General features: G+C 72.6%; 55 protein-coding genes and 2 pseudogenes (1 of these 57 cut by a window edge). 20 read left to right on the top strand and 37 right to left on the bottom strand.

The window, feature by feature from the left end:
- Positions 1-3 precede the first annotated feature (3 nt).
- The 6 genes from LN042_RS01335 to LN042_RS01310 all read right to left on the bottom strand — a co-directional run bounded on the left by LN042_RS01335 (position 4) and on the right by LN042_RS01310 (position 3,852).
- Positions 4-423 carry an STAS domain-containing protein gene (locus LN042_RS01335; protein ID WP_230047845.1) on the bottom strand — a complete coding sequence of 140 codons (420 nt, stop codon included), beginning with the start codon at positions 421-423 and terminating at the stop codon, positions 4-6.
- A gap of 189 nt (positions 424-612) precedes the next feature.
- The gene (locus LN042_RS01330) at positions 613-960 is read right to left on the bottom strand and encodes a DUF3040 domain-containing protein (RefSeq protein ID WP_230047844.1); all 348 of its coding nucleotides are present in this window, start codon (positions 958-960) and stop codon (positions 613-615) included.
- Positions 957-1,418 carry a GAF domain-containing protein gene (locus LN042_RS01325; RefSeq protein WP_230047843.1) on the bottom strand — a complete coding sequence of 154 codons (462 nt, stop codon included), beginning with the start codon at positions 1,416-1,418 and terminating at the stop codon, positions 957-959. The genes LN042_RS01330 and LN042_RS01325 overlap by 4 nt, the downstream gene beginning before the upstream one ends.
- A gap of 227 nt (positions 1,419-1,645) precedes the next feature.
- Positions 1,646-1,810 (bottom strand): CDGSH iron-sulfur domain-containing protein, encoded by a 165-nt coding sequence (locus tag LN042_RS01320; protein WP_230047842.1) that lies wholly within the window; start codon positions 1,808-1,810, stop codon positions 1,646-1,648.
- Positions 1,811-1,913: 103 nt separating this feature from the next.
- Entirely contained in the window at positions 1,914-2,567 is a 654-nt protein-coding gene (locus tag LN042_RS01315) for a HemK2/MTQ2 family protein methyltransferase (protein WP_230047841.1), read from the bottom strand.
- A 139-nt stretch (positions 2,568-2,706) separates the two neighbouring features.
- Positions 2,707-3,852 (bottom strand): iron-containing redox enzyme family protein, encoded by a 1,146-nt coding sequence (locus LN042_RS01310; protein WP_230047840.1) that lies wholly within the window; start codon positions 3,850-3,852, stop codon positions 2,707-2,709.
- 242 nt (positions 3,853-4,094) lie between these two features.
- Between LN042_RS01310 and LN042_RS01305 the strand changes: the two genes are divergently transcribed.
- The 6 genes from LN042_RS01305 to LN042_RS01280 all read left to right on the top strand — a co-directional run bounded on the left by LN042_RS01305 (position 4,095) and on the right by LN042_RS01280 (position 10,387).
- Positions 4,095-4,463 carry a low affinity iron permease family protein gene (locus LN042_RS01305; protein ID WP_230047839.1) on the top strand — a complete coding sequence of 123 codons (369 nt, stop codon included), beginning with the start codon at positions 4,095-4,097 and terminating at the stop codon, positions 4,461-4,463.
- Positions 4,464-4,561: 98 nt separating this feature from the next.
- On the top strand, positions 4,562-5,518 hold the full coding sequence (locus LN042_RS01300) for a YihY/virulence factor BrkB family protein (RefSeq protein WP_230047838.1): 957 nt from the start codon (positions 4,562-4,564) through the stop codon (positions 5,516-5,518).
- A gap of 68 nt (positions 5,519-5,586) precedes the next feature.
- A complete protein-coding gene (locus LN042_RS01295; protein WP_230047837.1) occupies positions 5,587-6,771 on the top strand; it encodes an alcohol dehydrogenase catalytic domain-containing protein in 1,185 nt (394 codons plus the stop codon).
- A gap of 208 nt (positions 6,772-6,979) precedes the next feature.
- Positions 6,980-7,153 carry a hypothetical protein gene (locus tag LN042_RS01290; RefSeq protein WP_230047836.1) on the top strand — a complete coding sequence of 58 codons (174 nt, stop codon included), beginning with the start codon at positions 6,980-6,982 and terminating at the stop codon, positions 7,151-7,153.
- Positions 7,154-7,838: 685 nt separating this feature from the next.
- The gene (locus tag LN042_RS01285; RefSeq protein WP_230047835.1) at positions 7,839-8,930 is read left to right on the top strand and encodes an S-(hydroxymethyl)mycothiol dehydrogenase; all 1,092 of its coding nucleotides are present in this window, start codon (positions 7,839-7,841) and stop codon (positions 8,928-8,930) included.
- A gap of 209 nt (positions 8,931-9,139) precedes the next feature.
- Positions 9,140-10,387 carry an MFS transporter gene (locus tag LN042_RS01280; RefSeq protein ID WP_230047834.1) on the top strand — a complete coding sequence of 416 codons (1,248 nt, stop codon included), beginning with the start codon at positions 9,140-9,142 and terminating at the stop codon, positions 10,385-10,387.
- A gap of 278 nt (positions 10,388-10,665) precedes the next feature.
- Here the strand turns inward: LN042_RS01280 and LN042_RS01275 are convergent, their stop codons facing one another.
- Entirely contained in the window at positions 10,666-11,694 is a 1,029-nt protein-coding gene (locus LN042_RS01275) for an SDR family oxidoreductase (RefSeq protein ID WP_230047833.1), read from the bottom strand.
- 529 nt (positions 11,695-12,223) lie between these two features.
- Positions 12,224-12,337 (bottom strand): annotated as a pseudogene (locus tag LN042_RS01270) (TetR family transcriptional regulator); the annotation flags it as partial.
- Positions 12,338-12,575: 238 nt separating this feature from the next.
- On the opposite strand from LN042_RS01270, the gene LN042_RS01265 reads away from it, so the two are divergent.
- From LN042_RS01265 to LN042_RS01240, 6 genes are all read left to right on the top strand, one after another.
- On the top strand, positions 12,576-14,801 hold the full coding sequence (locus LN042_RS01265; RefSeq protein WP_230047832.1) for an MMPL family transporter: 2,226 nt from the start codon (positions 12,576-12,578) through the stop codon (positions 14,799-14,801).
- A 48-nt stretch (positions 14,802-14,849) separates the two neighbouring features.
- Positions 14,850-15,662: a hypothetical protein gene (locus LN042_RS01260; protein ID WP_230047831.1), complete on the top strand. Its 813-nt coding sequence runs from the start codon at positions 14,850-14,852 to the stop codon at positions 15,660-15,662.
- Positions 15,663-15,833: 171 nt separating this feature from the next.
- A complete protein-coding gene (locus LN042_RS01255) occupies positions 15,834-16,610 on the top strand; it encodes a DUF427 domain-containing protein (protein ID WP_230047830.1) in 777 nt (258 codons plus the stop codon).
- Positions 16,611-16,900: 290 nt separating this feature from the next.
- On the top strand, positions 16,901-18,055 hold the full coding sequence (locus tag LN042_RS01250) for a carboxylate-amine ligase (RefSeq protein WP_308191745.1): 1,155 nt from the start codon (positions 16,901-16,903) through the stop codon (positions 18,053-18,055).
- Between the two features lie 280 nt (positions 18,056-18,335).
- Positions 18,336-19,148, top strand: a complete 813-nt coding sequence (locus LN042_RS01245) for a YhjD/YihY/BrkB family envelope integrity protein (protein ID WP_504871015.1) — start codon at positions 18,336-18,338, stop codon at positions 19,146-19,148.
- Positions 19,149-19,285: 137 nt separating this feature from the next.
- Entirely contained in the window at positions 19,286-20,383 is a 1,098-nt protein-coding gene (locus LN042_RS01240) for a carboxylate-amine ligase (protein ID WP_230047828.1), read from the top strand.
- A 41-nt stretch (positions 20,384-20,424) separates the two neighbouring features.
- On the opposite strand, the gene LN042_RS01235 is transcribed toward LN042_RS01240, so the two are convergent.
- A complete protein-coding gene (locus LN042_RS01235) occupies positions 20,425-21,450 on the bottom strand; it encodes a YihY/virulence factor BrkB family protein (protein ID WP_230047827.1) in 1,026 nt (341 codons plus the stop codon).
- A gap of 325 nt (positions 21,451-21,775) precedes the next feature.
- Here LN042_RS01235 and LN042_RS37100 point away from each other — a divergent pair, with 325 nt between their 5' ends.
- Together LN042_RS37100 and LN042_RS01230 are read left to right on the top strand one after the other, a co-directional pair.
- On the top strand, positions 21,776-21,898 hold the full coding sequence (locus tag LN042_RS37100) for a hypothetical protein (RefSeq protein WP_283843514.1): 123 nt from the start codon (positions 21,776-21,778) through the stop codon (positions 21,896-21,898).
- 59 nt (positions 21,899-21,957) lie between these two features.
- Positions 21,958-22,911 carry an NHL repeat-containing protein gene (locus LN042_RS01230; RefSeq protein ID WP_230047826.1) on the top strand — a complete coding sequence of 318 codons (954 nt, stop codon included), beginning with the start codon at positions 21,958-21,960 and terminating at the stop codon, positions 22,909-22,911.
- 185 nt (positions 22,912-23,096) lie between these two features.
- On the opposite strand, the gene LN042_RS37095 is transcribed toward LN042_RS01230, so the two are convergent.
- Together LN042_RS37095 and LN042_RS01220 are read right to left on the bottom strand one after the other, a co-directional pair.
- Entirely contained in the window at positions 23,097-25,352 is a 2,256-nt protein-coding gene (locus LN042_RS37095) for a multicopper oxidase family protein (RefSeq protein WP_283843513.1), read from the bottom strand.
- Positions 25,353-25,692: 340 nt separating this feature from the next.
- Positions 25,693-26,415 carry an ArsR/SmtB family transcription factor gene (locus LN042_RS01220; protein WP_230047825.1) on the bottom strand — a complete coding sequence of 241 codons (723 nt, stop codon included), beginning with the start codon at positions 26,413-26,415 and terminating at the stop codon, positions 25,693-25,695.
- 67 nt (positions 26,416-26,482) lie between these two features.
- On the opposite strand from LN042_RS01220, the gene LN042_RS01215 reads away from it, so the two are divergent.
- Entirely contained in the window at positions 26,483-27,124 is a 642-nt protein-coding gene (locus tag LN042_RS01215; RefSeq protein WP_230047824.1) for a flavin reductase family protein, read from the top strand.
- Between the two features lie 124 nt (positions 27,125-27,248).
- On the opposite strand, the gene rpe is transcribed toward LN042_RS01215, so the two are convergent.
- Together rpe and LN042_RS01205 are read right to left on the bottom strand one after the other, a co-directional pair.
- On the bottom strand, positions 27,249-27,932 hold the full coding sequence (gene rpe, locus LN042_RS01210) for a ribulose-phosphate 3-epimerase (RefSeq protein WP_230047823.1): 684 nt from the start codon (positions 27,930-27,932) through the stop codon (positions 27,249-27,251).
- A gap of 122 nt (positions 27,933-28,054) precedes the next feature.
- Positions 28,055-28,825: a class I SAM-dependent methyltransferase gene (locus LN042_RS01205; RefSeq protein ID WP_230047822.1), complete on the bottom strand. Its 771-nt coding sequence runs from the start codon at positions 28,823-28,825 to the stop codon at positions 28,055-28,057.
- Between the two features lie 84 nt (positions 28,826-28,909).
- Between LN042_RS01205 and LN042_RS01200 the strand changes: the two genes are divergently transcribed.
- Complete coding sequence (locus LN042_RS01200) at positions 28,910-29,734, top strand: SDR family NAD(P)-dependent oxidoreductase (protein ID WP_230047821.1); 825 nt, start codon at positions 28,910-28,912, stop codon at positions 29,732-29,734.
- A 157-nt stretch (positions 29,735-29,891) separates the two neighbouring features.
- Here LN042_RS01200 and LN042_RS01195 read toward each other — a convergent pair whose 3' ends face one another.
- Together LN042_RS01195 and LN042_RS01190 are read right to left on the bottom strand one after the other, a co-directional pair.
- On the bottom strand, positions 29,892-30,863 hold the full coding sequence (locus tag LN042_RS01195; RefSeq protein WP_230047820.1) for an aldo/keto reductase: 972 nt from the start codon (positions 30,861-30,863) through the stop codon (positions 29,892-29,894).
- A gap of 227 nt (positions 30,864-31,090) precedes the next feature.
- Complete coding sequence (locus LN042_RS01190) at positions 31,091-31,342, bottom strand: hypothetical protein (RefSeq protein WP_372495654.1); 252 nt, start codon at positions 31,340-31,342, stop codon at positions 31,091-31,093.
- 20 nt (positions 31,343-31,362) lie between these two features.
- Between LN042_RS01190 and LN042_RS01185 the strand changes: the two genes are divergently transcribed.
- On the top strand, positions 31,363-31,596 hold the full coding sequence (locus LN042_RS01185) for a hypothetical protein (protein WP_230047819.1): 234 nt from the start codon (positions 31,363-31,365) through the stop codon (positions 31,594-31,596).
- A gap of 133 nt (positions 31,597-31,729) precedes the next feature.
- Positions 31,730-32,116, top strand: coding sequence for a RidA family protein (locus LN042_RS01180; protein WP_230047818.1), 387 nt, complete (start codon positions 31,730-31,732; stop codon positions 32,114-32,116).
- 140 nt (positions 32,117-32,256) lie between these two features.
- On the opposite strand, the gene LN042_RS37590 is transcribed toward LN042_RS01180, so the two are convergent.
- From LN042_RS37590 to def, 5 genes and pseudogenes are all read right to left on the bottom strand, one after another.
- The gene (locus LN042_RS37590; protein ID WP_230048085.1) at positions 32,257-32,619 is read right to left on the bottom strand and encodes a hypothetical protein; all 363 of its coding nucleotides are present in this window, start codon (positions 32,617-32,619) and stop codon (positions 32,257-32,259) included.
- A 283-nt stretch (positions 32,620-32,902) separates the two neighbouring features.
- Positions 32,903-33,037, bottom strand: a pseudogene (locus LN042_RS37585) (nucleotidyltransferase); the annotation flags it as partial.
- Positions 33,038-33,080: 43 nt separating this feature from the next.
- Complete coding sequence (locus LN042_RS01165) at positions 33,081-34,529, bottom strand: RsmB/NOP family class I SAM-dependent RNA methyltransferase (RefSeq protein ID WP_230047817.1); 1,449 nt, start codon at positions 34,527-34,529, stop codon at positions 33,081-33,083.
- Positions 34,530-34,583: 54 nt separating this feature from the next.
- Complete coding sequence (gene fmt, locus LN042_RS01160; protein WP_230047816.1) at positions 34,584-35,519, bottom strand: methionyl-tRNA formyltransferase; 936 nt, start codon at positions 35,517-35,519, stop codon at positions 34,584-34,586.
- Between the two features lie 86 nt (positions 35,520-35,605).
- Positions 35,606-36,151 (bottom strand): peptide deformylase, encoded by a 546-nt coding sequence (gene def / locus LN042_RS01155; protein WP_230047815.1) that lies wholly within the window; start codon positions 36,149-36,151, stop codon positions 35,606-35,608.
- A 135-nt stretch (positions 36,152-36,286) separates the two neighbouring features.
- On the opposite strand from def, the gene LN042_RS01150 reads away from it, so the two are divergent.
- Positions 36,287-36,817, top strand: a complete 531-nt coding sequence (locus LN042_RS01150) for a hypothetical protein (protein ID WP_230047814.1) — start codon at positions 36,287-36,289, stop codon at positions 36,815-36,817.
- 90 nt (positions 36,818-36,907) lie between these two features.
- Here LN042_RS01150 and LN042_RS01145 read toward each other — a convergent pair whose 3' ends face one another.
- From LN042_RS01145 to pyrR, 14 genes are all read right to left on the bottom strand, one after another.
- Positions 36,908-38,989: a primosomal protein N' gene (locus LN042_RS01145; protein WP_230047813.1), complete on the bottom strand. Its 2,082-nt coding sequence runs from the start codon at positions 38,987-38,989 to the stop codon at positions 36,908-36,910.
- Positions 38,990-39,136: 147 nt separating this feature from the next.
- Positions 39,137-40,333 carry a methionine adenosyltransferase gene (metK, locus tag LN042_RS01140; protein ID WP_230047812.1) on the bottom strand — a complete coding sequence of 399 codons (1,197 nt, stop codon included), beginning with the start codon at positions 40,331-40,333 and terminating at the stop codon, positions 39,137-39,139.
- Between the two features lie 204 nt (positions 40,334-40,537).
- Positions 40,538-41,758, bottom strand: coding sequence for a bifunctional phosphopantothenoylcysteine decarboxylase/phosphopantothenate--cysteine ligase CoaBC (gene coaBC, locus LN042_RS01135; RefSeq protein ID WP_230047811.1), 1,221 nt, complete (start codon positions 41,756-41,758; stop codon positions 40,538-40,540).
- Between the two features lie 80 nt (positions 41,759-41,838).
- The gene (gene rpoZ, locus LN042_RS01130) at positions 41,839-42,105 is read right to left on the bottom strand and encodes a DNA-directed RNA polymerase subunit omega (protein ID WP_035840778.1); all 267 of its coding nucleotides are present in this window, start codon (positions 42,103-42,105) and stop codon (positions 41,839-41,841) included.
- Positions 42,106-42,139: 34 nt separating this feature from the next.
- Positions 42,140-42,697: a guanylate kinase gene (gene gmk, locus LN042_RS01125; RefSeq protein ID WP_230047810.1), complete on the bottom strand. Its 558-nt coding sequence runs from the start codon at positions 42,695-42,697 to the stop codon at positions 42,140-42,142.
- Positions 42,698-42,757: 60 nt separating this feature from the next.
- Positions 42,758-43,084, bottom strand: a complete 327-nt coding sequence (gene mihF / locus LN042_RS01120) for an integration host factor, actinobacterial type (protein WP_230047809.1) — start codon at positions 43,082-43,084, stop codon at positions 42,758-42,760.
- Between the two features lie 290 nt (positions 43,085-43,374).
- Positions 43,375-44,223 (bottom strand): orotidine-5'-phosphate decarboxylase, encoded by an 849-nt coding sequence (pyrF, locus tag LN042_RS01115; protein ID WP_230047808.1) that lies wholly within the window; start codon positions 44,221-44,223, stop codon positions 43,375-43,377.
- Between the two features lie 54 nt (positions 44,224-44,277).
- Entirely contained in the window at positions 44,278-45,372 is a 1,095-nt protein-coding gene (locus tag LN042_RS01110; protein ID WP_230047807.1) for a quinone-dependent dihydroorotate dehydrogenase, read from the bottom strand.
- A gap of 59 nt (positions 45,373-45,431) precedes the next feature.
- The gene (carB, locus tag LN042_RS01105) at positions 45,432-48,740 is read right to left on the bottom strand and encodes a carbamoyl-phosphate synthase large subunit (RefSeq protein ID WP_230047806.1); all 3,309 of its coding nucleotides are present in this window, start codon (positions 48,738-48,740) and stop codon (positions 45,432-45,434) included.
- Between the two features lie 3 nt (positions 48,741-48,743).
- A complete protein-coding gene (gene carA, locus LN042_RS01100; RefSeq protein ID WP_230047805.1) occupies positions 48,744-49,907 on the bottom strand; it encodes a glutamine-hydrolyzing carbamoyl-phosphate synthase small subunit in 1,164 nt (387 codons plus the stop codon).
- Positions 49,904-50,446, bottom strand: a complete 543-nt coding sequence (locus LN042_RS01095) for a PH-like domain-containing protein (protein ID WP_372495664.1) — start codon at positions 50,444-50,446, stop codon at positions 49,904-49,906. The genes carA and LN042_RS01095 overlap by 4 nt, the downstream gene beginning before the upstream one ends.
- 14 nt (positions 50,447-50,460) lie before the next feature.
- Positions 50,461-51,765, bottom strand: a complete 1,305-nt coding sequence (locus LN042_RS01090) for a dihydroorotase (RefSeq protein ID WP_230047804.1) — start codon at positions 51,763-51,765, stop codon at positions 50,461-50,463.
- The gene (locus tag LN042_RS01085) at positions 51,762-52,739 is read right to left on the bottom strand and encodes an aspartate carbamoyltransferase catalytic subunit (protein WP_230047803.1); all 978 of its coding nucleotides are present in this window, start codon (positions 52,737-52,739) and stop codon (positions 51,762-51,764) included. The genes LN042_RS01090 and LN042_RS01085 overlap by 4 nt, the downstream gene beginning before the upstream one ends.
- 6 nt (positions 52,740-52,745) lie before the next feature.
- Positions 52,746-53,378, bottom strand: coding sequence for a bifunctional pyr operon transcriptional regulator/uracil phosphoribosyltransferase PyrR (gene pyrR / locus LN042_RS01080; RefSeq protein ID WP_230047802.1), 633 nt, complete (start codon positions 53,376-53,378; stop codon positions 52,746-52,748).
- Between the two features lie 326 nt (positions 53,379-53,704).
- On the opposite strand from pyrR, the gene bldD reads away from it, so the two are divergent.
- A complete protein-coding gene (bldD, locus tag LN042_RS01075) occupies positions 53,705-54,208 on the top strand; it encodes a transcriptional regulator BldD (protein ID WP_230047801.1) in 504 nt (167 codons plus the stop codon).
- A gap of 129 nt (positions 54,209-54,337) precedes the next feature.
- Here the strand turns inward: bldD and LN042_RS01070 are convergent, their stop codons facing one another.
- The 3 genes from LN042_RS01070 to efp all read right to left on the bottom strand — a co-directional run.
- A complete protein-coding gene (locus LN042_RS01070) occupies positions 54,338-55,183 on the bottom strand; it encodes a thioesterase family protein (RefSeq protein ID WP_230047800.1) in 846 nt (281 codons plus the stop codon).
- Between the two features lie 132 nt (positions 55,184-55,315).
- Positions 55,316-55,753, bottom strand: a complete 438-nt coding sequence (gene nusB / locus LN042_RS01065) for a transcription antitermination factor NusB (RefSeq protein WP_230047799.1) — start codon at positions 55,751-55,753, stop codon at positions 55,316-55,318.
- Between the two features lie 2 nt (positions 55,754-55,755).
- Positions 55,756-56,127, bottom strand: partial view of an elongation factor P gene (gene efp, locus LN042_RS01060; RefSeq protein WP_230047798.1) — the 3' portion only. 192 nt of this gene lie beyond the right edge of the window; 372 of the gene's 564 nt are visible here — the last part of the coding sequence; its start codon lies beyond the right edge, outside the window — the gene reads right to left on this strand; the stop codon is at positions 55,756-55,758.

Below are 56,127 nucleotides of genomic sequence, written 5' to 3'. Positions count from 1 at the left end.
GGATCACGGCCGCTTCCGGTCGGCGGGCGGCGCCGGCCCGGGCAGGGCCGCGCGCACGCTGTCGCAGATCGTGAAGACCCTGTCGGCGCCGGTCATCTCCAGCAGGCGGCGCATCTGCGGCGGCGGGGACGCCAGCACCAGCTCCGTGCCCGCCGCGGACGCGTCCCCGCGGCACCGGAGCAACGCGTTGAGGCCGGCCGAGTCGCTGAACGTCAGACCGGAGAGATCGACGACCACCTGGGGCAACCCCTTCTGGACCGCTTCGGCGAGGACGTTCTGCAGCTCGGGCCGCTGGTCCTGGTCGACCTCGCCCCGCAGGCGGCAGATCACGGCCGTGTCCGTCACTTCCTCGATGGTGATCCACAGCCCACGCCCCGGGCCATCCTCGGCGTTCGGCGGGCGGTCGTGCGGGGTGGTGGACATCGATGTACCCCCTTTGCTGGGGACAACCGGCCCGTTTTCGAGCATGCCTCGTCGAGCGGACGGGTACCAGTGGCGGACACCGGCAACGGCAGCCCGACGCGCCCGCGACCCCCGGCAGCAGCGCCCGGAGCCGCACAGCACGGAAGACACGCCCCGGCTGCCTGCCCGGCGCGCAGGGGACGATGCGGATCAGTCGGAGTAATCGCCCCCCGCGCGCGTCGCGCGGTGGACGGCGAGCCGGGCGCCCAGCAGCAGCACGGTCGAGGCCCAGATGACGGAGAACACCACCAAGGCGCTGACGGTGTGGTCGTGCGGGGCCGCCAGGGCCAGGCTGAGCGAGAGCATCACGAGCACGATCGGCACCGCCGGTGACACCCGCCCGGCTGCCTGTACGGCGCGGCCGGCCCGGCTCGGCAGGCCCGGGTGCATCGTGCTCAGCTCCCGGTCCAGCTTTCCGTCGGCCCGCAACTCCTCCTCGATCTCCGCGAGGATCCGCAGTTCGCGCTCTGAGAGCGTCGGCCCGTCCACCGTCGTCACCTCCGTACCGAACAGGTGATCACCGTAATCAGCCGCTGCCCGGAAGGGAACGGCCCTGATCCATTGCCCGTGCAGGACTCCCCCAGCTGGAGCGGCAGGGCGAAGGCGCCACGCGGACCGCCGACCCCGCCATGCGACGTGAGTGCCACGCTCAGCACCGGCCAGCGCAGCTCGCCGGGAGCCGGCAGGTCGGGCACGAGCACCGGGCGCCGAGTGCGGAACGCATCCAGGGTGGGTCCCTCGCCGAGGGCGAACTGCCGGTCCTCCAGGCGTCGAACCCGCTCGTCGCCGGCCCAGACGCCGGCCCGGTGCCCGGCTTCGGTCATCAGCACGATGGCGCTGCCGTCGACGGCCGGCGCCTCGACCGCTGCGCCGCACAGCCGGTCGGGCAGGAAGCGGCTGCTCGCCCCGGCGACGGCCGCCGCCATGAGCTGCGCGATCCGCGTCAGATCGCCCATCTGTGCGTCCAGTCCTGGGTGGCCGTCGGCCGGGGAGCCCTGAACTCCGGCTGCCGCGCCGAACGGCAGGCCATGCCTTGCGGTCACGCGCCTGCCCGAAGACGGCGTTCGCTACACATCCGGGCCGGTGCCACCCGGCGAGCGGGGTCGGACCCACCCGGCGCCCGGGGCCGGCCGAAGGCTGCCCCGCCGCACCCGCGGCGCGCCGCCGGTCCGCGGCCGCCGGGTCAGCCGCCGCGGCCGTCCTCCGCAGGCCGTCGGCGCCGGTGACTGGTGTCGCAGAACGGGTAGTGGTGGCTGCGCCGGCAGGTGCAGAGCGCCACCACCGGGCGGTCGCACAGCACGCTGCGGCCGTCCGGAAGGACGATCTCCACCGGACCGTCGATCAGCACCGGACCTCGCCCGGTGAGCCGCACCCGCGGCGGCCCACCGCCTGCGCCGGGCGGCGGGCCCGGCCGGGGCGGTGCGTCCGACCGGGGCGCTCCGGCGGACGGCTCAGTCGGCCCGCACACCGCGGATCACCACGAGGGTCTCGTCCCGCTGTCCGTCGGCGATGATTCCGCGCCGTTCCAGCCAACCCGCCCGGGCCGTCAGCACGGGCCCGAACGGCTGGGTACGGGCGGCCACCACCCGTGCGGCCAGGCCGGCCCGGCGCAGCATGGCCAGGGTCGCCCGGGGGCGGGCCAACGACGACTGGACGACCAGCAGCACTCCGCCCCGGGCCAGCACGGCGGGCGCCTGCCGGCAGATCCGGTCCAGCAGCAGCCGCCCGTCGGGCCCGGCATCCCATGCCCTGGCGACGCCGCGCCGCGGTGGCGCGGCGTCGGCCGCCGGCACGTACGGTGGATTGCTCACCACGAGGTCGAAGCGGGCGGAGGTCACCGGGTCGGTCAGGTCGCCCCGGCGCAGCCGGACACGGCGGTGCCGGAGGCGGGCGTTGACCCAGGTGCTGGCAAGGGCGAGCCGGGAGAGGTCGACCGCGGTCACCTCGGCGCCGAGCGCCGCCCCGGCCAGCGCCACCGCGCCGCTGCCGGTACCGAGGTCCAGCAGCCGGGTGCCCGGGCGCGGGCCCTCCTGCCGCAGCGCCTCGATGAGCAGCTCGGTGTCGCCCTGCGCCGGGTAGACGCCGGGCGGTCGGAAGAGCAGCATGGCCGGCGTCTGCCCGGGATCCGGTCGGCCATGCGGCGGACTGCGGTGCCGGTCGGCCATACGGCTGACTGCGGTACCGGCCACCCGGGCCGGTCGGCGCGAGCCCGGGTCACCCCTGGCCCGCCCCACAGCGGCGGGGTCACCCCTGGCCCGCCCCGCCGCCGGCCGGCGCGTCGGGCAACGGCACCCGCAACGAGCTGCGCCCGCCGCGCCACGCCGCCACCAGGTGATCGCCGAGCCGGTCCTCGGTGGCGCCGGTCGCCGCGATGCCGAAGGCGATGTCGGCCGCGAGTGCCGGTTCCTGGCCGACCAGCGGTTCGATGACGGTGTGCCGCACCAGCTGCTCGTGCACGGCGTCGGCGAGCACGTGCTCGCGGTGGAACCGGGTGCCGGCCGGGGAGGCCCCCAGCCGTTCGAACGCCGTGGCCAGCCGTTCGGCGCCGGGCGACGAGGTGATCTCCAGCGCGGCGAACTGGCCGACCAGCGCGCCGCGCAGGGCCCGGTGCAGTCCGAACATGGTCATCATGTTGACCACGGCCAGCGCGGGGGCAGGCACCGCGTCCAGGTAGCGGCCGTAGCCGGGATCGAGACCGAAGTCGGCCATCGCCTCGGCGAACAGCCGGGCGTGCGCCCGCTCCGGACGGCCCGCGCCGTACTCGTCGTACTGCACGGCCATCATGGCGGCCTTGGCCGGGACGGGCAGCCGCGGCACCGCCCACAACTGCGGATCGGCCTCCTTGAGCTGGTACAGCGAGCGGTGCACCAGATACTCGCGGGCCTGCCAGCGCCGGCCCTCGGCCAGCAGGTGGTGGGAGGGGCCACTGCCGTCGGCCGGTTCGACGAGCAGCCGGTCCAATGCCCGGGCGAGCGGTTGCGGTGGGCCGACGGCGGCGTGCAGCGCGGCCAGGTAGCCGCGTTCGAGCCGCCCGCGGAGCGCCAGCAACTCGGGCTGCCATTCCCAGCCGGGATCGACGCCGTCGAAGCCCTGGTAGTGGAGCTCGTAGCAGGCGTAGAGGGCGAGTTGGACATCCTCGCCCCAGGCGTCCCCGTCCCGGGCGATCTCGCCCCAGGCCTCCCCGCCCCGCACGTCCTCACCCCGGGCATCAACGATCGTGCGACCGAGCGCGTCCTCGCACCAGGGCCCCGACGCCGGCCCGGGGCGGCCCGGCGCCGGGGGCTCGGAACGCAGCGCGGTCAGCACCGCCGCGCTCACCGGTCCGCGGGCGGTCGGCAGGGCGGGCTGCGCCCCAGCCGTCTTGGTGAGGAGTTCGGACACGGTACTCATCTCCGATGGCGGCTCGCGGTAGTCCTCGGCGGGGGCGGCTCCAGCGACAGCACTCGCTCCCCCGGTGCACGGCCCCTCCCGGGTGCGCCGCCCTCCTGCGGTGCGCCGCCCTCCCCGGTGCACGGCTCGAGGGGTGCACGGTCCATGTGCCTGCGACTGCCCGGACGCCGCGAACCCCAAACGGGGGCGGATCCGGACCGGGGCGGCGTGGTGACTCCCGCCGACCGGGGTAGGCGCCCGCCATGACCGTCCGACATCCTGCGGAACGAAGCCGGCACGGGCGCGGCCCGTTCGAGCACCTCGCCGAAGCGGCGTCGAACTTCACCGGCTCCCCGCTCTTCTACCTCATCTGCACGCTGCTCGTCGCCGCGTTCGTGATCGTCCACGCCCTGGGCCTGCCGCTCTCCGCGCAGCTGGCGGCCGGCGACGCCATGACAGCGGTGACGCTGCTCCTGATCGCCCTGCTCAAGAACTCCGAACGGCGGGCCGAGCACGCGATCCAGCGCAAGCTCGACGCGATCGCCTCGGCCGTGCTGGAACAGCTGCAGGGCGAGAAGCGCCAGGCGGAGGAAGACCTGGAGCAGGCCATCGGGCTGGAGGAGAAGACCTGAGGTTCGGCGCGCCGGTGGCGGCTCCGGGAGGTGCCGAGGACCAAGCGTGGGGGGCGGGCCTTCCGGGTAGACGCACGTGCTGTGGAGGTGAGCGGCCCGTGAACGTCGTCGAACGACTCGTGCGAGCGGTCGACCGGGCCCAGCAGCGGATGACCGTGCCGGGTTTCGTGGTGGGCGTCGTCAAGAAGTACGGCGATGACCGCGGCGGCCAGCTCGCGGTGCTCATCACGTACTTCGGCTTCATGTCGCTGATCCCGCTGCTCCTCCTGCTCAGCACCGCGCTGGGCTTCGTGCTGCACGGTCATCCGGGCGCCCAGCAGGCCGTGGTCAACTCGGCGCTCGCCGACTTCCCGATCATCGGGAACCAGCTGCGGCAGAACGTGCACTCGGTGCAGGGCAGCGGGCTGGCTCTGGGCATCGGCCTACTCGGCCTCCTCTACGGCGCGCTCGGCGTCACCCAGACGCTGCAGTTCGCCATGGCGCAGGTCTGGAACGTCCCGGGCCGTCGCCGCCCCGGCTACTTCCCCCGGCTGGGCCGGGGCCTGCTGCTCTTCGTGATCCTGGGCACCGGCCTGCTCCTGAGCACCGCCGCCGCCCAGCTGACCATCAGCACGGTCGGTGGACCGGCCGCGGCCGTGGGCGGCCTGGTGCTGTCCGCGCTGCTCAACACCGGGCTCTTCCTGGTCTGCTTCCGGACGCTCACCCCGCGCGACGTGCCGTGGCGGCGCCTGGTGCCCGGGTGCCTGTTCGCCGGGCCGCTGTGGACCATCCTCCAGGCGCTCGGCGGCGCCCTGGTGGCGCACCAACTGCGCCACGCCGACCAGATCTACGGGTTCTTCGGCACCGTCATCGGCCTGTTGTCCTGGCTCTTCATCGGCGCCCAACTGACCGTCTACGCCGCCGAGATGAACGTCGTGCTGGCCCGGCGCCTGTGGCCGCGCAGCCTCGTCCAGCCCCCGCTGACCGGCGCGGACCGCAAGGTCCTCGAGGCGATCGCGCGCCAGGAGGCCCGACGCCCGGAGCAGGACGTCCGGGTGCGGTTCAAGGATCCCTGACCCATGAGCAACCGGCCTGGTACCGACAGCAGTCGGTCGGCCGCGAACCGGAAACGGAGGACCGGACGATGCGAGCAGTCACATGGCACGGCCGGCGTGACGTCCGTGTGGAGGAAGTCCCCGACCCCCGCCTGAAGGACCCGACCGACGTGATCGTCGAGGTGACCAGTACCGGCCTGTGCGGATCGGACCTGCACCTCTACGAGGTCCTGGGCCCCTTCCTCGACCCGGGCGACATCCTGGGCCACGAGGCGATGGGGACGGTCCGCGAGACCGGCCCCGGGGTCACGGCACTGCAACCGGGCGACCGGGTGGTGGTCCCGTTCAACGTCAGCTGCGGCACCTGCCGCCTGTGCACCGCCGGCCTGCACTCGCAGTGCGAGACCACCCAGGTCACCGAGTACGGCAACGGCGCCGCACTCTTCGGCTACACGAAGCTCTACGGCCAGGTGCCCGGCGGTCAGGCGGAACTCCTGCGGGTGCCGTTCGGCGACACCCTGCCGATCAAGGTGGTCGACGGTCCGCCCGACGACCGGTTCGTCTTCCTGTCGGACGTCCTGCCCACCGCCTGGCAGGCCGTCGAGTACGCCGCCGTTCCCGACGGCGGCAGCCTCGCCGTCCTCGGCCTGGGCCCGATCGGCGACATGAGCTGCCGCATCGCCGCGCAGCGCGGCGTCGAGAAGGTCATCGGCATCGACCTGGTTCCGGAGCGCCTGGCCCGGGCCCGTGAGCGCGGCATCACCGCCCTCGACCTGAACGAGCACGGTGAGCACATCGCCGACGTCGTGCGCGACCTCACCGACGGCCTCGGCCCGCACGCGGTCATCGACGCCGTCGGCATGGAGGCCCACGGCTCGCCGATCGCCGAGAAGGCCCAGCGCCTGACCGGCCTGCTGCCGGACACCGTGGCCGAACGCCTCATGCGCCGCGCCGGCGTGGACCGGCTGCACGCGCTTCACCTGGCCATCGACATGGTCCGCCGCGGCGGCACCATCTCCCTCTCCGGCGTCTACGGCGGCATGACCGACCCGATGCCCATGCTCACCCTCTTCGACAAGCAGATCCAGCTGCGCATGGGCCAGGCCAACGTGCGCCGCTGGGTCGACGACCTGCTGCCGCTGCTCAGCGACGAGGATCCACTCGGCGTCGAGGGCTTCGCCACCCACCACCTGCCGCTGACGGAGGCGCCGTCGGCCTACGACATGTTCCAGCGCAAGGCGGACGGCGTGGTGAAGGTCGTCTTCCGCCCCTGACCGGGCCGGTCGGCAAGCACGTACCGGGTCCGGTGAATCGGCGGATCCCGGGCCCGGGTGGCCACCGGCGGGTGGACGGGACAGCGGCCGTCGCCCCGGCGGACACCGGCCGTCGTCCGACGGGACGACGGCCGTCGCCGGATCGCCGTGTCGAGCGGGGAAAAACGGGTAGCCGCACGCCACACGGTTTGGGCAGGAGGTCAAAGCCATGACCGACCCGGAGTTCTATTCACGCGACCGGCCGGACGACCCACAGTTCCCGGAGACCCGACCCCGGGGTGGCGGTCCGGCAGACCACAGCGGGCGATCCCGCTACACCTGGGCATGGCTCGGGATCCTCTTCGCCATCATCTTCATCATCCTGATGTTCATGGCATTCTGACGGGCCGCGACAGGCGTCGGCGCCTTCACATGCCTGCCGGCCCGCTCACCGGTGGCCTTCGCTGCGAGCGGCCGGCCGGCCCCGGAACCGCCCAGCCCGGGCCACTGTTTCCGACCCACCGCCGCCCCGGCCGGCGCTCGCCGACCGGGGCGACTCCGTGCCCGCCCGGGCCCGCGCCCGACTGCCGTGGCGCGACGCACCGCACCGACCACTCCGACCCCTCGCCGACCCCTCAGGGGTCGGCGACGTCATGACGCCGGGCGCCCCCGCTTCACCACCCTGCGCGCCGGCGACCCGCTCCAGTGGAACGCCGCCGACCTGCCCACCGACCTGCCCACCGACGGGGACACCGACGGGGACACCGACGGCCTGAGCACCATGACCAGGCCATCCCGAACTGGTCGGCGCTTCTCACCCGTTGCCCGCACGGCACTGATCCACACAGAATGATCCGCACGGAACTGAGGCGAGGTCACCCTTCCATGGCAGTGTTACGCAGGCTCAACCGGGCCGAGTTGCGGTCCGGCAACGGGCTCGACGCCCAACGGCTGGTGCCTTGGGCGGAATTGAACGCTCCGTACCTGGATGAGATCCCGGCCGGATCCGGCGGCACCGAGCCGCCGGCCGGCCCCATCGATGCCGCGGGCGTTCACCGGCCCGCGGCCCTGAGAAAGGAAGTTCAGTCATGGCTCAGACGGTCAAGGCCGTGGTCGCGCCGGGACGGGGTCGGCCGGTCGAGGTCCGCGAGATCGTGGTGCCGGATCCCGGCCCGGGTGAGGTGACGGTCCGCGTCCAGGCGTGTGGTGTCTGCCACACCGACCTGCACTACCGTGACGGGGTCATCAACGACAACTACCCGTTCCTGCTCGGCCACGAGGCGTCCGGCGTGGTCGACCAGATCGGCCCCGGCGTGACGAACGTCCGGCCGGGTGACTTCGTCATCCTCAACTGGCGAGCCGTGTGCGGGCGTTGCCGCCCCTGCCGGCGCGGCGTACCGACCGCCTGCATGGACGACTTCACGGCCGGCCAGCAGATGCGGCTGACCACCGGCGAGCCGCTCTCGGCCGCCCTCGGGATCGGCGCGATGGCCGAACTCACCCTGGTGCACAGCGGTCAGGCCACCCCGGTCGACCCGGCGGTGGACCCGGCGGTGGCCGGTCTGCTCGGGTGCGGCATGATGTCCGGCCTCGGCGCCTCGATGAACACCGGCCAGGTCGCCCCGGGCGACACCGTCGCCGTCATCGGTGTCGGCGGCGTGGGCTCCGCCGCGGTGGCCGGCGCCCGGCTGGCCGGCGCCACCCGGATCATCGCGGTGGACATCGACGCCCGCAAGCTCGACTGGGCCCGGGAGTTCGGGGCCACCGACGTCATCCTCGCCGACGGGTCCACGGACGTGGTCGCCGGCATCCGGGGGCTCACCGACGGGCTCGGCGCGGACGTGGTCATCGACGCCGCCGGCCAGGAGGAGACCTGGCGCCAGGCGTTCTACGCCCGCAGCCTGGGCGGCACCTTCGTGCTGGTGGCCCGCCCCGACTCGACCATGCGGCTGGAGATGCCGCTGCTGGACGCCTTCCTGCGCGGGGGCACCTACAAGACCTCCTGGTACGGCGACTGCCTGCCGTCCCGGGACTTCCCCGCGCTGGTCGACCTGCACCTCCAGGGCCGGCTGCCGCTCGACCGCTTCGTCACCGAGCGGATCGGCCTGATGGACGTCGAAGCGGCCTTCGCCGCCATGGGCCGGGGCGACGTGCTGCGCAGCGTCGTCGTCCTCGACTGACGTCGTCCCCCGACCAGCGTCGTCCCACCCGACGTCACCGCCGTCCGACGTCATCCCCGACCGACGTCCTCCTGGACCGATGTCATCCCCCGACTGACGCGCACAGGATCGTCCCGCGCCCGGGGGCCGGCCGCAGCCGCCGGCCCCGGGCACCCCGCCCGTCCCTCCTCGAAAGCGATTCCATGCCGACTGCCCGCTCCTCCACACCCGTGCCAGGCCGCTCAGCCCTCGCGATCCTCGCCTCCGCCGCCTTCCTGCTCACCCTGGCCGGCTCGGCCCTGAAGAACACCTTCCAGGTGTACTTCCTGCCGATAGCCCACTCCTTCGGGGTCTCCCGGTCCGGCCTGGCGTGGGCCGCCACGCTGTTCGCGGTCACCACCGCACTCGCCTCGCCGCTGGTCGGCGGCATCGCCGACCGGATCGGCGGCGCCCGCACCCTCGCGGTCGGCACCTTCCTGGCCGGCCTGGCCATGATCGGGTGCGCACTGTCCGGGCAGCTCTGGCTGTTCGTCGTGGTCTACTGCCTGGTCGCCGCGCTGGCCGTGACCATGCTGTCCTACGTCCCGCTCGGCGTCTTCGTCGACCAGCTGTTCCAGGACGGACGCAAGGGCCTCAGCTACGCCCTGATCACCAACGGTGCCGCCGTCGGGTTCGTGGTGCTCGTGCCGCTCTGGTCCTGGCTCGGCGGCCGGTACAGCTGGCAGACCGTGCTGGAGGGCATCGGCGTGGTCTTCCTCGTCGTACTGACGCCGCTGTCGCTGGTGCTGGCCCGGCAGTCCGACCGGCTGACCGCGTCCAAGCCCGCCGGCGGTGCCGAGGACCGGCCCGGACTCCAGTCCCTGGGCGCCCGGGTGCGGTTGTGCCTGCGCGCCGCGCCGCTGCGCCGGCTGGCACTCGCCTTCGTCGGCTGCGGCTTCACCATGGCCTTCATCGACGTGCACTTCGTGCCGCTGATGACGGACCACCACATGGGCGGCACGGTCAGTTCGTCGGCCGTCGCCGTGCTCGGTGTGTTCGAGATCGCCGGCAGCCTGCTGGCCGGCTGGCTCTGCGACCGCAAGCTGGTCAAGCAGGTGCTCGTCGGCGCCTACGCCGCCCGCTGCCTGGCCATGCTGCTGGTCTGGGCGGCGCCGTCCCAGGCCGGCGTGATGCTGTTCGGCATCGTCTTCGGCCTGAGCTACCTGGCCTCCGTCATCGCGTCGTCGCTGTGGATCGCCCAGGTGCTCCCGGCCGAGGTGAGGGGCACCGCCATGGGCCTGACCTGGATGGTGCACGCCCTCGGGGTGGCGGGCGGCAGCCAGCTCGGCGCGGTACTGCGGGACATGACCGGCAGTTACCAGATGATCGTGCTGATCTGCGCCGCCCTGACCGCCGGCTCCGCGCTGATCATCCTCTCCCTCGGCTCCCCCTTCCAGGCCTCGCGGGCGCCGCAGCCCACGCCCGAGCCGGTCGCCTGACTCGCTCTTTCGGCCCACGCGCGGGCCTTTCGGCCCGAACGCGGACCCTTTTGACCCACGCGCGGGCCCGGGCACGCGCAGCCCTGTTCCTGGCGGCCGCATGACGGCACCCTCGGCCCGCGGCGGGGAGCCCTGCGCCCGGGCCCGGGCCGACCGGGTCCGGGCCGACCCGGTCCGGGTCCGGAGGCCGAATGGGCTGAACGGAACGGTTCCGCACCCACGGGCCCGGCAACCGTACCTGACGGCCCGTCACATCGCGAACTGCTTCGTGGGCTTCTTCACCCATGACCCGCGCAGGACCAGCGCCGCCGGAGTTTCGCCACCGCCCGGATTCCGACCACTGCCCCGACAGCAGCAGGGACGGCTGCGCGGAACGGGTGGCGCGAGAGCGCGGCCTGGAACGACCTGCCGTGGGCCTGGTCGTCGAACAGGCCGTGGGCGCCGTAGTCGTGGCCGTCGTCACCGTCCTCGGGCCGCCACAGGTTGCCGTCGCCGGCGGGTGCGCCCTGGGTGCCGGTCTGCTGCGAGTCGTAGCCGGTGCGTGCCAGGTAGCGGTCCAGCAGGGCCGGAGCGAACTTGTTGGCCCAGATGGTCGCCCAGGTGGAGGCGCCCACGTAGTACTGCTTGCGCCGCGGGTGGGCGGCGGCGTGGACCACGGCCGCGGCGGCGACCTCCGGCTGGTAGATCGGCGGCACCGGTTGCGGATGCCGGGGCAGCCGCGACAGCACCCAGGAGAACTGCGGGGTGTTGACCGCCGGCATCTGGACCACGGTGATCCGTACGGCGCTGCCCTCGTGCATGAGCTCGGTGCGCACGGAGGAGGTGAAGCCGTTGACCGCGTGCTTGGCGCCGCAGTAGGCGGACTGCAGGGGAATGGACCGTTCGCCGAGCGCCGATCCCACCTGGACCACGGTCCCTCGGTTCCGCGCGGTCATCCGGTGCAGCGCGGCCATCGTGCCGTAAACGTAGCCGAGGTAGGTGACCTCCGTGACCCGCCGGAATTCCTCCGGCCCGATCTGCGCGAACGGCGCGAAGACGGAGCTGAAGGCGACGTTGACCCAGACCTCGATCGGCCCGAAGGACCGCTCGACCGTGTCGGCCGCCCGTTCCACGGCCTCGGAGTCGGCGACGTCGACCTGCAGCGGAAGGGGCGTGCCGCCGAGTTCCGTCACCTCCCGTGCGGCTGCCTCCAGGCCCCGGCTGCCCCGGGCGAGCAGGGCCACCCGGTCCCCGCGCCGGGCGAACTCCCGCGCGACCGCGCGACCGATGCCGCCGGTAGCCCCGGTGACCACGACCGTTCGTCCCACGACGAACTCCTTTCGGTGCGAGTGTCGGTGCCGGCGTCGGTGCGAGTGACGGAAGCGTTCGGAAGGGCGCGTACCCGGGCTGCCCGTTTCTGAACTCGCCGACCGCGGTGCGCTCCGCTTCGTCCACCGACCGGAGCAGGGTCAGCACGGTGGCCTCCATCGTGCGGCGAGCGTCCTCGGGAGTCAGGCCCATCGTCCGCCAGTGGTGCCAGGCGCTCCAGGTCGTCACGGCGTCAAGGCCGTTGAGCAGGTCGGTGCGGTGGCCCTCGGGCAGGCGGTCGAGTTCGGTGGCGAAGACCTCGGCCAGCCGCAGCCGCCCGAACTCCATCATCTGCCGCACGGCCTGCTGGACCCGCTCGGAGGGGTTCTCCAGCCGGGCGATCGCGACCCTGGTCGGGGTGATCCACTCCAGCAGTCGCGCGCGCTGCTCGGTCAGTGCCGCCGCCCGCTCCGCCAGCCGCCCCTCGGTCGGCAACGGCCGTACCTGTGACGCCAGTTGGTCGAGCCTGCGAGTAACCGCGGCGTCGGCCAGCTGGGCCATGTCATCGAAGTGGTGGAAGACCAGCCGGCGGGATACTCCGGCGCGCTCGGCGATCCGCTCCGCGGCGAACTTGGTCTCCCCCTCCTCCAGCAGGGCGAGCATGGCGTCGGCGATCCGCTCGCGGGTCTGCCGACCGCGTTCGGTGCGGCCGTCGACCGTGTGGCCGGGCCCGGGTGCGGATGACGCATTGCGGCGCATCGGCCCTACCTCCCTCGCGAATTGACATCGTTGCACTCTCGGTGCAAGTCTAGCGCTGCACTCATAGTGCAATTAGTTGGCCCTTCAGCACCGGGCCCACCCGCTCCCTCCACCAATTCGCATCCGAAGGGGCCGCAGGCCGATGTTCATCACCGTGGGGCGCTGGTGCGCCCGCAGACCCAAGCGGGTCGCGGCCGCCTGGCTGCTCCTGCTCGCCGCCGCGCTCACCGCCGTCCTCCACTACGGCCAGGTCACCAGCGAGGCCGTCGTCCTGCCCGGCAGCGACAGCCAGGCGGCGAAGGACACCGGCGACAGCGCCTTCCCCGGCTCCCCCTCCGGCCAGCAGCCGCTGGTCCTGCACACCGCGCCGACCGCGGCCCGGCTGGACGCCGGCGCCCAGCGCACCGCGGTCGAGCAGACCGCGCAGGCCGTCGCCCGGGTGCCGCACGTGGTCGGCGTCACCAGCTTCCTGGACCAGGGCGACCAGTCCGCGCTCAGCGCCGACGGCCACACCGGCTACCTCTCGATCACCCTCGACATGTCGGCCCGCGACATCACCGCCGGCACCACCTCGGCCATCGTCGCGGCGGCGGCACCCGCCACCGCGGCGGGCCTCCAGGTCACCCCGGGCGGCAACCTGGCGACCGCCGCGGACCAGCAGTCGACCGACTACAGCGAGGTCATCGGCCTGGCCGCGGCGCTGATCGTCCTCCTGATCGCCTTCCGCAACCTCGTGGCGGCGGGACTGCCGCTGCTCGCCGGGGGGATCGGGCTCGGCATCACGCTGCCCGCGATCGGACTGATCGGCCACCTGATGGACATACCGTCCGCCGGGCAGACCCTCGCCGCCATGATCGGCCTGGGCGTCGGCATCGACTACACCCTCTTCTGCCTGACCCGGTTCCGCGAGCTGCGGGCCGCCGGCGTCCCGGTCGAGGAGGCCGCAGCCCGCACGACCGCCGGCTCCGGCAAGGCCGTGGCCTTCGCGGGCAGCTCCATCGTCGCCGCCCTCACCGGACTCTGCCTGGGGCAGCTGCCCCTGCTGTACGCCCTGGCCCTGGCACCGGCGATCGCCGTCCTGGTCGCGATGGCGGTGAACCTGACCCTGCTGCCCGCCGCCCTCGCCCTGCTCGGCCACCGGCTGGGAGCGGACCGGACGCCGGGCGCCGCCACCGACCGGCCGCGCGGCTGGGCCGCGATCGCACGGGCCGTCACGGCCCGGCCCTGGCGAGCGCTCGCGGCGGCCCTCGCCCTGCTGGCCCTGCTCGCCCTGCCCGCCGCGCGGCTGGCGTTCGGCCAGATCGACGCCGGCGCCAACGCCGCCGGCACCGACAGCCGCACCGCCTACACCCAGCTGGCCGACGCGTTCGGGCCCGGCGTCAACGGCCCGCTCCAGGTCACCGACACCCTGCCGACGCCGGCCACCGGCCCCACCGACCCACGCCTCACCTCCCTCACCAGCGCACTGCGGCAGAGCCAGGGAGTGGCCTCGGTCAGCCCCGCGCAACTCGCCTCGGACGGCCGGCACGCCCGCTGGCAGGTGTTCCCCACCACCGCACCCTCCGACCCGGCCACCACCGCCCTGGTGCACCGGCTCCGCGCCACCACCCTGCCCACCGCCACCGCGGGCAGCGGGCAGGTCCTGCACGTCGGCGGGGTCCCGGCGGCGCAGGCCGACCTCAACGACCGGATCGCCTCGCGCATGCCGCTGATCATCGGGTTCGTGCTCACGGTCGCGGCCCTGCTCCTGCTGCTCGCCTTCCGCTCCCCGCTGGTGGCGGCCAAGGCGGCCCTGATGAACCTGCTGGCCGTCGGCGCCTCCTACGGGATCCTGACGGCCGTCTTCCAACGAGGCCATGGCGCGCACCTGATCGGGCTGCACGGCGCCGTCCCCATCCCGGGCTACGTCCCGCTGCTCATGTTCGCCGTGCTCTTCGGCCTGTCCATGGACTACGAGGTGTTCCTGCTCAGCGCCATCCGCGAGTCGTACCTCCAGCACGGCGACAACCGGCAGGCCGTGGTCACCGGCCTCGGCCGGACCGGACGGATCATCACCTCAGCCGCACTGATCATGGTCAGCGTCTTCCTCAGCTACCTGCTGAACGACGACCCCGTGGTGAAGATGTTCGGCATCGGCCTGGCCGGCGCCGTCATGCTCGACGCGACCGTCGTGCGCGGCATCCTGGTGCCCGCGACCATGGCCCTGCTCGGCAACGGCAACTGGTGGCTGCCACGCCGGCTCGACCAGATCCTCCCGCACCTCGACATCGAAGGCGACGGGCAGCCGTCCCCGCACGACGACCGCACGGCGGCGGACACCGCCGGGGCGACGGAGGCGGACTTCCCGCTGCCGACCGGCCAGACCTGACCCCTCCACTCCTCACCCAGTACGACCCGTCAACCAGGAGCGCTCCTCGTGCACCAGCCCCTCCGCCGCCGCCTGCCCGCCCTCATCGCCTTCGGCATCGCCGCCGGCACCACCGTCGTCACCGCGCCGGCCGCCCACGCGGACCCGGACTGCGGCCGAGCCCCGGTCCAGTACTCCCTCGACGGCGGCGCCCACTGGACGAACAGCCCCACCATGCCGAGCGAGTCCGGCACCGTGCAGGTCCGGCTGGCCGGCAATCCGTCCGCCGGCTGCGACTACCACGTCTCGCTGGCCTCGTACTCGACGCAGGGGGCGACCTGGGCCACGTCCGGGACCCAGACCTTCCTGGGCTGGGCGACCGTGACGCTCAACCGCGGCGACTACCGGGGAACGCTCGACGTCGGCGCCCACCTGCCCCCGTGCTACGGCGAGATCGCGCTCTACGGAGACGGCGAGAAGTACGACGGCAGCGACAGCGACCACCCCATGCCGCACTACCCGGACGACCCGTTCTCCGGCCTGGTGATCTCCTCCTGGAACGGCGGCACGGCCTGCGCGCCCAAGCCCTCCCCCAGCCCGACGAGCCCGGGGGCATCTCCGTCGGGGCCGGCCACCCCGTCCGCCCCGCCGAGCCCCGCCCCGGCCGCCCCGGCCGGCCCGGCCGGCACCTCCGCGCCGCCGAGCCCCGCCTCCCCCGCCCCGGCCGGCCCGGCGCACCCGAGTCCCGGGGCCGGCCCGGTGCTGGCGTTCACCGGCAGCGACGGCGACCGGCTCGCCGCCACCGCCGCCATCGGCGCGGCGCTGCTGGTCGCCGGTGCCGCGACCACGGTCGTCGTCCGCCGTCAGGCCAGGCGCCGCTGACGGCCTGACACCGCAGCCGGAGTCAGCGGATCCGAGGCGGGGCCGGTGGGACGACGCGCCGACCCGGAGGGCACCGTCCCACCGGCCCGGGACGCGGCGGCGTGGTTGACTGCTGATCGGGGCACCCGGCCGTGCGGGGCCGCACCCCCACGATGAGGAGGCGGGACTGTGATGGACGACCAGCTGGATCTGCCCCCGGTGACCATGCCGGTCAACCACGTCGAGGCGGTGCCCAGGCGGGTCCGCGCGCTGCTGGGCGGTGAGACGGTGTTCGACACCGTGCGGGCGCGCTACGTGTGGGAGAAGCCGTACTTTCCGCAGTTCCACGTGCCGTTGGACGATGTGCGCGCGGAGTTGCTGGTGCCGGACGAGGAAGCCGCGGTCGAGGAGACCTCGCGTGGGACGGCGCGGTGGTTCGGGCTGCGCGTGGGCGAGACGGTGCGGCCGCGGGCCGCGCGGGTGTTGACCGAGTCGCCGGTCCCGGGGCTCAGCGGCACCGTGCGGTTCGAGTGGGCGGCGCTGGACGCCTGGTACGAGGAGGACGAGCAGGTCTTCGTGCACCCTCGCAACCCCTATGTGCGGGTGGACGCGCTGCGCTCCACGCGCAGGGTGCGGGTGGAGCGCGACGGCACGGTGCTGGCCGAGTCCTCGTCGCCGGTGCTGCTCTTCGAGACCGGGCTGCCGACCCGGTACTACCTCAACCGCACCGACGTCGACTTCACGAAACTCGTGCCGAGCGACACCGTGACCTCGTGCCCCTACAAGGGCACCACCAGCGGCTACTGGTCCGCCCGGATCGGCAACCGGCTGCACCCCGACCTCGCCTGGTGCTACGACTTCCCGACCCGCGAGGTGCAGCCGATCGCCGGCCTGATCGCCTTCTACAACGAGCGCGTCGACCTGTTCGTCGACGGCAAGCGCCTCGACCGTCCCAGGAAGGACGTCTGACGGCCGGCTGCCCGGCCCGGCGACGAGGGGAGCACGGGCGAGGCCGGCGCGCCCATCGACCACCTTCCCTCCTCGCCCCCGGCTCAGCGCCCCGGATCCGGCTCAGGCGCGCCTCCAACCCCGCCCGGCAGGCAGGCAGCCCGCTCCTCCGCCACGATCGAGAACATCGCGGAGTCCGGAGCGGCCCCTGCTCGCCGGGCGCCCAGGACCGCGACCGGTTCCGCAGCGCCCCCCGAACCGGGCCCCCACCGCTGGTGCATGGCCGCGACGCACGGGGGTAGCCGCACCGAGTGGGCACAGGAACGGATAACACGCGTGGCAACGCGGCAGTCTCCGGGGGTGACGACCGCCCGACTCTCGGAGTCGAGGAGGAGTACCTGCTGCTCGACCCGGAGACAGGACTGCCCGTGCCCCGGGTCGATGCGGTGCGAGCGGCGGCCGGCCTCCACCCGGCGGTGGAGCACGCCGAGCTCCAGCACGAACTGCTGCAAGCGCAGGTGGAGATCGCCACGCCGGTCTGCCGGGACCTGTCCGAGGTCGGCGGCCACCTGCTGCGCCTGCGGCACGCGCTGGCGGCGGCCGCGGAGGGGACCGGCTGCCGGCTGGCCGCCTGCGGCACCGCCCCGTACGCCGAGGCCCTCCCTCCGGCCATCACGGACACGCCCCGATACCACTCGATCAGGCGGGACGTCTCCCGGCTCGCCGACGAGGCGCTGATCAACGGCATGCACGTGCACGTCGCCATCCCGGACCCGACCACCGGCGTGGCCGTGCTCAACCGCCTGCGCGGCTGGCTGCCCGTGCTGACCGCACTGTCCGCCAACTCCCCCCTGTGGTGCGGCTCGGACAGCGGCTTCGCGAGCTGGCGCACCGTGGTTTTCGGCCGCTGGCCGATCAGCGGGATCCCGCCGCTCTTCGCGGATCCCCAGGACTACGAGCTCCGGATCGACCACCTGCTGGCCGCCGGCCTGATCCGGGACCGCGGGCAGCTGTACTGGCAGGCCCGGCTGTCGGCCCGCTTCCCGACCATCGAACTGCGCGCCATGGACGTCCAGCTCCGCGCCGACGAGGCCGTGATGCTGGCCGGCCTGGTCCGGGCGCTGGTCCTCACCAAGCTGCGGGAGCAAGCCAACGGAGACCCGGTGCCCGACCGGACGCCGGAGAGCCTGCACGGGGCCGGGTGGCACGCCGCCCGGTACGGCTTGGCCGGCACCTTGCACGACCCGGACACCGGTCTCGCCCGCCCGGCCGGCGACCTGGTCGAGAGCATGCTCGACCACCTGCGACCGGTGCTGGCCGAACTGGGGGACACGCGGGCGGTGGTCCCCCTGGTCCACCGCACGCTGCGGGAGGGGAACGGCGCCGAACGCCAGCGGCGCGAGCTGGCGGAGCACGGACGCTCCGGGCTGGTCGCCATGATCACGCAGCAGAGCGCGGCCGATTGACGCGGCTCCAACGCCCCGCGCGTGCCGCCCGCTCCGCGGCCCCGGTCGGGGCGCCGTCGCAGGGCCCGGGATCCGGTCCGCGGTGACCGCCTGGCCCGTCGGGGGACGAGCCGAGACGGAGCCGGTCCGCCGGCGGAGCGCCTGTTTCCGGTGCCCGGCCGAGTGCTTCCGGTACCCGGCCGAGTGTTTCCAGTGCCCGACGGAGGGCAGACGGTCGAAACATCCTTCGTCGGGAGGAGCGATGGACGCGACCCGCTGCCGGTTCCGAGCACTTCGGCATCTGGCTCGGTCCGATCGCCGTGACCTGTGGCGTTCCACCACCACCTGGACGAAGAAGCTGTCCCGCCGAGCGTGGGAGCGGGGCCGGGAGATCGAGCTGATGCACAGGTCACTGGCGTTCGCCGCCCTGTTCTTCCTGACCCTGGTACCCCTGCTGATGGTGATCGCCGCAGCCTCCCCTGCCCGGGGCAACGGCATCGCCGACTGGATCACCGATGCCCTCGGGCTCTCGGCTCGCGGCAGCCACGCGGTCAGCACGCTGTTCAGTTCCCGCGGTCAGATCCTGAGCACCACCACGGCCTTCGGCCTCACCGCACTCGCCGTCTTCGGCATCTCCCTCACCAGCGCGATCCAGGTCGCCTACGAGCGGATCTGGCACCTGCGCGCCGGCAGCTGGCACCAGGTGTGGCGGCAGGCGCTCGCCCTGGGCGGCGTGACCGCCTACCTGGTCATCGCTGCTTGGAGCGGTGTGCCGTGGCACCACACCGCGGCCCAGCCGGCGCTGCGGGTACTCGCGTCACTGGCCGGAGGGCTGCTGCTGTTCTGGTGGCTACCGCGGCTCCTGCTCGGCACCCGGGTGCCGTGGCGCAGGCTGCTGCCCGGTGCCGTCGCCACCGTGGTCGCCCTGGTCGGCCTGCGGTACTTCTCCCAGCTCGTCTTCGCACCGCTGCTGGTCTCCAACGCCGTCTCCTACGGGACGGTCGGGACCGTCCTGGTGGTCGAGTCGTGGCTGACCGGTGTCGGCTTCACGCTCTACGGCGGCGCTGTCCTGGGCTGGGCGCTGTGCGGCTGGCAGCGGCAGCAGGAAGGCTGACGCCGCCACCTCGCACCGCTTCCGTGGACGTCGCGCCCTTCCCCCGGGCCCCGGGTCTGCACGGGCGTCGGCTCCGACCTGGTGACGGCGTCCCCGACAGGCCGGTTCGCCGTGCATCCAGCGGGTACCCGCCGAGCATGCTCACCGTGGGCGTGGAGGAGGAGTACCTGCTGCTGGACCCCGCGACCGGCGTGCCCCTGGCCCGGGCCGCGCGTGTCGCCCAGGCAGCCGGACAGCAGCGCGCGCTCGGCGGCCACGAGGTCCAACGCGAACTGCTCCAGGCGCAGCTGGAGGTCGCGACCCCGGTGTGCCACGGGCTGGACGAGGTCGGTGGGCACCTCCTGCGCATGCGTCACGCGTTGGGTGAGGCCGCGCGGCAGGCCGGTTGTGCCCTGGCCGCAGTCGGCGCCGCACCGCTCTTCGGCGTCCGACCGGTACCGGTGACCGCCACGCACCGCTACCTGGCCATGCGCGAGGACACGCGGCAGCTGACCGATGAGCAACTGATCTGCGGCATGCACGTCCATGTCGGCGTTCCCGACCGCGCCGGCGGTGTGCGGATGCTGAACGGGCTGCGGCCATGGCTCGCGCTACTGGTGGCCCTGGCCGCGAACTCGCCGATGTGGCAGGGCCGCGACACCGGCTTCGCCAGCTGGCGGACCGTTGTCTTCGGGCGCTGGCCCGTGAGCGGACCGCCACCCCTCTTCGCCGACGCCGACGACTACGAGCGCCGCACCCGGGCCCTGATCGACTGCGGCCTGATCCGTGACACCGGGCAGATCTACTGGCAGCTGCGCCTCTCCGAGCGCTACCCCACCGTCGAGGTCCGCGTGATGGATGTCCAACTGCGGGCAGAAGAGGCGGTCATGCTCGCCGGCACGGTGCGCGCGCTGGCCCAGCAAAGTCTGGCCGGCCGGCCGGGGGAGCGCCCGGCCGACCGGCTGCCTGCCGAGTTGCTGTCCGCAGCCGTTTGGCACAGCGCGCGACACGGCTGCACGGGCACGGTGCTGGATCCCGTCCGCGGGCGGCTGGTGCCCGCCGGTGAGGCGGTGGACGCGCTGCTCGACTTCATCGGCCCCGCGATCGAGGACACGGGCGACGCGCGGCAGGTCGCCCCGGTGCTGGAGCGGCTGCTCCGCGAAGGCAACGGGGCCGTGCGCCAGCGGCGGGTACTCAGCTGCTTCGGCCGCAGCGGTCTGATCCGCGCCCTCACCGACCAGACCACCGGTGCCTGACCGCCAGGTGGCCCGGCAACCAGGGGTCCACCGGTTTCCTCTTACGTTCCGCTCGCACCGGGTGGCGTACGGGGGGCCTGGTGCCGTTCCTCCTCACTCCACTTGCTGGTGTCCCTGGGCTCCACGTACGGCTCGGCGTCCGGCGGGTGCCCACTGACGATGGCGCGTTCGCGGGCCAGCTCCGCGTCGAACTCCAGACCCAGCAGGATCGCCAGATTGGTGATCCACAGCCACACCAGGAAGATGATGATCCCGGCGAGGGTGCCGTAAGTCTTGTTGTAAGAGCCGAAGTTCGCGACGTAGACCGAGAAGCCCGCCGACGCCACCACCCAGATCACCAGTGCGACGACACTGCCCGGCGTCAGCCACCGGAAGCCCCGCCCGCGGGCGTTGGGAGCGGCCCAGTACAACAGCGCGATCATCAGCGACACCAGGACGACCAGTACCGGCCACTTGGCGACCGACCACACCGTCACGGCCGTGTGACCCGCTCCGAGTACGGCACCCGCCCGCTCGGCGAGGCTCCCCGTGAACACCACGATCAGCGCGCTGGCCGCCGCCATCGCCATCAGCGCCGCCGTCAGCGCCACGCGCAGCGGGGTGAGCTTCCACACCGGCCGACCCTCGGGCATGTCGTAGACGGCGTTCGCGGCGCGGATGAACGCCGCCACGTACCCCGACGCCGACCACAGTGCCAGGAGCAGGCCGACGATCACCATGGCCGATCCCAGACCGGCGCGGCCCTGCAGCTGCTGGATCGCGCTGACCAGGATGTTGCGCGCCGCGCCGGGGGCGAACCGTTGGACATTGGCGAGCGCTTGGTCGGTCGCCGACCTGCCGGCCAAGCCGATCAGCGAGACCAGCACGAGCAGGGCCGGGAACAGCGCCAGGATCCCGTAGTACGTCAGCGTCGCAGCCCGGTCACCCAGCTGATCGGCCTTGAACTCCTTGACCGTGCGGCCTGCCACCGCCCGCCACGACCCACTCGGCAACCGCGAGGGTCGGTCGGGGGCCCGGCGCGTCGTCGTGCCCTGCGGTCCGGGTTTGGTCTTCCTCACGCGATCCATGCACGGCGGCTTTCCAGCGATCTCGCCGGGGAAACAACGATGGCACCCCGCGACGCGGGGAAATCCCTTTCCCGTGTCGCACGGCCTTTCCTCGGAGGGAACGCGAACACTCCCGATTCAGTGCGGCCCGTCCGGTGCGTGGGCACCGGCGCGCTGGACGGCGCCGGTGTTTGGTGCGTCGGCTGCCGGGACAGGCGCCCCGCGCGGGTTCCCACGAGCCGGAACAGCCGCCGCGCGTCGTGCTCGGGGTGTGCCCGTGCGGAGAACGACGGCGGAGCCGACGCGTCCCGTTGGGAGATCCGTGCGAGCAGAAAGGGGCCGAACGATGAATCCCGAGACACCGCGTGGCGGAGAGACCCGGGCGGGCCGGATCGACCCGACGCGGCCGGCCACCCTGCACGCACCCACCCGGCTGGCCGCCAAGAGCCGCTACCAGCTGGCGGGATGATCGCCCGTCACGCATGCTCGGCCGGGAAGCACGACCAGATACCCGTCCAAGGAGTCGCCATGCTCCGTGCGTCCCGCGTCATCGGGCTACTTGAAGCGGCCTGCGCAGCCCTCGCGCTCTTGGCGGCGAAGCCCGCCATCTCGGTCTCACCGCCACTGTCCGCCCCCAGGATCATCAAGCACTTCGACCTGGCCCAGGGCCGGCTGCCGGAGAACATCGCACTGGAACCGGACGGCTCCGCGGACCTCACCCTGTCCCTGGCCCGACAGATCGGACGCGTGGGCGCCGACGGTGAACTCACCGTCCTGGCCACGTTGCCCGCCCCCGCGGACCCGGCGACCCCGCTGGTCGGCGTGCCGCTCGTGGAGGGCATCACCCGGGCCCACGACGGCACCCTGTTCTTCACCTACGCGACCGGGACGGACGACCTCACCGGCATCTGGCGGCTGCGCCCCGGGGGCGCGCCCGAACGGATCGCCGCGCTGCCCGCGAACGTCTTTCCCAACGGCCTCGCCCTCGACGAGCGCGAAAGCGTGCTCTACTCCACCGACTCCGCCCTCGGCGTGGTCTGGGCGGTGCCCCGCGCCGGCGGAACCCCGACCGTCTGGACGAGCGGCAGGGTGCTCGAACCCACCACCGGCTTCGGCGCCAACGGACTCAAGGTCCACCATCACGCCCTCTGGGTCGGCAACACCGATACCGGCACCCTGCTGCGCATTCCGATCCGCCAGGAGGGCTCCGCCGGACCGGCCGAGACCAGGGCCACCGGCCTGACCGGCATCGACGACTTCGCCTTCGTCGGCCCCGGCGACAGCCTGATCGCCGCCCTCGACGTCACCAACGAGGTCGTGCGCATCGCGCCGGACGGCAGCCACCACACCGTGCTCACCGGACGGGACGGTCTGTCCAACCCCACCTCGGTGGCGGTCTGCGGCACCACCGTCTACATCCCCAGTGCCGCCTACTTCACCCGCTCGGACCCCAACCTGCTGCTCGCCACCCTCGAGTCGTAGTCGCAGTCGCAGTCGGCGCGCGGCGGTCGGCAGTCGGCGCGCGGCGCGCGGCGCGCGGCGGTCGGGGGCAGGCCGGGCAGGCTCGGCGCGACGAGCCACTGAGCACCGGCGCGCCGGACGTCCGAAGGCCCGGACCGCGATCGGTCCGGGCCTTCGTGCCGGCGGGAGGATGCGGGACCCGACCCTCAGCGGGTCGGTGCGTACGGGCGCATCATCTCGTTGTCCTCGTGCTCGATGATGTGGCAGTGCCAGACGTAGCCCGGTCCTTCGACGGGATCGAAGGGGTAGCGGTTCTCTCCCGGCGAGACGGCCGCAACCTCGGTCGTACTGGGCGCCCAGCGGGCGATCAGCCTGGTCACCTGACCCGGATTGGTGTTGACGGTGTCCTTCCAGCCCGCCTCGTTGGGGTCCGGCGGCAGCACCGGCCCGGTCAGGAAGGGGCTGAAGGCGGGGTTGCCGCCGAGCGCGCCGTCCGCGTTCGGAGTCAGGTAGTCGCGGGGCGGCCCGTAGCCCGGGATGACCGTGCCGGGCTGGTAGTCGACCTCGCCCAGGGTACCGTCGCAGAGCTGGCCCTCGTACGTGCCCCCCGGGAACTCCGCGGCCCAGGCGGCGAGATAGCCGGCGACATCGATGCACTGCCGGTTGAGGACCTGGAAGCTGACCAGGTGGAGGTGCATCGGGTGGGCGAACAACGAGGTGTTGAGGACCTCCCAGATCTCGGTGGCCCCGACGCGCGGCCGTTCGGTCAGCCACAGGCCCTGACCGTACCGGTCCGGCCGGGAGCCTTCGATCGGCGTGCTGGTACCGGCGCGCAGGCCGGTCCACATGCTGTTGTTGACCAGCGCGATGAGCGTTCCGCCGCTGCCGCCCGGCGGTACCGCACACGGCACCGTGTCCGGCTCGTTGAGCACGAGTTGCCGGTCGGCGTGCACCGTCACCCCGGGAGCCACCCGGCCGCTACTCGGGTCGGCGAGCCGGACGATCTCGGGCGGCCGCCCGGGGCCGCCGCGCAGCGGGGCACCGGTCGCCGGGTCGTAGGTGGTGTCCCGGCCGGAGAGCGGCAGGGTCACGTCGATGCGCATGAGCTGACCGTCCAGGGACGGGTCCGGCGGCGGGCCGAGGGGGTACGAGTGGAGCGCCGTGTTGGTCAGGACCAACGAGCAGCCTTCGAGCCCGGCGAAGTCGATGATCAGATCGGCGCGTTCCGCCGGCGAGAGGTTGAGCCGGAGCGCGTTCGCCTGCCCGGGCGCGTTGAGCTCCACGGGGGTGTCGAGCAGTCCGCCGTCGGTGCCGATCTGCCAGAACGGGACGGCGGACGGCGCGTTGGACCGGTCCGCGTTCGGCGCGTCGGTGAGGCTCATCGACAGGTACCGCGCGTTGCACCCGTTGAGGAAGCGGAAGCGGTAGCGGCGTGGTTCGACGGTGAGCACCGGCCAGGTGCGGCCGTTGACCACCATCGCGTCACCGAGGTACGTGGAGATCCAGTACGGGTGCGCGGCCGGGTTCTGCGGCGGGATCACCAGGGCGGCGGCCGGATTCGAGCCGTCGGGGAAGAGCAGTTGCCCGTTGGTGTCGAACTGCCGGTCTTGGATCGCGAGTTCGATCTCGTACGGGTCGGCCGGGAGCCCGAGGGGGTTGTCCGGCCGGCCGGTGTCGTACTGGTCGCGCACGAGGTAGAAGGCGGCGAGCCCGGCGAACACGTTGAGCCGGGTGATGCCGAGGGCGTGGTCGTGGAACCACAGCGTGGTCGCCGGTTGGACGTTCGGGTACCGGTAGACGGCCTCGTTCGGTGCGGCCGGGCCGCTGGTGGCGTATCCGGAGCCGCGCTGGCCGCTCGGGGTGAACCAGGCCTGCGGCCCGCCGTCGACGGTGGAGGGCACCTCTCCGCCGTGCAGGTGCGCGACGGCCGGGATCGGGCCGCGATACGGCTCGCAGGAGCCCATCTGGTGCAGCGGGTCGGCCCAGTGGAGGGTCTGGTCGACCGTCAGCAGCGGCGCCACCCGTGATCCGTCATCGACCCCTGGCAGCTTGTTGACGTAGCGGACGGTGGTGGGGCGCCCCTCCCGTGCCTCGACGGTGTAGCCCGGCCAACTCGCGGGCCGGTCCGCGACCTGGTACCCCCACACCCAGGTGCCCTCGGCGTACGCGTCCGGATACATCGAGGGCGGCAGCACGTGCTGGGCGAACTCGACGAAGGACGTCGTCATCGACGATGCGTCGACCCGTTGGCCGCCGAACGTCGGCAACGCGGTGACGTACTTGGGAATCGTCGCGCCCGGCAGCGGAGTCTGTGGCTGCAGGACCGACGCCGCGGCCCGCTGGGGGTCGATCAAGCCACCGATGGCGGTGACGGACGCGGCGCCGAGGCATCCTGCGAGAAGCAGCCTTCGACGGCTCAGCTGTTCCGGGCCGAACGGGTCACCACTTGTTCTCTCCGACATGGCAGGCCTTCCTGAAGGCTGTCCAGTAGCTCATCCGAAGCTGGTCAAGGGCGTGCTGCGCTGACGATCCGTACCTGCGAATTCCACTCGCTGCTCGGCTGCACCGAACGAGGGAGCACAACACCCGGACCAGGGGCATGCCGATTCACGGGTCGACCCGCAGAGGAGTGGCGATACTGCCCGCAGGTGTTCCTGCGGGAACTCCGCTGCCGACGACCCCCGGCATGCGCATTATGACTACGGAAAGCATATATATGCTGACTCTTCGCACACGGAAGGGCCACGCTGTCATGCTTTCCGGACCGCGGCGGCCCTGTAGCGTCCGGTCCGGGGCTGCTGCTCAGCTGACCGGAGTCTGCGGCTGGACGGCCAGTCCGAGGCGGTCCTTGAGCGCGCGCTCGCCGGCGTCGGTGAGCGCGACGGCGCGGTTTGTGCCGATCCGAGTGATCCAGCCGGCGTCGAAGGCGTGACGACACAGGGCGGCGCCGACGGCGCCGGCCAGGTGGGGACGGCGTTCGGTCCAGTCCAGGCACGAGCGAACCGGCGGGCGCCGCGCGGCGGGCGGTAGGGCGATGCCGAGTTCGGCGAGCCAGGCGGTCCCGTCGCTGGTGAGAGTCAGCCCCTGCTCCCAGTCCAGCAGCCCCCGATCGGTCATCGCCTCGGTGATCGCGACCCCGAGAGCGCCGGCGAGGTGGTCGTAGCACGTGCGGGCACGGGCCAGCGCCCGGCTGCGGTTGGCAGCGGGCAGAGAGCGGGGCGGATCGGCGCGTCGAGGCGCCATCGAGGCGATCTTCTCGATCAGTTCGGCCGTGTCGGGGTCGGCCAGGCGCACGTAGCGATGGCGGCCTTGGCGCTCCTGCGTGAGCAGTCCTCCGCTGACCAGGAGGTTCAAGTGCCCGGTCGCCGTCGAGGCAGCCACTCCCGCATGGCGCGCCAACTCGGTCGCGGTCCATGCCCGGCCGTCCAGAAGGGCCAGGCAGAAGTCGGCCCGGGTGCCGTCGGCCAGCAGGACGGCCAGGGCCGCCAGGTCAGGGCCCCCGACGTGAGTGTCATGGTTGTTCATCGCCGTCCATTGTCTTCCCGCGATCCTTCGGCCCCCGTCGAAGCGTCCCCGCTCTACGGTCGGCCCCATGAACACCGCGACGTCCAGCAGCGTGCCCACCGACCTGCCGTCCGAGCACGTGACCGTCACGCCGAGCATCCTGTACTTCGGCACGCCGGTCGTGCTGCTCTCCACGGAGAACGAGAACGGCTCCTTCAACCTTGCCCCGATGTCCTCAGCGTGGGCACTGGGCCACGTGATCGTCCTCGGTCTCGGCGCCGAGGGACAGACCGCGCACAATCTCCGCAGCCGCCGTGATCTGGTGGTCAACCTCCCCGGGTCCGCGCAGTGGCCGGCGGTGGAGCGATTGGCGCCGCTGACCGGGCGCACCCCGGTACCGGTGGGCAAGCGCGGTTCCTTCCGTTTCGAGCCGGACAAGTTCGCTGCCGCCGGTTTGCGACCTCAGCCCTCCGAGCTGGTCCGACCGCCCCGCGTCGCCGAATGCCCGATGCAGTTGGAAGCCCGCGTCGCCCGGGCCCAACCCGATTCCTCCGGAGAGTTCGTCATCGTCGAAGCCCGTGTGCTCAAGGTGCACGCGGATCCCCGGATCATCGTTTCCGGTACCCAGCACATCGACCCAGCCGCGTGGAGCCCGCTGATCTACAACTTTCGCCACTACTACGGACTCGGCCCCGAACTCGGCCACAGCTTCCGCTCCCAGACAGCCTGACGGAGCCAGGACCGCGCTCCCGTCGCCGCCGCACCGGGTGGCGGCGGCTCGGCGTCGAGGTTGCTCACCGCACCGCGGTCGCCGGCTGACGGCCGATCAGCCGAGTCGGCGGCGGAGCGAATGGTCAGTGCGCGCAGGCCCAGGGCGCCGTCGCGGTGGCCGCCTCGGCCTGGGCCCGCAGGGCGCGGACGGCCGCGGCCGGGTCGGCGGCACCGTAGACGGCGGAGCCGGCGACGAAGACGTCCGCACCGGCCTCGGCGCACTGCTCGATGGTGCCGGCCGAGACGCCGCCGTCGACCTGAAGCCAGAGGCTGAGGCCGTGCTTGCTGATCAGCTCCCTGGTGCGGCGGATCTTGGGCAGCATGATGTCGAGGAAGGCCTGGCCGCCGAAGCCGGGCTCCACGGTCATGATCAGCAGCATGTCGAGCTCGGGGAGCAGGTCCTCGTAGGGCTCGATGGGCGTGGCGGGCTTGAGCGCCATCGAGGCGCGGGCGCCCTTGGCGCGGATCTCGCGGGCCAGCCGGACGGGGGCGGCGGCGGCTTCGACGTGGAAGGTGACCGAGCCGGCGCCGGCCTCCACGTACTGCGGGGCCCAGCGGTCGGGCTGCTCGATCATCAGGTGGCAGTCCAGCGGGGTGTCGGTGGCGCGGGCCAGCGACTCGACCACCGGGACGCCCAGGGTGAGGTTGGGAACGAAGTGGTTGTCCATGACATCGACGTGCAGCCAGTCAGCACCCCGTACCGCCTCGGCCTCCTGGGCGAGGCGGGCGAAGTCCGCGGACAGGATGCTGGGGTTGATCTGGGCCATGGCGGTTGGAACCTCACGATGTCTGCACGGTGTCGGCGTTGTGTCGGCGACCGGGCCGGCCGTGTCGACCGGCCCGGTCCCATCATCTCCCGAACCGGGTAGCCGGCTGCGAACGGGTCCGGTCAGGCCGGTCCGGCGGCCCGTTCCAGCACCACAACGTCATATCGTTCGAGCACTTCTCCATGAGCGGCGCCCACCGGGACTTCGCCGTCCAGGCGCGCCAGGCCGGCCGCGAACTCGGCCTCGCTCAGCGCGCCGAACTTGGACTCGGCACGCAGCGCGTACCGGTCACGCAGCTCGGCCAGGTCACGGGCGATCGGCTGGGCGAACGAGAACACCCTGGTGACCTCGAACCGGCCGTCGCCGGTGAAGTCGGCGAGGAGCTCGGCCTCGGCGGGGAAACGCCGGGCGTCATGGGCGAGCAGTTCGGGCCAGTAGCGGTAGACCGGGGAGTCGAGTCGTTCGCGCACGGTGGTGCGGATCACCAGGCGGCCGCCTGGGCGCAGCACCCGGGCCAGCTCGCGGGCGGCGGCGACCCGGTCGGGCAGGTGGTGCACCACGCGGGAGAGCAGCGCGGCGTCGCAGCTGCCGTCGGTCAGCGGCAGGGCGTCGGCGGCGCCCGGCCGGTAGCGGACCCGGGGGTGGGCGTGGTGCCGGGCGGCCTCGGCGAGCATCAGTTCGCTGGGGTCGACGCCGACGATCTCGGCCTGCGGCATCTGCTCGGCCAGCGCGGCACAGAAGATGCCGGTGCCGGCGCCCACTTCCAGCAGGCGTCGGACTTCGGTGAGTTGGCTGGAGATCAGCTCTGCCCACGCTCGCAGCGAGGCGGCGGGCAGGTCGTTGCCACGCTCATAGGCGGCGACCAGTCGCGGATCGGAGTGCGCGACATCCATGGAAATTCCCTTGCGCTCGTTGGCTGCGGACTTACGATACATACTGCCTTGAAACTATCTGCGCGCTTTCCGGGAGCCGAGACGATGCCATCCCCCCGCACCATCCTGATCACCGGCGCCACCGACGGGCTGGGCCGCGGCCTGGCCCTGCGCCTGGCCGCGCCGGGCACCCTGCTGATCCTGCACGGCCGTTCCGCGCAACGGGCCGCCGAGGTCGCCGCCCGGGTGCGCGCTCAGGGCGGCGCCGCCGAGGTCCGACTGGCCGACCTCGGCGAGCTGCGCCAGGTCGACCGGCTCGCCGACTCCGTGCTCCGTGACTTCGACCGGCTGGACGTGCTGGTCAACAATGCGGGCGTGGGCAGCGGAGCGCCCGGGGCAGAGCGCCAACTCAGCCTCGACGGATACGAGTTGCGCTTCGCCGTCAACTACCTGGCGGGCTATCACCTGACGAACCGGCTGCTGGGCCGGCTCAATGAGGCACCCGCGGGAAGGATCGTCAACGTGTCGTCGGCGGGCCAGGCCCCGATCGACTTCGCCGACCCGCACATCACCCGTGACTACAACGGTGGCACTGCCTACTGCCGCAGCAAACTGGCCCAGGTCCTCTTCACCTTCGACCTGGCCGAGCGGCTGGCCGCCGAGGGTTCCGCGGTCACCGTCAACGCCCTTCATCCGGCCACCTACATGGCCACCACCATGGTCCGCGACGCCGGCGTGGAGCCGTGGAGCACGGTCGACGAGGGGGTCGACGCGGCCATGGGCCTGATCACCGGCGAAGCGGGCGCGACCAGCGGTGGCTATTTCAACGGCACCCAGCCGGCTCGCGCCCACGCCCAGGCCTACGATCCCCAGGCGCGCGTGCAGTTGCGGGCGCTCTCTGCGGAGTTGGTCGCCGAAGCACTCGGCTGACCCGACCCCGGGCAACGGCCGACGCCCACAAGCACCGGGCACCGGGCACGGGGCACCGGGCACCGGGCACCGGGCACCGGGCACCGGGCCAACGACCAAGGCAACGGCCGGGGCCCAGTCGAACCGAGCGGCCGGGCCCCGGGCCCCGGGTCCCGACTCACCAGGCGTAGTCCTCCGGCGCGGTCTTGTGCCCGGGGAAGATCTCGTCCAGCCGGTCCAGGGCCTTCTGGTCCAGCGTCAGGTCGAGGGCGGCCGGCGCTGCGTTCAACTGCTCGATGGTGCGCGGGCCGATGATCGGGGCGGTCACGGCCGGACGGCTGAGCAACCAGGCGAGCGCGACATCGGCGGGCTGCCGGCCGAGCTCTGCGGCGAGGTCCTCGTACGCCTGGATCTGGTCGCGGTGCTTCTCCAGCAGCTGCACCGCACGTTCGCCCTGCCGGCGCTTGCCCTCGCGCTCCTTGCCCAGTACGCCGCCGAGCAGGCCGCCGCCGAGTGGGGACCACGGGATCAGGCCGATGCCGTAGTGCTCGGCGGCCGGCGCCACCTCCAGCTCCACCGCACGCTGCAGCAGGTTGTAGTGCGACTGCTCGCTGACCAGGCCGAGGAAGTTCCGGGCCCGCGCGGCCTCCTGGGCGCGGGCGAGGTGCCAGCCCGCGAAGTTGCTGGAGCCCACATAAAGGATCTTGCCCTGGGCGACCAGGGTCTCCATCGCCTGCCAGATCTCCTCCCAGGGAGTGCGCCGGTCGACGTGGTGCATCTGGTAGACGTCGATGTAGTCGGTCTGCAGCCGGCGCAGACTGCCCTCCACCTCGCGGCGGATGCTCAGCGCGTTGACGCCGCGATGGTTGGGCCAGTCGCCCATGGGGCCGTAGAGCTTGGTGGCGAGCACGGTCTTGTCGCGCCGGCCACCGCCCTTGGCGAACCAGCGGCCGATGATGTTCTCGGTGACGCCCTCGCCCTGGACCCAGCCGTAGACGTTGGCGGTGTCGAAGAAGTTGATGCCCAGCTCATGGGCGGTGTCCATGATCTGGTGGGCGTCGGCCTCCTCGGTCTGCGGGCCGAAGTTCATGGTGCCGAGGCAGAGTCGGGAGACGCTGAGGCCGGTTCGGCCGAGGCTGGTGTATTCCATGATCCCAGCCTCGGCCGCACCGGTCGCTTTGTCCAGGGGGCTTGCGCGTCGCCGCCACCGCACGTGAGGGGCCGTCAGCGCTCAGCGGCCGTGCCGGTCGTAGGCCCGGACGGCCAGTGGCGAGCAGATCACCAGCAGCAGCACGGCCCAGCCCAGGCAAGCCACCAGCGGATGGTGCAGCGGCCAACCGGTGGCCGGGCCGCCGGGGTTGCCGAACTGCTCACGGATCAGGCCGCCACCTCCGTCGCGGTGTCACTCGTCGCGGCGCTGCCGGTGGTGCCTTCGGGGGCTTCGCCGCTGCTGCTGCCGCTGGTCCCGCTGGTGGTGCCGCCAGTGCCGGTGAGCGCCAGGAACACGTCGTCCAGGGTGGGTGTGCGCAGCGCGACATCGCGGGCCGCGACGCCGGCGGCGTCCAGCTCCCGTACGATGGTGGGCAAGGAGACCTCGACGCCGGGGCGGGAGACCACCTCGACCAGCATCCAAGTTGGAGGCGCTGGCCATGCTCAACGGGTCGGTCTGCCAGTTCGCCGACTGGGAGCGCGCCGCGACGGCCGCCGCCACCAGCCCGCAGCAGTGGCAGCTCGAACTGGCCGGCTACCTCAGCCGGGTGGCGGGCGGCGGGGAGTACCCCAACCTGGCGGCGGCACTGAGCTCGGGCGGCCAACCGGCAGACCCCGAAGTCTCGTTCGAACGCTATCTGGACCGACTGCTCACCGTGCTGTTCCCGGAATGACCGCCACGGAAGCGACTCATGCGCGTGCGACGCCGTGAGCCGCATGAGCCGCACGACTCGCGCGAGCCGCATGAGCCACACGGGCCGCATGAGCAACTGGACTGCGACCCACCCCTGCTCTAACGTCACGATCATGAGCGAGCGACGCGCCATTCTCAGCGGTTCCGCCTTCGAGGAGCAGATCGGCTACGCCCGTGCCGTGGTTGACGGCGACTGGGTGCACGTCTCCGGGACCACCGGGTTCGACTACGCCACCATGAGCATCTCCCCGGACGTCACCGAGCAGGCGGAGCAGTGCCTGCGCAACATCGGCGCAGCCCTGACCGAGGCCGGATGCGATTTCCGCGACGTGGTCCGGGTGCGCTACCTGCTGCCCCAGCGCGCCGACTTCGAGCCCTGCTGGCCGGTGCTGCGCGAGGCCTTCGGAGAGGTGAAGCCGGCCGCGACGATGATGGTCTGCGGGCTCGCAGACCCTCGCATGAAGATCGAGATCGAGGTCTACGCCCGGCGCAGCGGCTGACCACCGAACCGCACCCGGGGCAGTTCGCAACGCCCGTTGTCAACCGCCACTCCGATCGACGTGCTGCTCCGCAGCGAAGACCGCACGGCTGGACCGGTCCGGCAAGGTGAACGACACAGGCGGCCGGGATCAACTCCCGCTCACCTGCCGCCCAACGGCTCACCACCCCCAACCACCCGCCCGATCCCGCGCCGCAGCACCCCTCGTGTCTCCGCCGCCCGCCGCAGGCGCCAGCGCCACGCGGTCGCCACCGACTGCCCGTGCCGACGCCTGCACAGGTCCGTCAGCAGTTCCGCAGAGAGCCCGAACTCCGGCAGCACTTCGAGCGCCTGACTCTTGGTCAGCAAACGTCCGTCGCGCAGCGTCGCACTCGCCCGGGCCAGCGTGAAGAGCCCGAGATCCACCCAGTCGTCGCGCAGCCAACGTACCCGGCGCGCCGTGGCCGGCAGCCAGAACCCCGTGAGGTCGGCCCGGATGAACCGGGACAGCTCCGCCTCCGCCACCGGCGGCAGCAACTCCCCCCCCCCGCGGCGGCCCGACGTAGCACCGGCCCCCGATCTCCAGCTCGCGCCGGGTCACCAGCGTCACCGGCCGCTCGAAGAACTCCCGGTGCGCCCAGGTGAGGTGCTTCAGCGTCGGGTCGGCCAACCGGTCCGGCAGCAGATAGGAGCAGTGCAGCTTCTGCGCCAGCGGCGACTCCTGCTCCAACTGCCGGTGCAGTTCCAGCATCCGGTCCCGCTCGGCGGCGTCCGGCGCCCGCTCGAGCACCGCGAGCAGGTCCAAGTCGCTGCGCCCGGGCTGGTAGTCGCCGAGCGCCAGCGACCCGTGCGCCCACAGCGCCGTCAACGGCACTGCCGCACCCAGCAGTTCCGCGAACCGGCGCACCAGCTGCTCCGTCGCGGCGTCCGGCCGACCCTCCATCGCGCACCCCCCGGGTCACCCTGACCGGGAGGCTGACGGAGCGTCAGGAGGTTCGCCGCAGCAGCGCCAGGTACATCGCGTCGGTGCCGTGCAGGTGCGGCCACAGCTGCACGTCCGGCCCCTCGCCCAATCCGGGCATGCCCGGCAGCAGCGGCCGGGCATCGATCCACTCGACGTCGTCGCGGCCGCGCAGCACGTCGTCCACCACGCTGCGCGTCTCCGCCAGGTGCGGCGAGCAGGTGGCGTAGCCGACCACGCCGCCGATCCGCACCGCCGCAAGCGCCGAGCGCAGCAACTCGCGCTGGAGCGGGCCGAATCCGGCGACATCCTCGGGGCGGCGACGCCAGCGGGCCTCCGGCCGCCGGCGCAGGGCGCCCAGCCCGGAGCACGGCACGTCGACCAGCACCCGGTCGAAACTGCCGGGCTGCCAGGCGGGCTTGGTCCCGTCAGCGGTGATCACCTGGTACGGCCCGGGGTTGCCGTCCAGGGCACGGGCCACCAGCCGGGCCCGGTGCGGCTGCCGCTCGGAGGCCACCAGGGCGGCACCGCGCTCGGCGGCCAGCGCACCCAGCAGCGCGGCCTTGCCGCCGGGCCCGGCGCACGCGTCCAGCCAGAGCCGGTCGCCGCCCGCCACGGGCGCCGCCGCGAGGGCGAGCGCGACCAGCTGGCTGCCCTCGTCCTGCACGCCGGCCCGGTTCTGCTGCACCGCCGCCAGCTCGGCCGGGTCGCCGCCCTCGGCGAGCCGCAGCGCGTACGGCGACCAGCGGCCCGCGGAGCCGACCTGGAGCTGCTCGGCCAGCTCCTCGACCCCGATCCGGCCCGGCCGCGCCACCAGTGTGACCTCGGGGCGCTCGTTGTCGGCCCGCAGCAGTTCCTCGATCGCGGTCCGCCCGGCGGCGTCCGGCTGCCAGCGGCCGAGCGCGTCCCAGAGGGCGGCCACCACCCAGCGCGGGTGCGAGTGGACCACGGCGAGGTGGTCCTCGGCGTCCTCCTCGTACGGCGGGGCGACCTGGGCGATCCAGGCGTCCAGGTCCTGAGCGCTGATCCGGCGCAGCACCGCGTTGACGAACTTGGCCCGCCCGTCGCCCAGCACCGCCCGGGCCAGCTCGACGGTCGCGGAGACCGCCGCATGGGTCGGGATCCGGGTGGCGAGCAGCTGGTGGGCGCCGAGCGCCAGCACGTCGAGCACCGGCGGGTCGACCTCACGCAGCGGCCGGTCGATGCAGGCGGCGATGATCGCGTCATAGCTGCCCTGCTGGCGCAGCGTGCCGTAGACCAGCTCGGTGGCCAGCGCGGCGTCGCGCCGGTCCATGCCCTCCTTCTCGGCCTCGCGCAGCAGCGGCGGCAGCACCAGGTTGGCGTAGGCGTCGCGCTCGTCGACGGCGCGCAGGGCCTTGAAGGCGGTGATCCGGGCCGGGTCCTTCTTCGGGCGGCGGTACGGGCGGGCGGGGCGCTTGGCGGGGGTGGGGCGCTTGGCGGGGGTGGTGCTCATCGGGGACCTCGAGAATGTGCTGCGGACTGACGGATCAAGGGTACGGCCGGCGGATCAGCCGCCGAGCTCCTCACCGCTCTCGATCCGCGCCCCCCGGGCCCAGTCGGCCGCCCGCATCGCCTTCTTGCCCTGCGGCTGCACGTCGCCGAGCTCGATCTCGTGGCTGCCGGTGCCGACCCGGACGCTGTTCTTGCCGACCGCCAGCACGCCGGCCGCCAGCTCACTCTGCCCGGGGAGCAGCTTGACCGGTCCCGCGACCTTGAGCCGCTCGCCGCGGAAAGTGGTCCAGGCGCCGGGCGCCGGGGCGCAGCCGCGCACCACCCGGTCGATCCGCAGGGCGGGGTGGGACCAGTCGATCCGGGCGTCCTCGACGGTGATCTTCGGGGCCAGGGTGATGCCTTCGGCGGGCTGCGGGCGGGCGACCAGGGTGCCGTCCTCGATGCCGTCCATGGTGGCGGTGAGCAGGCCGGCGCCGGCCCGGGCGAGCCGGTCGAGCAGCTCGCCGCTGGTGTCGGTGGGCCGGACCTCCTCGGTGATCACGCCGTACACCGGGCCGGAGTCGAGGCCCCGCTCGATCAGGAAGGTGGAGGCGCCGGTCACCTGGTCGCCGGCCAGCACCGCGTGCTGCACCGGCGCCGCGCCGCGCCAGGCGGGCAGCAGCGAGAAGTGCAGGTTGACCCAGCCGTGCTCGGGGATGGCGAGCGCCGGCTCGCGCAGCAGTGCGCCGTAGGCGACCACCGGGCAGCAGTCGGGGGCCAGCTCGGTCAGCCGGGCGAGGAACTCCGGGTCGCTCGGCTTCTCCGGCTTCAGCACCTCGATCCCGGCTTCGGCCGCCCGCTGCCCGACGGGGCTGGCCACCAGCTTGCGCCCGCGCCCGGCGGGGGCGTCGGGCCGGGTGACCACCGCGACCACCTCGTGCCGGTCGGAGGCCAGCAGGGCCTCCAGGGCGGGGACGGCGACGTCGGGGGTGCCGGCGAAGACGAGACGCAAGGTGGCGGCCTTTCAGAAGTTCAAGAGTCGGAAGAGCGAGAGCGGAGGGCGAGGAGCGGAGAAGCGGAGAGCGGGCCTGGGTCAGGTCAGCTGATCGGGCCGAAGGTGCGGTGCGGGGATATCCGCACCTCGGGGGCCGGCTGCCCGCCCCAGTCGGCCTCGCGGATGGCGCGCAGCGCCTCCTTGCGGCGTTCCCGGTCGAGGCGGTCGATGAAGATGATCCCGTCCAGGTGGTCGGTCTCGTGCTGGATGCAGCGGGCGAGCAGCTGGGTGCCCTCGATGGTCACCGGGTCGCCGTACTGGTTGAAGCCGCGGGCCACCACTCCGTGGGCGCGCCGGGTGTCGAACCGCAGGCCGGGCAGCGAGAGGCAGCCCTCGGGGCCCTCCTGCTCGTCATCGCTGAGGCTCAGGTCGGGGTTGATCAGGTGCCCCGTGACGCCATCCACGTGATAGGTGAACACCCTCAGCGAGATGCCCAGTTGAGGGGCTGCCAGGCCGGCGCCGGGGGCGTCGAGCATGGTGTCGGTGAGGTCCTTGACCAGGTTGCGCAGCTCCTTGTCGAAGGTGGTCACCGGCTGCGCCTTGGCGCGTAGCACCGGGTCGCCGAAGATCCGGATCGGCTGGATCGCCACGGGGCAGCTCCCTCTCAGACGGCACAGCTTGTCAGTCTAGTTGGTGCGGTACGCGTGACCCCGGGGCATGGTCCCGCGTTGGTCAAGTGAGATTGACCAACGAGGAGAGTCACTCCGGAAGGTGGCCTGAGCACAATGGCCGAGCAGATCAACCACGACACCCGGGCGCGGGCCAGCCTGCACCTGTTGGTGCGTGACATCGAACGCGTCCGCCGCCAGGTGGACGCCCTGCGCACCCTCACCGCCCAGCTGGGCAACGTCTACCGGCCGCGCCGCCCCAGCAGCTCCGGCGGCTTCGTGGTGTACGGGCGGGCGCCCGCGCCGACCGTCCGCCTGGCCCAGGAGCTGCGGGAGAGCGTGGAGACGCTGGTCGCGGCGGCGGTGGAGTTCGACCGGGCGCTGGGCTTCTCCTGGGACTCGGTGGGGTCGGCGCTCGGGGTGACCAAGCAGGCGGTGCACCGGCGGTACGGGATGCGGCGCTCGGCCTCCGAGCTGCTGGGCGCGGCCGGTGGCGCCTTGCCGGGGGGTCAGGGCATGGGAGCGCCCCTGCCCTCCCCCAGCGCGCCGCGTGATGACGAGGCGCCGCAGCCGGCGCCCGGTGGCCTGGCCCGCACGGTCCCGGCCGCGCGGCAGGGCGGGCTGGACCGGCACGGGGTGCACAGCTGACGTTCCGTCAGCCGGCAGCCACCGCCTACCGACCAAGCAGCGCGCAACGGTTGTGCGGGAAGTCGGCTCACCCGACTTCCCGTGCAGGCGTCATCCGATGTCCGTCGGATCGATCCGCACCTTGACCGGTTCCGACCCCCGCAGCGCCAGTCGCGCGATCTGCGCCGCCTTCAGCGCGGCCGCCAGCGCGCCGCCCTGCCCGGGCCGCACCCGCAGCAGTGCACGCTCCTGCTCCTCGCCGCGCAGCGGCGGCAGCGGCACCGGGCCCAGCACATCGGCCCCTTCGGGCAGCCGGACCAGGCCCAGCAAGTCCGCGACGGCGGTCGGGGTGCCGGTGACCGAGGCCATCCGGGAGACCGGCGGGAAGCCCAACTGCGCCCGCTCCGCCAGCTCCGACCCGGCGTGCCCGAGCGGATCCCAGCGGACCAGCGCCTGTACCGGGCGGGCCGTCGGCTCGGCCACGACCACCACCGTGCCGCCCTGCTCGGCCGACCGCACCAGTGCGGCCGCCGCCAGCCAGAGCCGCAGCGCCTCCTCGGCGGCGCGCAGGTCGGGGCGGTTGAGCAGTGCCCAGCCGTCCAGCAGCAGGGCGGCGGCGTAGCCGCCCTCGGCCACCGGCTCGGCCCCCGGCGTGGAGATCACCAGCGCCGGCTCGCCGGAGACCTCGGCCAGCACCGCGTCCCGCCCCGAGGCCCGCACCGGGATCCCGGGGAACGCCTTGCCCAGCTCCTCCGCGGTCCGCCGGGCCCCGACCACCTGCGCCCGCAATCGGAACGACCCGCACTCCACGCAGTGCCAGTCGCCCTCCTCGACCCCGCACCAGGCGCAGCGCAACGCCTGCCCCGCGCCCACCGCCTCCAGCCGGCCGGCGCAGTGCGCACACCGCGCCGGCTCCCGGCAGCGCTCGCAGGCCAGCCTGGGCACGTAGCCGCGCCGGGGCACCTGCACCAGGACCGGGCCGGAGCGCAGCGCCTCGCGGGCCGCCTGCCACGCCACCGTGGGCAGCCGGGCGGCCTGGGCGGCCGCGTCCCGCGCCTGGTCGGTGTCGGTCACGGTGCGCACCTGGGGGGCGGTGGCGCGCACCACGGCCCGCTCGGCGACCAGCGGGCGGGCCCACCCGGTGGCCAGCAGCTGGGCACCCTCGACGGTTGTCGACAGGCCGCCGAGCAGCACGGCCGCGCCCTCGTCGGCCGCCCGCAGCAGCGCCACCTCGCGGACGTGCGGGTGCGGGGCCCGCGGGTCGCTGTGGCTGCTGTCGCCGTCCGACCAGACCACCAGCAGCCCCAGGTCGTGCACGGGCGCGAAGACGGTGGCCCGGGTGCCGATCACGGCGTGCACCGAGCCCCTGCTGACGGCGAGCCAGTTCCGGTAGCGTTCGCGCGGACCGAGGTCCGCGGTGAGGACGACGTGGCGGTCCGAACCGCCCAGCAGTCGGGCGAGCGCCTGGTCGACGCGGGCCACGGCCCGCCCGTCCGGCAGCACCACCAGCGCGCCGCGCCCGCCGGCCAGCGTGCCGGCCACCGCGCGGGCGATCTCATCGGGCCAGGTCGGCCCGGGCAGCGCCGTCCAGACGGCGCGCGGCGCGTGCCCGCCGACCAGCGCGGCGAGGAACTCCGGGCCCTGCTGGTAGCGCCGCCAGCTGCCCGGGTCGGGCGCCGGGGGCGGCGGCAGCGGCGCCGGTGACGGCTCGGCCTCGGCCTTGGCGTGCCGGGGTGGCACGGCCAGCTGCAGCACATCGGCCAGGGTGCCGGCGTAGCGGTCGGCGATGGTCCGGCTGAGCTTGAGCAGCGCAGGCGTCAGCACCCGCTCGGGCGACAGCACCTGCGCCAGCGGGGCCAGCACTCCGGGGTAGTCGCTGACCGGCAGCCGGGCCACGATGAACCCGTCGTGCAGCTCGCCGCCCTCGCGCCGCCCGGCCGAGGTCATCCGGGCCCCGAACCGCACCCGTACCCGCACCCCGGGCTGCGCGGCCTCGGCCATGGCCACCGGGACGGCGTAGTCGTAGTACCGGTCGAGGTGGAGCAGCCCCTTGTCGACCACCACCCGGGCGACCGGCAGCTCCTCGGCCAGATGCGCCCCCCGCCAGGTGCGCGGCTTGGCCCGGCGGACCGTCTCGCGGATCAGCGCCAACTGCTCGGGCTGCCCGCTCTCGGGGGCGTTCTCGCTGCTCATCTCGGGTTCAGTCGTACCACAGCGGTCGGACAGACAACGGCGGTGGCCGCCCCCTCGCAGACAACGGCGGTGGCCGCCCCTCGACAACAACGGCGGTGGCCGCCCCCTCGACAGGGGACGGCCACCGCGTGCACGGCTCAGGCGGGGTCAGCCCGCGACCGCGGCCTTCAGTGCGTCGGCGCGGTCGGTCCGCTCCCAGGTGAAGTCCGGCAGCTCGCGGCCGAAGTGGCCGTAGGCGGCGGTCTGGGCGTAGATCGGGCGCAGCAAGTCGAGGTCGCGGATGATCGCGGCCGGACGCAGGTCGAAGACCTTGGTGACGGCCTCCTGGATCTTCGTCACCGGGACGGTCTCGGTGCCGAAGGTCTCCACGAACAGACCCACCGGCTCGGCCTTGCCGATCGCGTAGGCGACCTGGACCTCGGCGCGGCGGGCCAGGCCCGCGGCGACGATGTTCTTGGCGACCCAGCGCATCGCGTAGGCGGCCGAGCGGTCCACCTTGGACGGGTCCTTGCCGGAGAAGGCGCCGCCGCCGTGGCGGGCCATGCCGCCGTAGGTGTCGATGATGATCTTGCGGCCGGTCAGGCCGGCGTCACCCATCGGGCCGCCGATCTCGAAGCGGCCGGTCGGGTTGACCAGCAGCCGGTAGTCGGAGGTGTCGATGCCGACCTCGCGCAGCACCGGCTCCACCACGAACTCGCGGATGTCGGGGGCGAGCAGCGAGTCCAGGTCGATGTCGCTGGCGTGCTGGGTGGAGACCACCACGGTGTCCACGCGCACGGCCGTGTCACCGTCGTACTCGATGGTGACCTGGGTCTTGCCGTCCGGGCGCAGGTACGGGATGGTCCCGTTCTTGCGCACCTCGGTCAGCTTGCGGGAGAGGCGGTGGGCCAGGGTGATCGGCAGCGGCATCAGCTCGGGGGTGTCGTCGCACGCGTACCCGAACATCAGGCCCTGGTCACCGGCGCCCTGGCGGTCCAGCTCGTCGTCGACGTCGCCCTCGACGCGGTGCTCGTGCGCGGTGTCGACGCCCTGGGCGATGTCCGGCGACTGCGAGCCGATCGAGACCGAGACGCCGCAGGAGGCGCCGTCGAAGCCCTTCTTCGAGCTGTCGTAGCCGATCTCCAGGATCTTCTCCCGGACCAGCTGCGCGATCGGCGCGTAGGCCTTGGTGGTCACCTCGCCGGCGATGTGCACCAGGCCGGTGGTGATGAGGGTCTCGACGGCGACGCGGGAGGTCGGGTCGTCCTTCAGCAGGGCGTCGAGGATGGTGTCGCTGATCTGGTCAGCGATCTTGTCGGGGTGCCCCTCGGTGACGGACTCCGAGGTGAACAGGCGGCGAGACACAGCGCTCCCTGGGGTTGCAGCGGCTGCTGACTGAACGCCCCGGACAGGACCGGGGCATCCGGAAAGACTTGATGCCTTGGAGTGTAACGGTCAGCTATCGGCGTTCAATACTCACTACCCGGCCAGTTCACGCGGCGTCTCAGCCATTGGTCGTCAAAATGATCACCGGGACCGCCGGCGGCCCGGGGATCCACCGCTTCCGACTCAGCCGAGCCGGGCCACCACCTGGTCCCAGATCGCGTCCGCGAGCTCCTCCTTGGGGCCCGGCGGCACTGGCGTCTCACTGCCGTCCGCCCCCAGGATGACGGCTTCGTTCGTGTCCATACCGAAGGCCTTGCCGTCGCCGACCTCATTGACCACCAGCAGGTCGCAGCCCTTGCGAGCCAGCTTGGCCCGGCCGTGCGCCAGCACCTGGTCGGTCTCGGCGGCGAAGCCCACCACCAACTGGCCCGGACGGCCGCGAGCCGCGGACAGTTCGGCCAGGATGTCCGGATTGCGGACGAGGGCGACGGGCGCCGGCTCCTCGCCCTCGACCTTCTTGATCTTCCCCGTGGCGTAGGCGGCGGGCCGGAAGTCCGCGACGGCGGCCGCCATCACCACCACGTCCGCCTCGGGTGCCACCTTGACGGCCGCCTCCCGCAGCTCCAGGGCCGTGGCGACCGGGATCACGTCGACCCCGGCGGGGGCCGGCAGTGACACGTTGGCGGACAGCAGGGTGACCCGGGCCCCGCGGGCGGCCGCGGCGGCGGCCAGCGCGTAGCCCTGCTTGCCGGAGGAGCGGTTGCCCAGAAACCGCACCGGGTCCAGCGGCTCGCGGGTGCCGCCGGCCGACACCACCACGTGGCGCCCGGCCAGGTCGGCCACTCCGGCGCCGCGGACCAGCACCCGGCGACAGGCGGCGAAGATGGCGTCCGGGTCCGGCAGCCGGCCCTTGCCGGTGTCCTTGCCGGTCAGCCGGCCGACCGCCGGCTCCAGCACCACGGCACCGCGCCGGCGCAGCGTGGCGACGTTCTCCTGGGTGGCCGGGTGCTCCCACATCTCGGTGTGCATCGCGGGCGCGAAGACCACCGGGCAGCGGGCCGTGAGCAGGGTGTTGGTGAGCAGGTCGTCCGCCATGCCGTGGGCCGCCTTGGCCAGCAGGTCGGCGGTGGCGGGGGCGACGACCACCAGGTCGGCCTGCTGCCCGATCCGCACGTGCGGGACCTCGTGCACCCGCTCCCAGGTCTCGGTGGCCGCCGGGCGCCCGGACAGCGCCGCCCAGGTCGCCTCCCCGACGAAGTGCAGGGCGGCCGCGGTCGGCACCACGGTCACCTGGTGGCCCGACTCGGTGAACCGGCGCAGCAGCTCACAGGCCTTGTAGGCGGCGATCCCGCCACTCACGCCGAGGACGACACGGGGCTGGCTCTGGGGAGAAGTCTCGCTCACGCCATCACCATAGAGCCCGGCCGCCGCGGGAAGCACCAAGGGGCCCACCGGACGGATCCGGTGGGCCCCTTGAGGGGCCGTCAGGCCGCGTCGACCGCCTCGGCGGTCAGCATGCCGGCGTTGATCTCGCGCAGCGCGATCGACAGCGGCTTCTCGTGCACGTGGGTGTCGACCAGCGGGCCGACGTACTCCAGCAGGCCCTCGCCGAGCTGCGAGTAGTACGCGTTGATCTGGCGGGCACGCTTGGCCGCGTAGATCACCAGGCTGTACTTGGAGTCCGTGGCCTCAAGCAGCTCGTCGATCGGCGGGTTGATGATGCCCTCGGGCGCGGTCATGGAAGAGGACACGCGAAAACCTTCCGAAAGGGTGGAAAACAAAAGATCAGGCTACACCGAGCAAGGCTAGCAGCTCGGCCGTCACCTGCTCGACCGAGGTGTTGACCAGCGTGGTGTCGAACTCCGGCTCGGCGGCCAGCTCGACCCGGGCGGCGGCCAGCCGCTCGTCGATGACCTCCTGCGGCTCGGTGCCGCGGCCGGTCAGGCGGCGCACCAGCTCCTCCCAGCTCGGCGGGGCCAGGAAGACCAGCTGGGCCTGCGGCATCGACTGCCGCACCTGGCGGGCTCCCTGCAGGTCGATCTCCAGCAGGACCGGCTCACCGCGGTCCAGCTTCTCCTCGACGGCGGCCCGGGGGGTGCCGTACCGGTTCCCCGCGAAGACGGCCCACTCCAGCAACTCGCCGTTGGCGACCAGCTTGTCGAACTCGTCGTTGTCGACGAAGTGGTAGTGGACCCCGTCCTGCTCGCCGGGCCTCGGGCGCCGGGTGGTCGCCGAGACCGAGAGCCACACCTCGGGGAACTGCTGCCTCAAATGGGCGACGACCGTGCTCTTGCCGACCCCGGAGGGGCCGGAGAGCACGGTCAGCCGCGGACGCTCACTCATGCACCGATTATCCCGGATCCTGGACGATCCGGAGACCACCGGGGCCACGCGGTGGTTCGGTCAGGACGTGGTGCCGCCGAACTCCCGCTCCAGCGAAGCGATCTGGTTGGTGCCGAGACCGCGGACACGCCGGCTCTCGGAGATGCCCAGGCGCTCCATGATCTGCTTGGCACGGACCTTGCCGACACCGGGAAGGCTCTCCAGCAGTGCGGAGACCTTCATCTTGCCGATGACCTCGTTGTCGGCCTTGCCCGCCTTGATGACTTCGTGCAGGGACGCGCCCGAGTGCTTGAGCCGGTTCTTCACCTCGGCGCGCTCCCGGCGAGCCTCGGCGGCCTTGGCCAGCGCGGCGGAGCGCTGTTCAGGGGTAAGGGGCGGAAGAGCCACGCCGTTCACCTCAGGGTCTGGAAGGAATTGAAGTGCTAGGACATTTGGGTTGAACCAGACACCTGCCACCGTCCGTGAGGGGCGGTGGCCGCAGGGCGATCCAGCCGCCCTGACCTGCGAGAGCAGCGAGAACCGCCCCACCGAGGGCGTCTACCGCCGGACACTACCCGCATTGTGCGCCCACGTCAGGAAAAGCAGCCGAAAAGTCCTGGTCAGCACAGGTAGGCCAGGACTTTTCGGGAGAAAACGGCCCGGTTTGAACCGACTTCGCCGGCCGAGTGTGACAGCCCTCACACCGGCGATACTTCCCTGATCTCGTCGATGAAGCGCTGCGCGGCGTCCCGCAGACCCGCGAGCGACGGCCCGTGCTTGAGCACGTCCCGGCTGACGCTGGGCACCACGGCCGGGACGGCCGAGCCGAAGACCCGGGGCAGGTCGGCCATGGTGGCCCCCTGCGCGCCGATCCCGGGTGCCAGCAGCGGGCCGTTGATCGCCAGGTCCACCCCCGCGTCGGCCAGGGTGGCGCCGACCACCGCGCCGAACGAACCCAGCGGCTCGGCACCGGCGTTCTCGGCGGCCAGCCGGTTCAGCACCTGCTGCGCCACGCTCACGCCGTCCGGGCCGGTGGCCCGCTGCACCTCGAAGCCCTCCGGGTTGGAGGTCAGGGCCAGCGCGAAGACGCCGCAGCCGTTCGCCCGGGCCAGGTCCAGCGCGGGCTGCAGCGAGCCGAAGCCCAGGTAGGGGCTGACCGTCACGGCATCCGAGAAGAGCGGGCTGCCGGGGCTCAGGAACGCCTCGGCGTAGGCCGCCATGGTGGAGCCGATGTCGCCGCGCTTGGCGTCCATCAGCACCAGGGCGCCGGCCGCCCGGGCCTCGGCCACGGTCCGCTCCAGCACGGCGACGCCCTTGCTGCCGAACCGCTCGAAGAACGCGGCCTGCGGCTTCAGCACCGCCACGCGGTCGGCCAGCGCCTCGACCACGGTGCGGCTGAAGGTCTCCAGGCCGGCCAGGTCGTCGCCCAGGCCCCAGGCGGAGAGCAGGGCGGCGTGCGGGTCGATGCCGACGCAGAGCTGGCCTCGCTCGTCCATGGCGTGGCGCAGGCGCCCACCGAAAGCGTGGGAGTCGAAGGGGGTGGTCATGGTGTCCTTCAGGGTGGGTTGTACGGATGGGTGCGGGGGTGCGGGGGCGGGCCGTCAGGCCCCGGCGCCGACCGCCTCGGAGATGTTCCGGTAGCCGTGCTCGCGCACCCGGGCCGAGAGGCCCTTGTGGATCCGGCGCATCCAGAACGGGCCCTCGTAGATGAAGGCGCTGTAGCCCTGCACCAGGTCGGCGCCGGCCAGGATCCGCTGCCAGGCGTCCTCGGCGGTCTCGATGCCGCCCACCGAGACCAGCACCAGCCGGCCCCCGGTGCGCGTCCGCAGCCGTCGCAGCACCTCCAGCGAGCGGGCCTTGAGCGGCGCGCCGGAGAGGCCGCCCATGCCGATCGCCTCGACCTGTGCGGCCGGGGCCCGCAGCCCGCCGCGCCCGATCGTGGTGTTGGTGGCGATGATGCCGTCCAGGCCCAGCTCCAGGGCCAGGTCGGCGACCGCGTCCACGTCCTCGTCGGCCAGGTCGGGGGCGATCTTCACCAGCAGCGGCACGTGGTGGGCGGTGGCCTCGTCGGCGGCCTGCCGGACGGCCGTCAGCAGCGGGCGCAGGTGCGAGACCGCCTGCAGGTTGCGCAGCCCGGGGGTGTTCGGGGAGGAGACGTTGACCACCAGGTAGTCGGCGTGTCCGGCCAGCCGCCGGGTGCTCTTGACGTAGTCGGAGACGGCGTCGGCCTCCTCGACCACCTTGGTCTTGCCGATGTTGACGCCGACCACCGGCGACATCGAGCCGCGCTGCCGCTGCGCCAGCCGGGCCGCGATCCGCGCGGAGCCCTGGTTGTTGAAGCCCATCCGGTTGATCAGCGCCCGGTCCTCGACCAGCCGGAACATCCGCGGTGCCGGGTTGCCGGGCTGCGGCTCCCCGGTCACCGTGCCGATCTCGACGTAGTCGAAGCCGAGCATCGCGAGCCCGTCGATGCCGATCGCGTTCTTGTCGAAGCCGGCGCCGAGCCCGAACGGTCCGGGCAGGTCGAGGCCGAGCGCACTCGTGCGCAGTGCCTTGTCCCTGGGCGCCAGCACCAGCGTGACCAGCTGCCGCAGGCCGGGCACCGAGGCGGCCAGCCGGATCCAGAAGAACGCCAGGTTGTGGGCCTTCTCGGGATCCATCTTCCGGAAGACCAGGTTGAACAGAAGCTTGTACACAGGGCTCCTCGCATGGGAATGGGGGGCACCGCACTCGGTGCCCCCCATTCAGGATCGGGCTACTTGCGGGCGGAGTTGATCAGCGCCGCGTGCTCCTGGAGCGACATCACCCCGACGTCGCCGCGGGTCAGCGCGTCGATGCCCTGCACTGCCGCGCCCATCGCCTGGACGGTGGTCAGGCACGGCACGCCGCGGGCCACCGCGGCGGTGCGGATCTCGTACCCGTCCATCCGGCCGCCGGTGCCGTAGGGCGTGTTGAAGATCAGGTCGACCTCGCCGTCGTGGATCAGCTGCACGATGGTCCGCTCGCCGTTCGGGCCGACGCCCTCGCTGTGCTTGCGCACCAGCGTGGACGGGATGCCGGCGCGCTGCAGCACCTCGGCGGTGCCGGCGGTGGCGAGCACCTCGAAGCCCAGCTCGACCAGCGCCCGGGCCGGGAAGACCAGGTTGCGCTTGTCGCGGTTGGCGACCGAGACGAAGACCTTGCCCTTGGTCGGCAGCGCGCCGTACGCACCGGCCTGCGCCTTGGCGTAGGAGGTGCCGAACACCTTGTCGATGCCCATGACCTCGCCGGTGGAGCGCATCTCCGGGCCGAGCACGGTGTCCACGCCGCGGCCGTGGATGTCGCGGAACCGCGACCACGGCATCACGGCCTCCTTGACCGAGATCGGGCAGTCGGCGGGCAGCGTGCCGCCGTCGCCCTCGGCCGGGAGCATGCCCTCGGCGCGCAGCTCGGCGATGGTGGCGCCCAGCGAGACCCGGGCGGCGGCCTTGGCCAGCGGCACCGCGGTGGCCTTGGAGGTGAACGGCACGGTGCGGGAGGCGCGCGGGTTGGCCTCCAGCACGTAGAGGATGTCACCGGCCAGCGCGAACTGGATGTTGATCAGACCGCGCACCCCGACGCCCTTGGCGATGGCCTCGGTGGAGGCGCGCAGCCGCTTGACGTCGAAACCGCCCAGGGTGATCGGCGGCAGCGCGCAGGCCGAGTCGCCGGAGTGGATGCCAGCCTCCTCGATGTGCTCCATCACGCCGCCGAGGTAGAGCTCGGTGCCGTCGTAGAGCGCGTCGACGTCGATCTCCACCGCGTCGTCCAGGAAGCGGTCGATCAGCACCGGGTGCTCGGAGATCAGACCGGCGTGCCGCTCCAGGTAGGAGGCGAGGCTGGCCTCGTCGTAGACGATCTCCATGCCGCGCCCGCCGAGCACGTAGGACGGGCGGGCCAGCACCGGGTAGCCGATCTCGTCGGCGATCGCCTTGGCCTCCTCGAAGGAGAAGGCGGTGCCGTGCTTGGGCGCCGGCAGGCCGGCCTCCTTCAGCACCCGGCCGAACGCGCCGCGCTCCTCGGCCAGGTCGATCGCCTCGGGCTGGGTGCCGACGATCGGCACGCCGTTCTCCTTGAGCGCCTGGGCCAGGCCGAGCGGGGTCTGGCCGCCGAGCTGCACGATCACACCGGCGACCGGACCGGCCTGCTGCTCGGCGTGGACGATCTCCAGCACGTCCTCCAGGGTGAGCGGCTCGAAGTAGAGCCGGTCGGAGGTGTCGTAGTCGGTGGAGACGGTCTCCGGGTTGCAGTTGACCATCACGGTCTCGTACCCGGCCTCGGCCAGCGCGAAGGAGGCGTGGACGCAGGAGTAGTCGAACTCGATGCCCTGGCCGATCCGGTTCGGGCCCGAGCCGAGGATGATCACCGCGGGCTTGGTGCGCGGCGCGACCTCGCTCTCCTCGTCGTAGGACGAGTAGAAGTACGGGGTCTTGGCGGCGAATTCGGCGGCGCAGGTGTCGACGGTCTTGAAGACCGGGCGGATTCCGAGGGCGTGCCGCACCTCGCGGACCACGTCCGGCTTGATGCCGCGGATCTCGCCGATCTGCTGGTCGGAGAAGCCGTGGCGCTTGGCGTGCCGCAGCAGCTGCGGGTCGAGCAGCTCGGCGGCGGCCAGCTCCTCGGCGATCTCGTTGAGCAGGAACAGCTGGTCCACGAACCAGGGGTCGATCTTGGTGGCGTCGAAGACCTCGTCGGGCGTGGCGCCGGCGCGGATCGCCTGCATCACGGTGTTGATCCGGCCGTCGGTCGGCACCTTCGCCTTGGTCAGCAGCTCGGTCTTGTCGCCGACCTCGCCGATCCAGCTGAACTGCGAGCCCTTCTTCTCCAGCGAGCGCAGCGCCTTGTTGAGCGCCTCGGGGAAGTTGCGGCCCAGCGCCATGGCCTCGCCGACCGACTTCATGGTGGTGGTGAGGGTGGCGTCCGCGCTCGGGAACTTCTCGAAGGCGAACCGCGGGACCTTGACCACCACGTAGTCGAGGGTCGGCTCGAAGGAGGCCGGAGTCTCCTCGGTGATGTCGTTGGGGATCTCGTCCAGCGTGTAGCCGACGGCCAGCTTGGCCGCGATCTTGGCGATCGGGAAGCCGGTGGCCTTGGATGCCAGCGCCGAGGAGCGGGAGACGCGCGGGTTCATCTCGATGACGATGACCCGGCCGTCCTCGGGGTTGACGGCGAACTGGATGTTGCAGCCACCGGTGTCGACGCCGACCTCGCGGATCACCGCGATGCCGATATCGCGCAGGGTCTGGTACTCGCGGTCGGTGAGCGTCATGGCCGGCGCGACGGTGATCGAGTCACCGGTGTGCACGCCCATCGGGTCGAAGTTCTCGATCGAGCAGACGACCACGACGTTGTCGTTCTTGTCGCGCATCAGCTCGAGCTCGTACTCCTTCCAGCCGAGGATGGACTCCTCCAGGAGCACCTCGGTGGTCGGCGAGAGCGTCAGGCCCTGGCCGGCGATCCGGCGCAGGTCCTCCTCGTCGTGCGCGAAGCCGGAGCCGGCGCCGCCCATGGTGAAGGACGGGCGGACCACGACCGGGTAGCCGCCCAGGGTCTCGACCCCGGCCAGCACCTCGTCCATCGAGTGGCAGATCACCGAGCGGGCCGACTCACCGTGCCCGATCTTGGCCTTGACGGCCTCCACGACCTGCTTGAACAGCTCGCGGTCCTCGCCCTTGTTGATCGCCTCGACGTTGGCGCCGATCAGCTCGACGCCGTACTTCTCCAGGGTGCCGGCCTTGTGCAGGGCGATCGCGGTGTTGAGCGCGGTCTGCCCGCCCAGGGTCGGCAGGAGCACGTCGGGGCGCTCCTTGGCGATGATCTTCTCGACGAACTCGGGGGTGATCGGCTCGACGTAGGTGGCGTCGGCGATCTCCGGGTCGGTCATGATCGTGGCCGGGTTGGAGTTGACCAGGACCACCCGCAGGCCTTCGGCCCGCAGCACCCGGCACGCCTGGGTGCCGGAGTAGTCGAACTCGGCCGCCTGGCCGATCACGATCGGGCCGGAGCCGATGACCAGAACGGACTTGATGTCAGTGCGCTTGGGCACGGGTCAGCTCCCTGCGGTGGTGCGGGTCATCAGTTCAACGAACCGATCGAACAAGTAGGCGGCGTCGTGCGGACCGGCGGCGGCCTCGGGGTGGTACTGCACGGAGAAGGCGGGGGTGTCCAGGCACTGCAGGCCCTCCACCACGTCGTCGTTGAGGCAGACGTGGGAGACCTCGGCGCGGCCGAACGGGGTGTCGCTCACCCTGTCCAGCGGGGCCTCCACGGCGAAGCCGTGGTTGTGCGCGGTGACCTCGACCTTGCCGGTGGTGCGGTCCTGCACCGGCTGGTTGATCCCGCGGTGGCCGTACTTCAGCTTGTAGGTGCCGAAGCCCAGGGCGCGGCCCAGGATCTGGTTGCCGAAGCAGATCCCGAAGAACGGGGTCCCCCGGCCGAGCACCTCGCGCAGCACCGCGACCTGCTGGTCGGCGGTGGCCGGGTCGCCCGGGCCGTTGGAGAAGAAGACGCCGTCCGGGTCGACCGCGTAGATGTCCTCGGCGGTCGCGTTCGCGGGCAGCACGTGCACCTCGATGCCGCGCTCGGCCATCCGGTGCGGGGTCATGCCCTTGATCCCGAGGTCCACGGCGGCGACGGTGAACTTCTTCTCGCCGATCGCCGGGACGACGTAGGTCTCGGTGGTGGCGACCTCGGCACACAGGTCGGCGCCCTTCATCTCGGGCGCCTGCTGCACCCGGGCCAGCAGCTCGGCGGGCTCGGCCAGCTTGTCGCCGGAGAAGATGCCGACCCGCATCGCCCCGCGCTCGCGCAGGTGGCGGGTGAGCGCCCGGGTGTCGATGCCGCTGATCCCGACGATGCCCTGGTCGGCCAGCTCCTCGTCCAGCGAGCGCTTGGCCCGCCAGTTGGAGGCCACCCGGGCGGGGTCGCGGACCACGTAGCCGGCCACCCAGATCTGCTTGGACTCGTCGTCCTCGTCGTTCCAGCCGGTGTTGCCGATCTGCGGGGCCGTCATGACCACCACCTGGCGGTGGTAGGACGGGTCGGTGAGCGTCTCCTGGTAGCCGGACATGCCGGTGTTGAAGACCGCCTCGCCGAAGGTCTCGCCGATCGCGCCGTACGCCTCGCCGTGGAAGGTGCGACCGTCCTCCAGGACCAGCACGGCAGGCACGCGCTCCCGCCAGGAACGCGGCTTGGTGGGGGCAGGTGCGGTCATGGTGTTACGCCTTCCGTCTTCTTCGTCCGTGGTGCGAGTTGTTCAATGGCGGTGACCCAGGCCGGGTGCTGGTCGGGGTGGTCCAGCCGCAGGCCGGACTCCAGCTCCTTGCCCTGGAGCCGCCAGCCGACCACCAGCAGGCCGGCCGGGACCACCTTGCCGGCGTGGCCGGAGTCGGTCCGGGCCCCCGTCAGCTCCTCGGCGGGCAGCCAGAGGTCGACGTCGCCCGGGCGGCGGACCAGCAGCCCGCGCTCGGTGAGGGTCAGCTCGGCCAGGCTGCGGGTGCCCAGGCCGTGCGCCACCACCCGGTCCAGCCAGTTCCCGGCCGTGGTGGTGCCGTGGTAGCGGCCCCTGCCCTCCAGGATGGGGGCACCGGGTTCGGCCGGCACGGCGGGCGGTTCCGGCAGGTCGGACTGCAGGGTGCGCCGCCAGTTCCAGCCCTGGCGCATCAGCCAGTAGACCAGTGCAACCAGGATCAGCAGGCCGACCGACCAGCCGATGTAGGCCGGCCAGTTGTGCACCTGGGCCTTGTGCATCATCAGGAGCGTGCCGGTCACGCCGGCTCGCCCGGTTCGACCAGCTCGCCGGCCAGCACGGTGGCGGTGCCGCGCAGGAAGGTGGCGTGCACGCGGCCGGGCAGGTCGAGGCCGCGGTAGGGGGTGTTACGGCTGCGGGTGGCGAAGCTCTCGGGGTTCACGGTGCCACGGTACGCGGGATCGAAGAGCACCAGGTTGGCCGGCTCACCGACCGAGACGGGGCGGCCGTGGCCGGCGAGCCGGCCGATCCGGGCCGGGCGGTGCGACATCCGGTCGGCGACGCCCTCCCAGTTCAGCAGGCCGGTGTCGACCATCGCCTGCTGCACCACGGAGAGTGCGGTCTCCAGGCCGACCATGCCCATCGCGGCCACGGCCCACTCGCAGTCCTTGTCCTCGGCCGGGTGCGGCGCGTGGTCGGTGGCCACCGCGTCGATGGTGCCGTCGGCCAGCGCGTCGCGCAGCGCCTGCACGTCCTCGGCGGTGCGCAGCGGCGGGTTCACCTTGTAGACCGGGTCGTAGCTGCGGACCAGCTCGTCGGTGAGCAGCAGGTGGTGCGGGGTGACCTCGGCGGTGACGTCCCAGCCCTTGGCCTTGGCCCAGCGGATGATCTCCACCGAGCCGGCGGTGGAGACGTGGCAGACGTGCAGCCGGGAGCCGACGTGCGCGGCCAGCAGCACGTCGCGGGCGATGATCGCCTCCTCGGCGACGGCCGGCCAGCCGCCGAGCCCGAGCTCGCCGGAGACCTGGCCCTCGTTCATCTGGGCGCCCTCGGTGAGCCGCGGCTCCTGGGCGTGCTGGGCGACGACGCCGTCGAAGGCCTTCACGTACTCCAGCGCGCGGCGCATGATGACCGCGTCGTCGACGCACTTGCCGTCGTCGGAGAAGACCCGCACGCCGGCGGCGGAGTCGTGCATGGCGCCGAGTTCGGCGAGCTTCTTGCCCTCCAGGCCGACGGTGACGGCGCCGACCGGCTGCACGTCGCAGTAGCCGGACTCCTTGCCGAGCCGCCAGACCTGCTCGACCACACCGGCGGTGTCGGCCACCGGGAAGGTGTTGGCCATCGCGTGCACCGCGGTGTAGCCGCCCTTGGCGGCCGCCTGGGTGCCGGTCAGCACGGTCTCGGCGTCCTCGCGGCCGGGCTCGCGCAGATGGGTGTGCAGGTCGACCAGGCCGGGCAGCGCGACCAGGCCGGTGGCGTCGATCTCCACGTCGGCCTCGGCGGTGAGGCCGGTGCCGATCTGCTGGAAGGTGCCCTCGGCGACCAGGATGTCCTGCGCGGGGCCGCCGAGGATCGACGCGTTGCGGATCAGGTACGAACTCACTTGGCGGCCTCACTCTGGTTGGTGCCGGGGGCGTCGGCGAGGGTGGCTCCGCCGAGCAGGAGGTACAGGACGGCCATCCGGATCGAGACGCCGTTCGCGACCTGCTCGACGGCGGTGCAGCGCGGCGAGTCGGCCACCTCGGCGGTGATCTCCATGCCGCGGACCATCGGGCCGGGGTGCATCACGATGGCGTGCTCGGGCAGCTTGGCCAGCCGGCCGCCGTGCATCCCGTAGCGGCGGGAGTACTCGCGCTCGGTCGGGAAGAAGGCGGCGTTCATCCGCTCGCGCTGGACCCGGAGCATCATCAGCGCGTCGGTCTTGGCGAGTGCGGCGTCCAGGTCGTAGGAGACGTCGCACGGCCAGTTGTCGATGCCGATCGGGAGCAGGGTCGGCGGGGCCACGAAGGTGACCTCGGCGCCCAGGGTGTTGAGCAGCAGCACGTTGGAGCGGGCGACCCGGCTGTGCAGGACGTCGCCGACGATGGTCACCCGGCGGCCGCTGAGGTCGTTGCCGAGGCCCGGGTTGAGGTGCCGACGCAGCGTGAAGGCGTCGAGCAGGGCCTGGGTGGGGTGCTCGTGGGTGCCGTCGCCGGCGTTGATCACGCTGCCGTGCAGCCAGTCGGACTGCGCCAGGCGGGCCGGCGCGCCGGAGGCGTGGTGGCGGATCACCACCGCGTCGGCGCCCATCGCCTGCAGCGTGAGGGCGGTGTCCTTGAGGCTCTCGCCCTTGGAGACCGAGGAGCCCTTGGCGGCGAAGTTGATCACGTCGGCCGAGAGGCGCTTCTCGGCGACCTCGAAGGAGGTCTTGGTGCGGGTGGAGTCCTCGAAGAAGAGGTTGACGACGGTGCGGCCGCGCAGCGTGGGGAGCTTCTTGACGGCCCGACCGGAGAGCTGGGCGAGCTCCTCGGCGGTGTCCAGGATCAGCAGCGCGTCGTCGCGGCTGAGGTCGGCGGCGGAGACGAGGTGGCGCTTCACGGGGTTCTACTCCGGGCGGGTCGGATCGGCGGCGGGTGCCTTGGCTGCGCTTTCCCGGCGCGCGGAGCGCGACGCCTGCGGGTAGTCGCGGTCGCCGACCAGCACGGCGTCCTGGCCGTCGGTGTCGGCGAGCCGGACCTGCACGGCCTCGCGCAGCGAGGTGGGCAGGTTCTTGCCCACGTAGTCGGCGCGGATCGGGAGCTCGCGGTGGCCGCGGTCGACCAGCACGGCGAGCTGAACGGCGCGGGGGCGGCCGATGTCGCCGAGGGCGTCGAGGGCGGCCCGCACGGTGCGGCCGGAGAAGAGCACGTCGTCGACGAGGATCACCAGCTTGCCGTCGATGCCGCCGGCCGGGATCTCGGTGTGCTCCAGCGCGCGAGCCGGCTTCATCCGCAGGTCGTCGCGGTACATGGTGATGTCGAGGGTGCCGAGCGGGATCTCGCGGCCGGTGATCTGGGTCAGTTTGGCCTGCAGGCGGCGGGACAGGTGCACACCGCGGGTGTGGATGCCCAGCAGCACGACGTCCTCCGCGCCCTTGGCGCGCTCGACGATCTCGTGCGCGATCCGGGTGATCACCCGGGAGATGTCCGCGCCGTCCAGCACCTGGTGCGGCGGACGCGGTGTATTGGTCGTGGTCATGCCGAAGCCGACCTCCTTCCCCGCCTCACGGGACGGGCCTTAAAGGATGTCTGGATGGTGGTCGTCCGGCTACGTGGCGGACGCCTCAGCCATCCTACCAGGGCGATCATGTCGAGCCCGCCACGCTTCGTGTCGTGTTCACGCAGAGGTAGCGGCCGGTTCGCACGACTGCCCCATTCGGCTTGACGCAGCTACCTCACTCTACGTAACCTCACAGTGAGTTACGGAATCGGCGTCGTACCGGCCGGTAGGGCGCCTGGCAGTGGGGGTGATCCCCACTCCTCCGTGACCACCATGAACCAGCAACATTTTGGCCGGGGAGATCAATGTCCAGCGACTACGCGAAGCAGCTCGGAGGAAAACTCCGCGCGATCCGCACTCAGCAGGGGCTCTCCCTGCACGGCGTCGAGGAGAAGTCCCAGGGGCGCTGGAAGGCGGTTGTCGTCGGCTCCTACGAGCGCGGCGACCGTGCTGTGACAGTGCAGCGCCTGGCGGAGCTCGCCGATTTCTACGGCGTCCCCGTGCAGGAGCTGCTGCCCGGCGGCACCCCGGGCGGTGCGGCCGAGCCGCCGCCGCGCCTGGTCCTCGACCTGGAGAGACTGACCCAGGTGCCGAGCGAGAAGGCCGGCCCGCTGCAGCGCTACGCGGCCACCATCCAGTCCCAGCGCGGGGACTACAACGGCAAGGTGCTGTCGATCCGCCAGGACGACCTGCGCACCCTGGCCGTGATCTACGACCAGTCCCCCTCGATCCTCACCGAGCAGCTGATCAGCTGGGGAGTGCTCAACCCCGACGCGCGCCGCGCGGTGCGCGAGGAGGACGCGAGCTGACCTGGCGTCGGTTCGCACACCTCTGAAGAAACGTCACGGCGCGGTCCCGGGGGGCCGCGCCGCTGTCGTTTCCCCGCACGCCGGGCGCACAGGGGTGCAGGACGGGCGCACCGAGGCGCCCGGGGTTCGTCATGCCTGCCGGGGCACCCGGGCCAGCTGACGGGACTGGGCGACCAGCCGGCCCGCCTCGTCCCAGATCTCGCAGTCCTCCTCGAAGTACCCGCCCGCCAGGTTGCGGCTGCCGTGGCTGACCCGCAGCCAGCCCTTGGCCGGCACGGCCCGCAGGTGCACCGTCAGCTCCACGGTCGGCGCCCAGCCGGGGAGGCCGAGGTCGTAGGTGACCGGCGGCAGCGCGTCGGCGACCAGCAGCAGGGACAGCGGGTCCGGCTCGCGTCCGTCGGCCAGCCGGAACCAGCCCTGGAGCCGCCCGTTCATCGACGGCTCGCCGAGCGCCCAACCGACCGTGGCCGGGTCCAGGCGCAGGTCGAGCCGCTCCAGCAGCGCCAGGTCGGGGGTGATCGGCATCGGCATGTGCTCCCGGCCGACGCACCTCTCCACCGGCGGCAGCCGCGGCGGCTCGGCCGAGGTGCGCACCTCGCCGTCCAGGGCGGCCAGGTCGGTGTAGCCGGCCACCACTCTCAACCGCTCCACCGGGCGGCCGTCCTCATCGGGCTGGCCGAGCGAGGCGGTGGCGTTGGACATGCCCCGCCCGCGCCGGATCACCTCGGTCTGCACGGCCACCGGGCCGGGGCGCGAGGTGGAGAGGTAGTAGCCGCTGATCGAGACCGGGTCGGGGTGCCCGGGCAGCTCCTGACGCAGCGCATTGGCGGCCACGGCCAGCAGCAGCCCGCCGTTGATCCCGCCGCCGATCTGCCAGCCGGCGCCCAGTTCCCCGCGGTAGCGTCCGGGGCCCTGCGGACCGTCGGGGCTGAGCGCGATCGCCCGGTCGAACTCGCTGCTGGTCACAGTCGTCATGGAGTGCCGCCCTTCGAATAAGTTACCGGCCAGTAGGCAGCTTACGCCAGCCACTCCGACGCGCAAGGTCCGCCGGAAACGCAGCGGCCGCCGAACCCCAGCGGGGTCCGGCGGCCACTACCGAAGGCTGCCTCAGCGGCGGATCGACGCCTTGTTCTCCTGGAACCGGGCCAGCAGCCCGTTGACGAAGCCCGGAGACTCGTCCGTGGAGAACTCCTTGGCGATCTCCACCGCCTCGTCCAGGACGACCGCGTCCGGCACGCCGTCCTCCCAGATCAGCTCGTAGGCGCCGAGCCGCAGGACGTTGCGGTCCACCAGCGGCATCCGGTCCAGCGTCCAGCCGACCGCGTAGGTCGCGATCAGCTCGTCGATCCGGCGGGCGTACCGGGTGTAGCCCTCGACCAGCTGCATGGTGTACTCGGCGACCTTGGGGACGCTCTCGCCCGGCTTGGCCTCACGGCCGCGGGCCACCCAGTCGGCGAGCACCGACAGCGGGTCGACGTCCCGGTGATCGGCCTCGAAGAGGATCTGGAAGGCGTGCGTGCGCGCCTTGGTGCGTGCAGACGCCACGGTTACTTGTTCACCCGGCCGAGGTAGCTGCCGTCGCGGGTGTCGACCTTGACCTTCTCGCCGGTGGTGACGAAGAGCGGCACCTGGATCTCGGCGCCGGTCTCCAGGGTGGCCGGCTTGGTGCCACCGGTGGAGCGGTCACCCTGCAGGCCCGGCTCGGTCTCGGAGATGACCAGCTCGACGGCGGCCGGCAGCTCGATGTACAGCGGGGCGCCCTCGTGCTGCGCCACCAGGGCGTCGAAGCCCTCCAGCAGGTACTTGGCGGCGTCGCCGACGACCTCCGGGGAGACCGGGATCTGGTCGTAGGTGTCCATGTCCATGAAGATGAACTGCTCGCCGTCCTTGTACGAGAACTGCATCGTACGCTTGTCGAC

The organism is Kitasatospora humi (genome assembly GCF_020907985.1).
GTDB lineage: Bacteria > Actinomycetota > Actinomycetes > Streptomycetales > Streptomycetaceae > Kitasatospora > Kitasatospora humi.
The sequence above is the reverse complement of the archived record's forward strand: the minus strand, read 5'-3'. Positions and strand labels throughout refer to the sequence as shown.

What these genes read in the sequence shown, in the direction of transcription:
- LN042_RS01070 (WP_230047800.1), bottom strand. Translation starts at nt 55,183, where the DNA reads ATGACGACTGTGACCAGCAGCGAGTTCGACCGGGCGATCGCGCTCAGC.
- LN042_RS01235 (WP_230047827.1), bottom strand. Translation starts at nt 21,450, where the DNA reads ATGGATCGCGTGAGGAAGACCAAACCCGGACCGCAGGGCACGACGACG.
- LN042_RS37095 (WP_283843513.1), bottom strand. Translation starts at nt 25,352, where the DNA reads ATGTCGGAGAGAACAAGTGGTGACCCGTTCGGCCCGGAACAGCTGAGC.
- LN042_RS01185 (WP_230047819.1), top strand. Translation starts at nt 31,363, where the DNA reads ATGCTCAACGGGTCGGTCTGCCAGTTCGCCGACTGGGAGCGCGCCGCG.
- LN042_RS01290 (WP_230047836.1), top strand. Translation starts at nt 6,980, where the DNA reads ATGACCGACCCGGAGTTCTATTCACGCGACCGGCCGGACGACCCACAG.
- rpe (WP_230047823.1), bottom strand. Translation starts at nt 27,932, where the DNA reads ATGGCCCAGATCAACCCCAGCATCCTGTCCGCGGACTTCGCCCGCCTC.
- LN042_RS01195 (WP_230047820.1), bottom strand. Translation starts at nt 30,863, where the DNA reads ATGGAATACACCAGCCTCGGCCGAACCGGCCTCAGCGTCTCCCGACTC.
- LN042_RS01205 (WP_230047822.1), bottom strand. Translation starts at nt 28,825, where the DNA reads ATGGATGTCGCGCACTCCGATCCGCGACTGGTCGCCGCCTATGAGCGT.
- LN042_RS01315 (WP_230047841.1), bottom strand. Translation starts at nt 2,567, where the DNA reads ATGCTGCTCTTCCGACCGCCCGGCGTCTACCCGGCGCAGGGCGACACC.
- LN042_RS01285 (WP_230047835.1), top strand. Translation starts at nt 7,839, where the DNA reads ATGGCTCAGACGGTCAAGGCCGTGGTCGCGCCGGGACGGGGTCGGCCG.
- LN042_RS01215 (WP_230047824.1), top strand. Translation starts at nt 26,483, where the DNA reads ATGAACACCGCGACGTCCAGCAGCGTGCCCACCGACCTGCCGTCCGAG.
- LN042_RS01305 (WP_230047839.1), top strand. Translation starts at nt 4,095, where the DNA reads ATGACCGTCCGACATCCTGCGGAACGAAGCCGGCACGGGCGCGGCCCG.
- LN042_RS01240 (WP_230047828.1), top strand. Translation starts at nt 19,286, where the DNA reads ATGCTCACCGTGGGCGTGGAGGAGGAGTACCTGCTGCTGGACCCCGCG.
- LN042_RS01150 (WP_230047814.1), top strand. Translation starts at nt 36,287, where the DNA reads ATGGCCGAGCAGATCAACCACGACACCCGGGCGCGGGCCAGCCTGCAC.
- LN042_RS01295 (WP_230047837.1), top strand. Translation starts at nt 5,587, where the DNA reads ATGCGAGCAGTCACATGGCACGGCCGGCGTGACGTCCGTGTGGAGGAA.
- LN042_RS01095 (WP_372495664.1), bottom strand. Translation starts at nt 50,446, where the DNA reads ATGATGCACAAGGCCCAGGTGCACAACTGGCCGGCCTACATCGGCTGG.
- LN042_RS01220 (WP_230047825.1), bottom strand. Translation starts at nt 26,415, where the DNA reads ATGAACAACCATGACACTCACGTCGGGGGCCCTGACCTGGCGGCCCTG.
- LN042_RS01325 (WP_230047843.1), bottom strand. Translation starts at nt 1,418, where the DNA reads ATGGGCGATCTGACGCGGATCGCGCAGCTCATGGCGGCGGCCGTCGCC.
- LN042_RS01310 (WP_230047840.1), bottom strand. Translation starts at nt 3,852, where the DNA reads ATGAGTACCGTGTCCGAACTCCTCACCAAGACGGCTGGGGCGCAGCCC.
- gmk (WP_230047810.1), bottom strand. Translation starts at nt 42,697, where the DNA reads ATGAGTGAGCGTCCGCGGCTGACCGTGCTCTCCGGCCCCTCCGGGGTC.
- LN042_RS01265 (WP_230047832.1), top strand. Translation starts at nt 12,576, where the DNA reads ATGTTCATCACCGTGGGGCGCTGGTGCGCCCGCAGACCCAAGCGGGTC.
- LN042_RS01335 (WP_230047845.1), bottom strand. Translation starts at nt 423, where the DNA reads ATGTCCACCACCCCGCACGACCGCCCGCCGAACGCCGAGGATGGCCCG.
- LN042_RS01165 (WP_230047817.1), bottom strand. Translation starts at nt 34,529, where the DNA reads ATGAGCACCACCCCCGCCAAGCGCCCCACCCCCGCCAAGCGCCCCGCC.
- LN042_RS01145 (WP_230047813.1), bottom strand. Translation starts at nt 38,989, where the DNA reads ATGAGCAGCGAGAACGCCCCCGAGAGCGGGCAGCCCGAGCAGTTGGCG.
- bldD (WP_230047801.1), top strand. Translation starts at nt 53,705, where the DNA reads ATGTCCAGCGACTACGCGAAGCAGCTCGGAGGAAAACTCCGCGCGATC.
- pyrF (WP_230047808.1), bottom strand. Translation starts at nt 44,223, where the DNA reads ATGACCACCCCCTTCGACTCCCACGCTTTCGGTGGGCGCCTGCGCCAC.
- LN042_RS01200 (WP_230047821.1), top strand. Translation starts at nt 28,910, where the DNA reads ATGCCATCCCCCCGCACCATCCTGATCACCGGCGCCACCGACGGGCTG.
- LN042_RS37100 (WP_283843514.1), top strand. Translation starts at nt 21,776, where the DNA reads ATGAATCCCGAGACACCGCGTGGCGGAGAGACCCGGGCGGGCCGGATC.
- LN042_RS01180 (WP_230047818.1), top strand. Translation starts at nt 31,730, where the DNA reads ATGAGCGAGCGACGCGCCATTCTCAGCGGTTCCGCCTTCGAGGAGCAG.
- LN042_RS01230 (WP_230047826.1), top strand. Translation starts at nt 21,958, where the DNA reads ATGCTCCGTGCGTCCCGCGTCATCGGGCTACTTGAAGCGGCCTGCGCA.
- LN042_RS01190 (WP_372495654.1), bottom strand. Translation starts at nt 31,342, where the DNA reads ATGCTGGTCGAGGTGGTCTCCCGCCCCGGCGTCGAGGTCTCCTTGCCC.
- pyrR (WP_230047802.1), bottom strand. Translation starts at nt 53,378, where the DNA reads ATGACCACGACCAATACACCGCGTCCGCCGCACCAGGTGCTGGACGGC.
- carA (WP_230047805.1), bottom strand. Translation starts at nt 49,907, where the DNA reads ATGACCGCACCTGCCCCCACCAAGCCGCGTTCCTGGCGGGAGCGCGTG.
- LN042_RS01255 (WP_230047830.1), top strand. Translation starts at nt 15,834, where the DNA reads ATGGACGACCAGCTGGATCTGCCCCCGGTGACCATGCCGGTCAACCAC.